The 57,671-nt window shown below is 35.8% G+C and carries 37 protein-coding genes, 44 tRNA genes, 6 rRNA genes and 2 other annotated features (1 of these 89 only partly in view); all 87 genes read left to right on the top strand.

Annotated elements, in window-relative coordinates; translation table 11 throughout:
- Nucleotides 1-200: 200 nt before the first annotated feature.
- A 16S ribosomal RNA gene (locus JNUCC81_RS18810) occupies nucleotides 201-1,703 on the top strand.
- Between the two features lie 223 nt (nucleotides 1,704-1,926).
- Nucleotides 1,927-4,828: ribosomal RNA gene (locus JNUCC81_RS18805) — 23S ribosomal RNA — on the top strand.
- 159 nt (nucleotides 4,829-4,987) lie between these two features.
- Nucleotides 4,988-5,104: ribosomal RNA gene (rrf, locus tag JNUCC81_RS18800) — 5S ribosomal RNA — on the top strand.
- Together the 16S, 23S and 5S rRNA genes with 44 tRNA genes alongside form the textbook arrangement of a ribosomal RNA operon.
- Nucleotides 5,105-5,109: 5 nt before the next feature.
- A tRNA-Leu gene (locus JNUCC81_RS18795) sits at nucleotides 5,110-5,198 on the top strand.
- 16 nt (nucleotides 5,199-5,214) lie between these two features.
- Nucleotides 5,215-5,290: transfer RNA gene (locus tag JNUCC81_RS18790), tRNA-Met, on the top strand.
- Between the two features lie 7 nt (nucleotides 5,291-5,297).
- Nucleotides 5,298-5,372, top strand: a tRNA-Glu gene (locus JNUCC81_RS18785).
- A 9-nt stretch (nucleotides 5,373-5,381) separates the two neighbouring features.
- Nucleotides 5,382-5,455: transfer RNA gene (locus JNUCC81_RS18780), tRNA-Gly, on the top strand.
- Between the two features lie 12 nt (nucleotides 5,456-5,467).
- Nucleotides 5,468-5,543: transfer RNA gene (locus tag JNUCC81_RS18775), tRNA-Val, on the top strand.
- A 5-nt stretch (nucleotides 5,544-5,548) separates the two neighbouring features.
- Nucleotides 5,549-5,625: transfer RNA gene (locus JNUCC81_RS18770), tRNA-Asp, on the top strand.
- Between the two features lie 11 nt (nucleotides 5,626-5,636).
- Nucleotides 5,637-5,712 (top strand) — tRNA-Asn (locus tag JNUCC81_RS18765).
- 4 nt (nucleotides 5,713-5,716) lie between these two features.
- Nucleotides 5,717-5,791: transfer RNA gene (locus JNUCC81_RS18760), tRNA-Thr, on the top strand.
- Between the two features lie 7 nt (nucleotides 5,792-5,798).
- A tRNA-Tyr gene (locus tag JNUCC81_RS18755) sits at nucleotides 5,799-5,883 on the top strand.
- A 12-nt stretch (nucleotides 5,884-5,895) separates the two neighbouring features.
- A tRNA-Leu gene (locus tag JNUCC81_RS18750) sits at nucleotides 5,896-5,979 on the top strand.
- Nucleotides 5,980-6,004: 25 nt separating this feature from the next.
- A tRNA-Arg gene (locus tag JNUCC81_RS18745) sits at nucleotides 6,005-6,081 on the top strand.
- 7 nt (nucleotides 6,082-6,088) lie between these two features.
- Nucleotides 6,089-6,164, top strand: a tRNA-Gln gene (locus tag JNUCC81_RS18740).
- A 12-nt stretch (nucleotides 6,165-6,176) separates the two neighbouring features.
- Nucleotides 6,177-6,252 (top strand) — tRNA-Lys (locus tag JNUCC81_RS18735).
- Between the two features lie 2 nt (nucleotides 6,253-6,254).
- A tRNA-Ser gene (locus JNUCC81_RS18730) sits at nucleotides 6,255-6,343 on the top strand.
- Nucleotides 6,344-6,346: 3 nt separating this feature from the next.
- Nucleotides 6,347-6,422: transfer RNA gene (locus JNUCC81_RS18725), tRNA-Phe, on the top strand.
- A gap of 7 nt (nucleotides 6,423-6,429) precedes the next feature.
- Nucleotides 6,430-6,506, top strand: a tRNA-Met gene (locus tag JNUCC81_RS18720).
- 8 nt (nucleotides 6,507-6,514) lie between these two features.
- Nucleotides 6,515-6,591: transfer RNA gene (locus tag JNUCC81_RS18715), tRNA-Ile, on the top strand.
- Nucleotides 6,592-6,611: 20 nt separating this feature from the next.
- Nucleotides 6,612-6,688: transfer RNA gene (locus JNUCC81_RS18710), tRNA-Pro, on the top strand.
- 9 nt (nucleotides 6,689-6,697) lie between these two features.
- Nucleotides 6,698-6,774 (top strand) — tRNA-His (locus JNUCC81_RS18705).
- Nucleotides 6,775-6,780: 6 nt separating this feature from the next.
- Nucleotides 6,781-6,856, top strand: a tRNA-Lys gene (locus JNUCC81_RS18700).
- A gap of 15 nt (nucleotides 6,857-6,871) precedes the next feature.
- Nucleotides 6,872-6,945 (top strand) — tRNA-Cys (locus JNUCC81_RS18695).
- A 9-nt stretch (nucleotides 6,946-6,954) separates the two neighbouring features.
- Nucleotides 6,955-7,043 (top strand) — tRNA-Leu (locus JNUCC81_RS18690).
- A 16-nt stretch (nucleotides 7,044-7,059) separates the two neighbouring features.
- Nucleotides 7,060-7,135: transfer RNA gene (locus tag JNUCC81_RS18685), tRNA-Met, on the top strand.
- Nucleotides 7,136-7,142: 7 nt separating this feature from the next.
- Nucleotides 7,143-7,217, top strand: a tRNA-Glu gene (locus tag JNUCC81_RS18680).
- Nucleotides 7,218-7,226: 9 nt separating this feature from the next.
- A tRNA-Gly gene (locus JNUCC81_RS18675) sits at nucleotides 7,227-7,300 on the top strand.
- A gap of 12 nt (nucleotides 7,301-7,312) precedes the next feature.
- A tRNA-Val gene (locus tag JNUCC81_RS18670) sits at nucleotides 7,313-7,388 on the top strand.
- A gap of 5 nt (nucleotides 7,389-7,393) precedes the next feature.
- Nucleotides 7,394-7,470 (top strand) — tRNA-Asp (locus tag JNUCC81_RS18665).
- A gap of 11 nt (nucleotides 7,471-7,481) precedes the next feature.
- Nucleotides 7,482-7,557 (top strand) — tRNA-Asn (locus JNUCC81_RS18660).
- Nucleotides 7,558-7,561: 4 nt separating this feature from the next.
- A tRNA-Thr gene (locus JNUCC81_RS18655) sits at nucleotides 7,562-7,636 on the top strand.
- Nucleotides 7,637-7,643: 7 nt separating this feature from the next.
- Nucleotides 7,644-7,728: transfer RNA gene (locus tag JNUCC81_RS18650), tRNA-Tyr, on the top strand.
- Nucleotides 7,729-7,740: 12 nt separating this feature from the next.
- Nucleotides 7,741-7,824 (top strand) — tRNA-Leu (locus tag JNUCC81_RS18645).
- 14 nt (nucleotides 7,825-7,838) lie between these two features.
- A tRNA-Gly gene (locus tag JNUCC81_RS18640) sits at nucleotides 7,839-7,913 on the top strand.
- Nucleotides 7,914-7,927: 14 nt separating this feature from the next.
- Nucleotides 7,928-8,004: transfer RNA gene (locus tag JNUCC81_RS18635), tRNA-Arg, on the top strand.
- Nucleotides 8,005-8,011: 7 nt separating this feature from the next.
- Nucleotides 8,012-8,087, top strand: a tRNA-Gln gene (locus tag JNUCC81_RS18630).
- Between the two features lie 12 nt (nucleotides 8,088-8,099).
- A tRNA-Lys gene (locus JNUCC81_RS18625) sits at nucleotides 8,100-8,175 on the top strand.
- 2 nt (nucleotides 8,176-8,177) lie between these two features.
- Nucleotides 8,178-8,266: transfer RNA gene (locus tag JNUCC81_RS18620), tRNA-Ser, on the top strand.
- Nucleotides 8,267-8,269: 3 nt separating this feature from the next.
- Nucleotides 8,270-8,345, top strand: a tRNA-Phe gene (locus JNUCC81_RS18615).
- 7 nt (nucleotides 8,346-8,352) lie between these two features.
- Nucleotides 8,353-8,429: transfer RNA gene (locus JNUCC81_RS18610), tRNA-Met, on the top strand.
- 8 nt (nucleotides 8,430-8,437) lie between these two features.
- A tRNA-Ile gene (locus JNUCC81_RS18605) sits at nucleotides 8,438-8,514 on the top strand.
- 20 nt (nucleotides 8,515-8,534) lie between these two features.
- Nucleotides 8,535-8,611, top strand: a tRNA-Pro gene (locus tag JNUCC81_RS18600).
- A gap of 11 nt (nucleotides 8,612-8,622) precedes the next feature.
- Nucleotides 8,623-8,699, top strand: a tRNA-His gene (locus JNUCC81_RS18595).
- 9 nt (nucleotides 8,700-8,708) lie between these two features.
- Nucleotides 8,709-8,782 (top strand) — tRNA-Cys (locus tag JNUCC81_RS18590).
- 7 nt (nucleotides 8,783-8,789) lie between these two features.
- A tRNA-Arg gene (locus JNUCC81_RS18585) sits at nucleotides 8,790-8,866 on the top strand.
- Nucleotides 8,867-8,873: 7 nt separating this feature from the next.
- Nucleotides 8,874-8,949, top strand: a tRNA-Val gene (locus JNUCC81_RS18580).
- Nucleotides 8,950-9,069: 120 nt separating this feature from the next.
- On the top strand, nucleotides 9,070-9,321 hold the full coding sequence (locus JNUCC81_RS18575; RefSeq protein WP_454094778.1) for a DUF2508 family protein: 252 nt from the start codon (nucleotides 9,070-9,072) through the stop codon (nucleotides 9,319-9,321).
- Between the two features lie 18 nt (nucleotides 9,322-9,339).
- Nucleotides 9,340-9,753: a hypothetical protein gene (locus JNUCC81_RS18570; RefSeq protein ID WP_454094777.1), complete on the top strand. Its 414-nt coding sequence runs from the start codon at nucleotides 9,340-9,342 to the stop codon at nucleotides 9,751-9,753.
- A gap of 620 nt (nucleotides 9,754-10,373) precedes the next feature.
- A 16S ribosomal RNA gene (locus JNUCC81_RS18565) occupies nucleotides 10,374-11,876 on the top strand.
- Nucleotides 11,877-12,184: 308 nt separating this feature from the next.
- Nucleotides 12,185-15,084: ribosomal RNA gene (locus tag JNUCC81_RS18560) — 23S ribosomal RNA — on the top strand.
- Nucleotides 15,085-15,151: 67 nt separating this feature from the next.
- A 5S ribosomal RNA gene (rrf, locus tag JNUCC81_RS18555) occupies nucleotides 15,152-15,268 on the top strand.
- A 364-nt stretch (nucleotides 15,269-15,632) separates the two neighbouring features.
- Nucleotides 15,633-19,067, top strand: a complete 3,435-nt coding sequence (locus JNUCC81_RS18550) for a pyruvate carboxylase (RefSeq protein WP_454094776.1) — start codon at nucleotides 15,633-15,635, stop codon at nucleotides 19,065-19,067.
- 477 nt (nucleotides 19,068-19,544) lie between these two features.
- Nucleotides 19,545-21,476 (top strand): elongation factor G, encoded by a 1,932-nt coding sequence (locus tag JNUCC81_RS18545; protein ID WP_454094775.1) that lies wholly within the window; start codon nucleotides 19,545-19,547, stop codon nucleotides 21,474-21,476.
- Between the two features lie 232 nt (nucleotides 21,477-21,708).
- On the top strand, nucleotides 21,709-24,165 hold the full coding sequence (locus JNUCC81_RS18540; RefSeq protein WP_454094774.1) for an ATP-dependent Clp protease ATP-binding subunit: 2,457 nt from the start codon (nucleotides 21,709-21,711) through the stop codon (nucleotides 24,163-24,165).
- Between the two features lie 168 nt (nucleotides 24,166-24,333).
- Nucleotides 24,334-25,707 (top strand): DNA repair protein RadA, encoded by a 1,374-nt coding sequence (gene radA / locus JNUCC81_RS18535; protein WP_454094773.1) that lies wholly within the window; start codon nucleotides 24,334-24,336, stop codon nucleotides 25,705-25,707.
- 2 nt (nucleotides 25,708-25,709) lie between these two features.
- Complete coding sequence (disA, locus tag JNUCC81_RS18530) at nucleotides 25,710-26,780, top strand: DNA integrity scanning diadenylate cyclase DisA (protein ID WP_208334020.1); 1,071 nt, start codon at nucleotides 25,710-25,712, stop codon at nucleotides 26,778-26,780.
- An 88-nt stretch (nucleotides 26,781-26,868) separates the two neighbouring features.
- The gene (locus tag JNUCC81_RS18525) at nucleotides 26,869-27,951 is read left to right on the top strand and encodes a PIN domain-containing protein (protein WP_454094772.1); all 1,083 of its coding nucleotides are present in this window, start codon (nucleotides 26,869-26,871) and stop codon (nucleotides 27,949-27,951) included.
- A 106-nt stretch (nucleotides 27,952-28,057) separates the two neighbouring features.
- Nucleotides 28,058-28,744 (top strand): 2-C-methyl-D-erythritol 4-phosphate cytidylyltransferase, encoded by a 687-nt coding sequence (ispD, locus tag JNUCC81_RS18520; RefSeq protein WP_454094771.1) that lies wholly within the window; start codon nucleotides 28,058-28,060, stop codon nucleotides 28,742-28,744.
- A 9-nt stretch (nucleotides 28,745-28,753) separates the two neighbouring features.
- Entirely contained in the window at nucleotides 28,754-29,233 is a 480-nt protein-coding gene (gene ispF / locus JNUCC81_RS18515) for a 2-C-methyl-D-erythritol 2,4-cyclodiphosphate synthase (protein ID WP_454094770.1), read from the top strand.
- Between the two features lie 67 nt (nucleotides 29,234-29,300).
- Nucleotides 29,301-29,505, top strand: a binding site (T-box leader).
- A gap of 71 nt (nucleotides 29,506-29,576) precedes the next feature.
- Nucleotides 29,577-31,292 carry a proline--tRNA ligase gene (locus tag JNUCC81_RS18510; protein WP_454094769.1) on the top strand — a complete coding sequence of 572 codons (1,716 nt, stop codon included), beginning with the start codon at nucleotides 29,577-29,579 and terminating at the stop codon, nucleotides 31,290-31,292.
- A 229-nt stretch (nucleotides 31,293-31,521) separates the two neighbouring features.
- Nucleotides 31,522-33,003, top strand: coding sequence for a glutamate--tRNA ligase (gene gltX, locus JNUCC81_RS18505; protein ID WP_454094768.1), 1,482 nt, complete (start codon nucleotides 31,522-31,524; stop codon nucleotides 33,001-33,003).
- 253 nt (nucleotides 33,004-33,256) lie between these two features.
- A complete protein-coding gene (locus JNUCC81_RS18500) occupies nucleotides 33,257-33,409 on the top strand; it encodes a hypothetical protein (protein ID WP_454094767.1) in 153 nt (50 codons plus the stop codon).
- Nucleotides 33,410-33,534: 125 nt separating this feature from the next.
- Nucleotides 33,535-34,932 carry a cysteine--tRNA ligase gene (cysS, locus tag JNUCC81_RS18495; protein ID WP_454094766.1) on the top strand — a complete coding sequence of 466 codons (1,398 nt, stop codon included), beginning with the start codon at nucleotides 33,535-33,537 and terminating at the stop codon, nucleotides 34,930-34,932.
- Between the two features lie 2 nt (nucleotides 34,933-34,934).
- Nucleotides 34,935-35,330 carry a Mini-ribonuclease 3 gene (locus tag JNUCC81_RS18490; RefSeq protein ID WP_208334012.1) on the top strand — a complete coding sequence of 132 codons (396 nt, stop codon included), beginning with the start codon at nucleotides 34,935-34,937 and terminating at the stop codon, nucleotides 35,328-35,330.
- 109 nt (nucleotides 35,331-35,439) lie between these two features.
- Entirely contained in the window at nucleotides 35,440-36,198 is a 759-nt protein-coding gene (thyX, locus tag JNUCC81_RS18485; RefSeq protein WP_454094765.1) for an FAD-dependent thymidylate synthase, read from the top strand.
- Nucleotides 36,199-36,210: 12 nt separating this feature from the next.
- The gene (gene rlmB, locus JNUCC81_RS18480; RefSeq protein WP_208334010.1) at nucleotides 36,211-36,945 is read left to right on the top strand and encodes a 23S rRNA (guanosine(2251)-2'-O)-methyltransferase RlmB; all 735 of its coding nucleotides are present in this window, start codon (nucleotides 36,211-36,213) and stop codon (nucleotides 36,943-36,945) included.
- A gap of 5 nt (nucleotides 36,946-36,950) precedes the next feature.
- The gene (locus tag JNUCC81_RS18475; RefSeq protein ID WP_454094764.1) at nucleotides 36,951-37,478 is read left to right on the top strand and encodes an NYN domain-containing protein; all 528 of its coding nucleotides are present in this window, start codon (nucleotides 36,951-36,953) and stop codon (nucleotides 37,476-37,478) included.
- A gap of 61 nt (nucleotides 37,479-37,539) precedes the next feature.
- A complete protein-coding gene (sigH, locus tag JNUCC81_RS18470; protein WP_208334008.1) occupies nucleotides 37,540-38,187 on the top strand; it encodes an RNA polymerase sporulation sigma factor SigH in 648 nt (215 codons plus the stop codon).
- A 71-nt stretch (nucleotides 38,188-38,258) separates the two neighbouring features.
- Nucleotides 38,259-39,452 carry an elongation factor Tu gene (gene tuf / locus JNUCC81_RS18465; RefSeq protein WP_454094754.1) on the top strand — a complete coding sequence of 398 codons (1,194 nt, stop codon included), beginning with the start codon at nucleotides 38,259-38,261 and terminating at the stop codon, nucleotides 39,450-39,452.
- A 212-nt stretch (nucleotides 39,453-39,664) separates the two neighbouring features.
- Entirely contained in the window at nucleotides 39,665-39,814 is a 150-nt protein-coding gene (gene rpmG / locus JNUCC81_RS18460; RefSeq protein WP_003421192.1) for a 50S ribosomal protein L33, read from the top strand.
- A gap of 24 nt (nucleotides 39,815-39,838) precedes the next feature.
- Entirely contained in the window at nucleotides 39,839-40,060 is a 222-nt protein-coding gene (secE, locus tag JNUCC81_RS18455; RefSeq protein ID WP_042278199.1) for a preprotein translocase subunit SecE, read from the top strand.
- A gap of 19 nt (nucleotides 40,061-40,079) precedes the next feature.
- Nucleotides 40,080-40,622 (top strand): transcription termination/antitermination protein NusG, encoded by a 543-nt coding sequence (gene nusG, locus JNUCC81_RS18450; RefSeq protein ID WP_454094763.1) that lies wholly within the window; start codon nucleotides 40,080-40,082, stop codon nucleotides 40,620-40,622.
- Nucleotides 40,623-40,668: 46 nt separating this feature from the next.
- The gene (rplK, locus tag JNUCC81_RS18445) at nucleotides 40,669-41,094 is read left to right on the top strand and encodes a 50S ribosomal protein L11 (RefSeq protein ID WP_042278204.1); all 426 of its coding nucleotides are present in this window, start codon (nucleotides 40,669-40,671) and stop codon (nucleotides 41,092-41,094) included.
- A gap of 77 nt (nucleotides 41,095-41,171) precedes the next feature.
- Complete coding sequence (rplA, locus tag JNUCC81_RS18440; RefSeq protein WP_454094762.1) at nucleotides 41,172-41,870, top strand: 50S ribosomal protein L1; 699 nt, start codon at nucleotides 41,172-41,174, stop codon at nucleotides 41,868-41,870.
- 51 nt (nucleotides 41,871-41,921) lie between these two features.
- Nucleotides 41,922-42,051: a sequence feature (ribosomal protein L10 leader region), on the top strand.
- Nucleotides 42,052-42,096: 45 nt separating this feature from the next.
- Nucleotides 42,097-42,600 (top strand): 50S ribosomal protein L10, encoded by a 504-nt coding sequence (rplJ, locus tag JNUCC81_RS18435; protein WP_454094761.1) that lies wholly within the window; start codon nucleotides 42,097-42,099, stop codon nucleotides 42,598-42,600.
- Between the two features lie 85 nt (nucleotides 42,601-42,685).
- Nucleotides 42,686-43,048: a 50S ribosomal protein L7/L12 gene (rplL, locus tag JNUCC81_RS18430; protein ID WP_454094760.1), complete on the top strand. Its 363-nt coding sequence runs from the start codon at nucleotides 42,686-42,688 to the stop codon at nucleotides 43,046-43,048.
- Nucleotides 43,049-43,403: 355 nt separating this feature from the next.
- On the top strand, nucleotides 43,404-47,123 hold the full coding sequence (gene rpoB, locus JNUCC81_RS18425; RefSeq protein ID WP_454094759.1) for a DNA-directed RNA polymerase subunit beta: 3,720 nt from the start codon (nucleotides 43,404-43,406) through the stop codon (nucleotides 47,121-47,123).
- 42 nt (nucleotides 47,124-47,165) lie between these two features.
- A complete protein-coding gene (gene rpoC, locus JNUCC81_RS18420; RefSeq protein WP_454094758.1) occupies nucleotides 47,166-50,654 on the top strand; it encodes a DNA-directed RNA polymerase subunit beta' in 3,489 nt (1,162 codons plus the stop codon).
- Nucleotides 50,655-50,948: 294 nt separating this feature from the next.
- Nucleotides 50,949-51,371, top strand: coding sequence for a 30S ribosomal protein S12 (gene rpsL / locus JNUCC81_RS18415; protein ID WP_454094757.1), 423 nt, complete (start codon nucleotides 50,949-50,951; stop codon nucleotides 51,369-51,371).
- 129 nt (nucleotides 51,372-51,500) lie between these two features.
- Nucleotides 51,501-51,971 carry a 30S ribosomal protein S7 gene (gene rpsG / locus JNUCC81_RS18410; protein ID WP_454094756.1) on the top strand — a complete coding sequence of 157 codons (471 nt, stop codon included), beginning with the start codon at nucleotides 51,501-51,503 and terminating at the stop codon, nucleotides 51,969-51,971.
- Between the two features lie 49 nt (nucleotides 51,972-52,020).
- Nucleotides 52,021-54,087, top strand: a complete 2,067-nt coding sequence (gene fusA, locus JNUCC81_RS18405; protein ID WP_454094755.1) for an elongation factor G — start codon at nucleotides 52,021-52,023, stop codon at nucleotides 54,085-54,087.
- Between the two features lie 95 nt (nucleotides 54,088-54,182).
- Nucleotides 54,183-55,376: an elongation factor Tu gene (gene tuf, locus JNUCC81_RS18400; RefSeq protein WP_454094754.1), complete on the top strand. Its 1,194-nt coding sequence runs from the start codon at nucleotides 54,183-54,185 to the stop codon at nucleotides 55,374-55,376.
- Between the two features lie 396 nt (nucleotides 55,377-55,772).
- Nucleotides 55,773-56,081, top strand: coding sequence for a 30S ribosomal protein S10 (rpsJ, locus tag JNUCC81_RS18395; protein ID WP_042278235.1), 309 nt, complete (start codon nucleotides 55,773-55,775; stop codon nucleotides 56,079-56,081).
- Nucleotides 56,082-56,174: 93 nt separating this feature from the next.
- Nucleotides 56,175-56,804 carry a 50S ribosomal protein L3 gene (gene rplC, locus JNUCC81_RS18390; RefSeq protein WP_208334006.1) on the top strand — a complete coding sequence of 210 codons (630 nt, stop codon included), beginning with the start codon at nucleotides 56,175-56,177 and terminating at the stop codon, nucleotides 56,802-56,804.
- Nucleotides 56,805-56,832: 28 nt separating this feature from the next.
- Entirely contained in the window at nucleotides 56,833-57,456 is a 624-nt protein-coding gene (gene rplD, locus JNUCC81_RS18385; protein WP_454094753.1) for a 50S ribosomal protein L4, read from the top strand.
- Nucleotides 57,456-57,671, top strand: partial view of a 50S ribosomal protein L23 gene (gene rplW, locus JNUCC81_RS18380; protein WP_454094752.1) — the 5' portion only. 75 nt of this gene lie beyond the right edge of the window; 216 of the gene's 291 nt are visible here — the first part of the coding sequence; its start codon is at nucleotides 57,456-57,458; its stop codon lies beyond the right edge, outside the window. Before rplD ends, rplW begins: the two co-directional genes overlap by 1 nt.

Below are 57,671 nucleotides of genomic sequence, written 5' to 3'. Positions count from 1 at the left end.
GGGCAAACAAGTAGAAAAAAACAACAGAAAAAAGTTGACAAAGTTAAATAGCTTTGGTAAACTAAGGAAGTTGAAAAAATAAGCACCAACATGGTTGCTTAAAATGAACTTTGAAAATTAAACAGTAGGTTAATTTATAGAATTTGAAACAACCAAACAAAGCCAGATATATAACAGTATCTGAGCCCAAGTCAAAACTTATATTTAAGAGTTTGATCCTGGCTCAGGATGAACGCTGGCGGCGTGCCTAACACATGCAAGTCGAGCGATTTCCTTCGGGAAAGAGCGGCGGACGGGTGAGTAACGCGTGGGTAACCTGCCCTGTACACACGGATAACATACCGAAAGGTATGCTAATACGGGATAACATGAGAGAGTCGCATGGCTTTCTTATCAAAGATTTATCGGTACAGGATGGACCCGCGTCTGATTAGCTAGTTGGTAAGGTAACGGCTTACCAAGGCGACGATCAGTAGCCGACCTGAGAGGGTGATCGGCCACATTGGAACTGAGACACGGTCCAAACTCCTACGGGAGGCAGCAGTGGGGAATATTGCACAATGGGCGAAAGCCTGATGCAGCAACGCCGCGTGAGCGATGAAGGCCTTCGGGTCGTAAAGCTCTGTCCTCAAGGAAGATAATGACGGTACTTGAGGAGGAAGCCCCGGCTAACTACGTGCCAGCAGCCGCGGTAATACGTAGGGGGCTAGCGTTATCCGGAATTACTGGGCGTAAAGGGTGCGTAGGTGGTTTCTTAAGTCAGAGGTGAAAGGCTACGGCTCAACCGTAGTAAGCCTTTGAAACTGAGAAACTTGAGTGCAGGAGAGGAGAGTAGAATTCCTAGTGTAGCGGTGAAATGCGTAGATATTAGGAGGAATACCAGTTGCGAAGGCGGCTCTCTGGACTGTAACTGACACTGAGGCACGAAAGCGTGGGGAGCAAACAGGATTAGATACCCTGGTAGTCCACGCCGTAAACGATGAGTACTAGCTGTCGGAGGTTACCCCCTTCGGTGGCGCAGCTAACGCATTAAGTACTCCGCCTGGGAAGTACGCTCGCAAGAGTGAAACTCAAAGGAATTGACGGGGACCCGCACAAGTAGCGGAGCATGTGGTTTAATTCGAAGCAACGCGAAGAACCTTACCTAAGCTTGACATCCTTTTGACCTCTCCCTAATCGGAGATTTCCCTTCGGGGACAGAAGTGACAGGTGGTGCATGGTTGTCGTCAGCTCGTGTCGTGAGATGTTGGGTTAAGTCCCGCAACGAGCGCAACCCTTGCCTTTAGTTGCCAGCATTAAGTTGGGCACTCTAGAGGGACTGCCAGGGATAACCTGGAGGAAGGTGGGGATGACGTCAAATCATCATGCCCCTTATGCTTAGGGCTACACACGTGCTACAATGGGTGGTACAGAGGGCAGCCAAGTCGTGAGGCGGAGCTAATCCCTTAAAGCCATTCTCAGTTCGGATTGTAGGCTGAAACTCGCCTACATGAAGCTGGAGTTACTAGTAATCGCAGATCAGAATGCTGCGGTGAATGCGTTCCCGGGTCTTGTACACACCGCCCGTCACACCACGGAAGTTGGGGGCGCCCGAAGCCGGTTTGCTAACCTTTTGGAAGCGGCCGTCGAAGGTGAAATCAATAACTGGGGTGAAGTCGTAACAAGGTAGCCGTATCGGAAGGTGCGGCTGGATCACCTCCTTTCTAAGGAGAATTGCCTACTGTTTAATTTTGAGGGTTCATTCCTTCAAAATTAGTACTTTGAAAACTGCATAACATTTAGTGATATGACATCATTTTATATATATGAAGAAGATAACTTCTAAAAATATCAACGACACGATAAGTCATTAAAATATCAACTTTGAGTAACGTAATAAACTGAGTGAATACGAAGTTTGTTCGTTGACGAAACACTTTAATAACTGGTCAAGTTATTAAGGGTGCAGGGCGGATGCCTTGGCACTAGGAGCCGATGAAGGACGCGATAAGCTGCGATAAGCTTCGGGGAGTTGCACGTAAACTTTGATCCGAAGATTTCCGAATGAGGAAACTCACTTAGAGTAATGTCTAAGTATCGTTAAGTGAATACATAGCTTAGCGAGGGGAACCCGGGGAACTGAAACATCTAAGTACCCGGAGGAAAAGAAAGAAATTCGATTCCGTAAGTAGCGGCGAGCGAACGCGGAACAGGCCAAACCAATGAAGTTTTCTTCGTTGGGGTTGCGGACATATCATAAACGAAGAGGTCATCGTAAGTGAAGAGAGTTGGAAAGCTCCGCCATAGAAGGTAATAGCCCTGTATTTGAAACGATAATTCTTTAGATATGATCCAGAGTACCACGGGACACGTGAAACCCTGTGGGAAGCAGGAGGGACCATCCTCCAAGCCTAAATACTACCTAGTGACCGATAGCGCATAGTACCGTGAGGGAAAGGTGAAAAGAACCCCGGGAGGGGAGTGAAATAGAACCTGAAACCCTGCACTTACAAGCTGTGGGAGCACATTATTTGTGTGACCGCGTACTTTTTGTAGAACGGGCCAACGAGTTACGTTAAGTAGCAAGGTTAAGCACTTAAGGTGCGGAGCCGTAGCGAAAGCGAGTCTTAAATGGGCGCTTAAGTTACTTGACGTAGACCCGAAACCGGGCGACCTATCCATGAGCAGGTTGAAGCGAAAGTAAAATTTCGTGGAGGACCGAACCCACGAGCGTTGAAAAGCTCGGGGATGACTTGTGGATAGCGGTGAAATTCCAATCGAGCCCGGAGATAGCTGGTTCTCCCCGAAATAGCTTTAGGGCTAGCCTCAAGGTTGAGAGAAGCGGAGGTAGAGCACTGAATGTCCTAGGGGGTATTGCACTTACCGAAGACTATCAAACTCCGAATGCCGTATTCTTATACTTGGGAGTCAGACTGTGGGTGATAAGATTCATAGTCGAAAGGGCAACAGCCCAGATCGTCAGCTAAGGTCCCTAAATGTACGTTAAGTGGTAAAGGATGTGGGATTGCACAGACAACCAGGATGTTGGCTTAGAAGCAGCCACTCATTTAAAGAGTGCGTAATAGCTCACTGGTCGAGTGATCCTGCGCCGAAAATTTCCGGGGCTAAAACGTACTACCGAAGCTACGGCATCATTATGATGGGTAGGGGAGCTTCGTATGCAGGCTGAAGCGTGACCGTAAGGACGCGTGGACAGTATACGAGTGAGAATGTTGGCATGAGTAGCGAGACGTGGGTGAGAATCCCACGGGCCGTAAACCCAAGGTTTCCAGGGGAAGGTTCGTCCGCCCTGGGTTAGTCGGGACCTAAGCCGAGGCCGAAAGGCGTAGGTGATGGACAACAGGTTGATATTCCTGTACCGCCAATAAACGCTTGAGAAATGGGATGACACAGTAGGATAAGCTAACCACACTGTTGGTTATGTGTGGCTAAGTACTGAGGCAGTCAAGATAGGCAAATCCGTCTTGATAATGCTGGGGTACGATGGGGAGCGAAATTTAGTAGCGAAGTAGCTGATTTCACACTGTCAAGAAAAGTCTCTATCGAGTTTAAAGGCGCCCGTACCTCAAACCGACACAGGTGGGTGAGGAGAGTATCCTAAGGCCAGCGAGAGAACTATTGTTAAGGAACTCGGCAAAATGACCCCGTAACTTAGGGAGAAGGGGTGCCATCCTTTGGATGGCCGCAGAGAATAGGCCCAAGCGACTGTTTACCAAAAACACAGGTTTCTGCTAAGTCGCAAGACGATGTATAGGAGCTGACGCCTGCCCGGTGCTGGAAGGTTAAGGGGATCTGTTAGAGCAATCGAAGCAGTGAACTTAAGCCCCAGTAAACGGCGGCCGTAACTATAACGGTCCTAAGGTAGCGAAATTCCTTGTCGGGTAAGTTCCGACCCGCACGAAAGGCGTAACGATTTGGGCACTGTCTCAACAATAGACTCGGTGAAATTGTAATCCCGGTGAAGATGCCGGGTACCTGCGACAGGACGGAAAGACCCCATGGAGCTTTACTGTAGCTTGACGTTGGGTCTTGGTACTACATGTACAGGATAGGTGGGAGACTTTGAAGCATGAACGCCAGTTTGTGTGGAGTCATCCTTGGGATACCACCCTTGTAGTACTGGGATCCTAACCAGAGGCCTTGAATCAGGTCTTGGGACACCGTCAGGTGGGCAGTTTGACTGGGGCGGTCGCCTCCCAAAGAGTAACGGAGGCGCTCAAAGGTTCTCTCAGTACGGTCGGAAATCGTACGAAGAGTGTAAAGGCAAAAGAGAGCTTGATTGCAAGACATACAGGTCGAGCAAGGACGAAAGTCGGACTTAGTGATCCGGTGGTTCCGCATGGAAGGGCCATCGCTCAACGGATAAAAGCTACCCTGGGGATAACAGGCTTATCTCCCCCAAGAGTCCACATCGACGGGGAGGTTTGGCACCTCGATGTCGGCTCATCACATCCTGGGGCTGTAGTAGGTCCCAAGGGTTGGGCTGTTCGCCCATTAAAGTGGTACGCGAGCTGGGTTCAGAACGTCGTGAGACAGTTCGGTCCCTATCCGTCGCAGGCGTAGGAAATTTGAGGAGACCTGTCCTTAGTACGAGAGGACCGGGATGGACGTACCTCTGGTGTACCAGTTGTTCTGCCAAGGGCATGGCTGGGTAGCTATGTACGGAATGGATAAGCGCTGAAAGCATCTAAGCGCGAAGCCAACTTCAAGATAAGATTTCCCACCGTAAGGGTAAGACCCCAGGAAGACTACCTGGTTGATAGGTCGAAGGTGTAAGTGCAGTAATGTATTTAGCTTATCGATACTAATAGGTCGAGGACTTGACCTCAATTTAAAATGATAATTTCAATAAATGTTTGCAGTTTTCAGAGTATTAATTTCTATATTTAATAAACTTAAAATGTTTAAAAATATAGAAAAAAGTATTGACCTTTTTAATAAAAAGTGTTAATATAATACTTGTCCAAGAAATGGATATAAAAAATAATGTGGTTACAATAGCAAAGAGGATACACCTGTTCCCATTCCGAACACAGAAGTTAAGCTCTTTAGCGCTGATGGTACTTGGTGGGCAACTGCCTGGGAGAGTAAGACGTAGCCACGTGGTATGCCGAAGTGGCGGAACTGGCAGACGCACAGGACTTAAAATCCTGCGGGACTTACCTCTCGTACCGGTTCGATTCCGGTCTTCGGCACCATATATACATTTAATATCGCGGAGTGGAGCAGTTGGCAGCTCGTCGGGCTCATAACCCGAAGGTCGTAGGTTCGAGTCCTGCCTCCGCAACCAATTAAATGGCCCATTGGTCAAGCGGTCAAGACACCGCCCTTTCACGGCGGTAACAGGGGTTCGATTCCCCTATGGGTCACCAATTAAATATGCGGGTGTAGCTCAATGGTAGAGTTCCGGCCTTCCAAGCCGGCTGTGAGGGTTCGATCCCCTTCACCCGCTCCAGATTAAACGTATGGGACTATAGCTCAGCTGGGAGAGCACCTGCCTTACAAGCAGGGGGTCACAGGTTCGAGCCCTGTTAGTCCCACCATTTGCGGCCTGGTAGTTCAGTTGGTTAGAATGCCAGCCTGTCACGCTGGAGGTCGAGGGTTCGAGTCCCTTCCAGGTCGCCAAAACTTAATGTGGGAATATGGCTCAGTTGGTAGAGCAATTGACTGTTAATCAATGGGTCACAGGTTCGAGTCCTGTTATTCCCGCCAATTTGCTAGTGTGGCTCAACGGTAGAGCAGCTGACTTGTAATCAGCAGGTTGTAGGTTCGATTCCTATCACTAGCTCCATAAACACGGAGGATTTCCCGAGCGGCCAAAGGGGGCAGACTGTAAATCTGTTATCGACGATTTCGGTGGTTCGAATCCACCATCCTCCACCAAAAAGTTAAGCTGCGGATGTGGCGGAATTGGCAGACGCACCAGACTTAGGATCTGGCGCCTATGGCGTGGGGGTTCGACTCCCTTCATCCGCACCAACTTAATTTTAAAACAAAACAATGTGGGTGCATAGCTCAGCTGGATAGAGCAACGCCCTTCTAAGGCGTGTGTCCGGGGTTCGAATCCCTGTGCGCTCACCACATTCATAGGGGATTCGCCAAGTCGGTAAGGCATAGCACTTTGACTGCTACATGCGTAGGTTCGAGTCCTGCATCCCCTGCCAAGTAAATATTGTGATCCATTAGCTCAGTCGGTAGAGCACCTGACTTTTAATCAGGGTGTCCCGCGTTCGAGTCGCGGATGGATCACCAATGGAGAGGTGTCCGAGTGGTTTAAGGAGCTGGTCTTGAAAACCAGTGATGCTTAACGGCACCGTGGGTTCGAATCCCACCCTCTCCGCCAAATGCCCAGATAGCTCAGTCGGTAGAGCAGGGGACTGAAAATCCCCGTGTCGGTGGTTCGATTCCGCCTCTGGGCACCAATAATGTGGCGGTATAGCTTAGTTGGCTAGAGCGTTCGGTTCATACCCGAAAGGTCACAGGTTCGACTCCTGTTACCGCTACCAATATATGTGGACCATTAGCTCAGTTGGTTAGAGCGCCCGGCTCATAACCGGTAGGTCTGGGGTTCGAGTCCCTGATGGTCCACCACTTTTAACTTAAAATAATGTCGAGGTATAGCGCAGTTTGGTAGCGCACTTGGTTTGGGACCATGGGGCCGGGGGTTCGAGTCCCTCTACCTCGACCAATATATATGGTGGGTATAGCTCAGTTGGTTAGAGCGCCAGATTGTGGCTCTGGAGGTCGTGAGTTCGACTCTCATTATCCACCCCATAAAATGATCCATTAGCTCAGTCGGTAGAGCACCTGACTTTTAATCAGGGTGTCCCGCGTTCGAGTCGCGGATGGATCACCAATTTGTATTTTGTATGGCGACATAGCCAAGTGGTAAGGCAGTGGACTGCAACTCCTTGATCCCCAGTTCGAATCTGGGTGTCGCCTCCACAAATCAATGCCGAAGTGGCGGAACTGGCAGACGCACAGGACTTAAAATCCTGCGGGACTTACCTCTCGTACCGGTTCGATTCCGGTCTTCGGCACCATATATACATTTAATATCGCGGAGTGGAGCAGTTGGCAGCTCGTCGGGCTCATAACCCGAAGGTCGTAGGTTCGAGTCCTGCCTCCGCAACCAATTAAATGGCCCATTGGTCAAGCGGTCAAGACACCGCCCTTTCACGGCGGTAACAGGGGTTCGATTCCCCTATGGGTCACCAATTAAATATGCGGGTGTAGCTCAATGGTAGAGTTCCGGCCTTCCAAGCCGGCTGTGAGGGTTCGATCCCCTTCACCCGCTCCAGATTAAACGTATGGGACTATAGCTCAGCTGGGAGAGCACCTGCCTTACAAGCAGGGGGTCACAGGTTCGAGCCCTGTTAGTCCCACCATTTGCGGCCTGGTAGTTCAGTTGGTTAGAATGCCAGCCTGTCACGCTGGAGGTCGAGGGTTCGAGTCCCTTCCAGGTCGCCAAAACTTAATGTGGGAATATGGCTCAGTTGGTAGAGCAATTGACTGTTAATCAATGGGTCACAGGTTCGAGTCCTGTTATTCCCGCCAATTTGCTAGTGTGGCTCAACGGTAGAGCAGCTGACTTGTAATCAGCAGGTTGTAGGTTCGATTCCTATCACTAGCTCCATAAACACGGAGGATTTCCCGAGCGGCCAAAGGGGGCAGACTGTAAATCTGTTATCGACGATTTCGGTGGTTCGAATCCACCATCCTCCACCAAAAAGTTAAGCTGCGGATGTGGCGGAATTGGCAGACGCACCAGACTTAGGATCTGGCGCCTATGGCGTGGGGGTTCGACTCCCTTCATCCGCACCACTTTACTTTACCATGCGGGAATAGTTCAGTGGTAGAGCGCAACCTTGCCAAGGTTGAAGTCGCGAGTTCGAATCTCGTTTCCCGCTCCAAAACAAAACAATGTGGGTGCATAGCTCAGCTGGATAGAGCAACGCCCTTCTAAGGCGTGTGTCCGGGGTTCGAATCCCTGTGCGCTCACCACATTCATAGGGGATTCGCCAAGTCGGTAAGGCATAGCACTTTGACTGCTACATGCGTAGGTTCGAGTCCTGCATCCCCTGCCAAGTAAATATTGTGATCCATTAGCTCAGTCGGTAGAGCACCTGACTTTTAATCAGGGTGTCCCGCGTTCGAGTCGCGGATGGATCACCAATGGAGAGGTGTCCGAGTGGTTTAAGGAGCTGGTCTTGAAAACCAGTGATGCTTAACGGCACCGTGGGTTCGAATCCCACCCTCTCCGCCAAATGCCCAGATAGCTCAGTCGGTAGAGCAGGGGACTGAAAATCCCCGTGTCGGTGGTTCGATTCCGCCTCTGGGCACCAATAATGTGGCGGTATAGCTTAGTTGGCTAGAGCGTTCGGTTCATACCCGAAAGGTCACAGGTTCGACTCCTGTTACCGCTACCAATATATGTGGACCATTAGCTCAGTTGGTTAGAGCGCCCGGCTCATAACCGGTAGGTCCGGGGTTCGAGTCCCTGATGGTCCACCACTTTTAGATTAAAGTAATATCGAGGTATAGCGCAGTTTGGTAGCGCACTTGGTTTGGGACCATGGGGCCGGGGGTTCGAGTCCCTCTACCTCGACCAATATATATATGGTGGGTATAGCTCAGTTGGTTAGAGCGCCAGATTGTGGCTCTGGAGGTCGTGAGTTCGACTCTCATTATCCACCCCATAAAAGTAAGGCGACATAGCCAAGTGGTAAGGCAGTGGACTGCAACTCCTTGATCCCCAGTTCGAATCTGGGTGTCGCCTCCATAAATGTGCGCCTATAGCTCAACTGGATAGAGTGTCTGACTACGAATCAGAAGGTTAGGGGTTCGAGTCCCTTTGGGCGCACCATATACGCGGGATTATAGCTCAGCTGGGAGAGCACCTGCCTTACAAGCAGGGGGTCACAGGTTCGAGCCCTGTTAATCCCACCAGTAACCTCTAGTGAAATTCACTAGAGGTTTTTATTTTACCTTTTTATTTTACGTAGTAATGTATATGAATTATATAAACTGTCAAAATTCATAGTATATGTAAACTATGGAGGATAAAATATGTCTAAAAGAAATAAGATTGATAAAGATAAGGAAAAACAAAAAATAATGAAAGAGATAAAAAGAGCTCAGGTAGAAGTTAAAACTGCAGAGCATTTTTTTCAATTTGTTAGTGATCCAGAATTAGTAGATGTTGCCATATATGATTTAGAGGCTAAAAAATCTAGATACAGATATCTAATAAGGATGGCAAAAGAAAAAGGTATAAAAAAATCTTTGAAAGAATCTTTAATCGAAGCAATGGCTAAGTAAACTTAAGGAGATGATGATTTGTATATAGTTTTTGGGAATGAAATAATTGACAGTAGTGAAATAAAAGTGGCTATAGAAGAAAATAGTGAATTTATAGTTGAAAAAGATATGACTAAAGGTAGTAAAAGAGAAGACACTTTAGCTTATCAAATTAGTATAAGTATAGATGAACTAAATGAAATAATAAAAGAAAACTATGAACTAGATGATATAGAACAAGAAGATTTATTTGATGAATATATGACATTAGCTGATGAATTAGCTATGGAATTAGAAGAACTAATGCCAGAAGATGTTATAATGAATGCTAGAGCGTATAAATGGGATAATTCAGATAATACTATAAAGGTAGTAATAGCCATGGCACATGAAGAATTAGGTGAATTAAAACTTTCTGATATAACAAAGAGGTTATTATCTCAAGTTGATTAATAATGCATAAAAATATAAAACTAAAAATCATAAATTAGCACCAATTGATTATAATTTAAATACATAAATAGATATGTACGAATAGATTATTTTATAAAAATTATAAATTATTTTATAAAATAATCTATTTTACATAATATAAAAAGGCACATATTGCTTGAGTTATTATACTATCTATGGAAAATAGATTGATTATATTAAATAGCTTATTTGGATTTAATTTATAGATAAAAATATTTAAATCATATCTTTATAAACAAATTTAAATATAACTTTTAAATTATTTTTATAATGAATAGATTTCTCAAATTAAGTGATATTCATGGTTTTAGCTTGTAAGTTAAAAATAACAGTAAAAAATATCACAAAAAGTATTGACGATATAAAGTTAAGATGGTATAGTATTACTTGTCCTTAAGAAAAGGGCAAATAAATAAAAAACAACAGAAAAAAGTTGACAAAGTTAAATGGCTTTGGTAAACTAAGGAAGTTGAAAAAATAAGCACCAAAATGGTTGCTTAAAATGAACTTTGAAAATTAAACAGTAGGTTAATTTATAGAATTTGAAACAACCAAACAAAGCCAGATATATAACAGTATCTGAGCCCAAGTCAAAACTTATATTTAAGAGTTTGATCCTGGCTCAGGATGAACGCTGGCGGCGTGCCTAACACATGCAAGTCGAGCGATTTCCTTCGGGAAAGAGCGGCGGACGGGTGAGTAACGCGTGGGTAACCTGCCCTGTACACACGGATAACATACCGAAAGGTATGCTAATACGGGATAACATGAGAGAGTCGCATGGCTTTCTTATCAAAGCTCCGGCGGTACAGGATGGACCCGCGTCTGATTAGCTAGTTGGTAAGGTAACGGCTTACCAAGGCGACGATCAGTAGCCGACCTGAGAGGGTGATCGGCCACATTGGAACTGAGACACGGTCCAAACTCCTACGGGAGGCAGCAGTGGGGAATATTGCACAATGGGCGAAAGCCTGATGCAGCAACGCCGCGTGAGCGATGAAGGCCTTCGGGTCGTAAAGCTCTGTCCTCAAGGAAGATAATGACGGTACTTGAGGAGGAAGCCCCGGCTAACTACGTGCCAGCAGCCGCGGTAATACGTAGGGGGCTAGCGTTATCCGGAATTACTGGGCGTAAAGGGTGCGTAGGTGGTTTCTTAAGTCAGAGGTGAAAGGCTACGGCTCAACCGTAGTAAGCCTTTGAAACTGAGAAACTTGAGTGCAGGAGAGGAGAGTAGAATTCCTAGTGTAGCGGTGAAATGCGTAGATATTAGGAGGAATACCAGTTGCGAAGGCGGCTCTCTGGACTGTAACTGACACTGAGGCACGAAAGCGTGGGGAGCAAACAGGATTAGATACCCTGGTAGTCCACGCCGTAAACGATGAGTACTAGCTGTCGGAGGTTACCCCCTTCGGTGGCGCAGCTAACGCATTAAGTACTCCGCCTGGGAAGTACGCTCGCAAGAGTGAAACTCAAAGGAATTGACGGGGACCCGCACAAGTAGCGGAGCATGTGGTTTAATTCGAAGCAACGCGAAGAACCTTACCTAAGCTTGACATCCTTTTGACCTCTCCCTAATCGGAGATTTCCCTTCGGGGACAAAAGTGACAGGTGGTGCATGGTTGTCGTCAGCTCGTGTCGTGAGATGTTGGGTTAAGTCCCGCAACGAGCGCAACCCTTGCCTTTAGTTGCCAGCATTAAGTTGGGCACTCTAGAGGGACTGCCAGGGATAACCTGGAGGAAGGTGGGGATGACGTCAAATCATCATGCCCCTTATGCTTAGGGCTACACACGTGCTACAATGGGTGGTACAGAGGGCAGCCAAGTCGTGAGGCGGAGCTAATCCCTTAAAGCCATTCTCAGTTCGGATTGTAGGCTGAAACTCGCCTACATGAAGCTGGAGTTACTAGTAATCGCAGATCAGAATGCTGCGGTGAATGCGTTCCCGGGTCTTGTACACACCGCCCGTCACACCACGGAAGTTGGGGGCGCCCGAAGCCGGTTTGCTAACCTTTTGGAAGCGGCCGTCGAAGGTGAAATCAATAACTGGGGTGAAGTCGTAACAAGGTAGCCGTATCGGAAGGTGCGGCTGGATCACCTCCTTTCTAAGGAGAATTGCCTACTGTTTAATTTTGAGGGTTCATTAGAACATCTCAAAAATAGGGCGTAGCCCGAAATATTACTTTGAGTAACGGATGTTATTGAACGTATGTGAAATAATATCGTTGACGAAGTACGTTAGTACCTTGAAAACTGCATAACATTTAGTGATATGACATCATTTTATATATATGAAGAAGATAACTTCTAAAAATATCAATGACAAGATAAGTCGTTAAAATATCAAACTTTGAGTAACGGAATAAACTGAACGTATGTGAAGTTTGTTCGTTTACGAAACACTTTAATAACTGGTCAAGTTATTAAGGGTGCAGGGCGGATGCCTTGGCACTAGGAGCCGATGAAGGACGCGATAAGCTGCGATAAGCTTCGGGGAGTTGCACGTAAACTTTGATCCGAAGATTTCCGAATGAGGAAACTCACTTAGAGTAATGTCTAAGTATCGTTAAGTGAATACATAGCTTAGCGAGGGGAACCCGGGGAACTGAAACATCTAAGTACCCGGAGGAAAAGAAAGAAATTCGATTCCGTAAGTAGCGGCGAGCGAACGCGGAACAGGCCAAACCAATGAAGTTTTCTTTGTTGGGGTTGCGGACATGCAATATGGATGCAATATCGTAAGTGAAGAGAGTTGGAAAGCTCCGCCATAGAAGGTAATAGCCCTGTAATTGAAACGAGAAAGCTACTAGCATGATCCAGAGTACCACGGGACACGTGAAACCCTGTGGGAAGTAGGAGGGACCATCCTCCAAGCCTAAATACTACCTAGTGACCGATAGCGCATAGTACCGTGAGGGAAAGGTGAAAAGAACCCCGGGAGGGGAGTGAAATAGAACCTGAAACCCTGCACTTACAAGCTGTGGGAGCACATTATTTGTGTGACCGCGTACTTTTTGTAGAACGGGCCAACGAGTTACGTTAAGTAGCAAGGTTAAGCACTTAAGGTGCGGAGCCGTAGCGAAAGCGAGTCTTAAATGGGCGCTTAAGTTACTTGACGTAGACCCGAAACCGGGCGACCTATCCATGAGCAGGTTGAAGCGAAAGTAAAATTTCGTGGAGGACCGAACCCACGAGCGTTGAAAAGCTCGGGGATGACTTGTGGATAGCGGTGAAATTCCAATCGAGCCCGGAGATAGCTGGTTCTCCCCGAAATAGCTTTAGGGCTAGCCTCAAGGTTGAGAGAAGCGGAGGTAGAGCACTGAATGTCTTAGGGGGTATTGCACTTACCGAAGACTATCAAACTCCGAATGCCGTATTCTTATACTTGGGAGTCAGACTGTGGGTGATAAGATTCATAGTCGAAAGGGCAACAGCCCAGATCGTCAGCTAAGGTCCCTAAATGTACGTTAAGTGGTAAAGGATGTGGGATTGCACAGACAACCAGGATGTTGGCTTAGAAGCAGCCACTCATTTAAAGAGTGCGTAATAGCTCACTGGTCGAGTGATCCTGCGCCGAAAATTTCCGGGGCTAAAACGTACTACCGAAGCTACGGCATCATTATGATGGGTAGGGGAGCTTCGTATGCAGGCTGAAGCGTGACCGTAAGGACGCGTGGACAGTATACGAGTGAGAATGTTGGCATGAGTAGCGAGACGTGGGTGAGAATCCCACGGGCCGTAAACCCAAGGTTTCCAGGGGAAGGTTCGTCCGCCCTGGGTTAGTCGGGACCTAAGCCGAGGCCGAAAGGCGTAGGTGATGGACAACAGGTTGATATTCCTGTACCGCCAATAAACGCTTGAGAAATGGGATGACACAGTAGGATAAGCTAACCACACTGTTGGTTATGTGTGGCTAAGTACTGAGGCAGTCAAGATAGGCAAATCCGTCTTGATAATGCTGGGGTACGATGGGGAGCGAAATTTAGTAGCGAAGTAGCTGATTTCACACTGTCAAGAAAAGTCTCTATCGAGTTTAAAGGCGCCCGTACCTCAAACCGACACAGGTGGGTGAGGAGAGTATCCTAAGGCCAGCGAGAGAACTATTGTTAAGGAACTCGGCAAAATGACCCCGTAACTTAGGGAGAAGGGGTGCCATCCTTTGGATGGCCGCAGAGAATAGGCCCAAGCGACTGTTTACCAAAAACACAGGTTTCTGCTAAGTCGCAAGACGATGTATAGGAGCTGACGCCTGCCCGGTGCTGGAAGGTTAAGGGGATCTGTTAGAGCAATCGAAGCAGTGAACTTAAGCCCCAGTAAACGGCGGCCGTAACTATAACGGTCCTAAGGTAGCGAAATTCCTTGTCGGGTAAGTTCCGACCCGCACGAAAGGCGTAACGATTTGGGCACTGTCTCAACAATAGACTCGGTGAAATTGTAATCCCGGTGAAGATGCCGGGTACCTGCGACAGGACGGAAAGACCCCATGGAGCTTTACTGTAGCTTGACGTTGGGTCTTGGTACTACATGTACAGGATAGGTGGGAGACTTTGAAGCATGAACGCCAGTTTGTGTGGAGTCATCCTTGGGATACCACCCTTGTAGTACTGGGATCCTAACCAGAGGCCTTGAATCAGGTCTTGGGACACCGTCAGGTGGGCAGTTTGACTGGGGCGGTCGCCTCCCAAAGAGTAACGGAGGCGCTCAAAGGTTCTCTCAGTACGGTCGGAAATCGTACGAAGAGTGTAAAGGCAAAAGAGAGCTTGATTGCAAGACATACAGGTCGAGCAAGGACGAAAGTCGGACTTAGTGATCCGGTGGTTCCGCATGGAAGGGCCATCGCTCAACGGATAAAAGCTACCCTGGGGATAACAGGCTTATCTCCCCCAAGAGTCCACATCGACGGGGAGGTTTGGCACCTCGATGTCGGCTCATCACATCCTGGGGCTGTAGTAGGTCCCAAGGGTTGGGCTGTTCGCCCATTAAAGTGGTACGCGAGCTGGGTTCAGAACGTCGTGAGACAGTTCGGTCCCTATCCGTCGCAGGCGTAGGAAATTTGAGGAGACCTGTCCTTAGTACGAGAGGACCGGGATGGACGTACCTCTGGTGTACCAGTTGTTCTGCCAAGGGCATGGCTGGGTAGCTATGTACGGAATGGATAAGCGCTGAAAGCATCTAAGCGCGAAGCCAACTTCAAGATAAGATTTCCCACCGTAAGGGTAAGACCCCAGGAAGACTACCTGGTTGATAGGTCGAAGGTGTAAGTGCAGTAATGTATTTAGCTTATCGATACTAATAGGTCGAGGACTTGACCTCAATTTAAAATGATAATTTCAATAAATGTTTGTAGTTTTCAGAGTATTAACTCTAAAATAAAAGATTATGTGGTTACAATAGCAAAGAGGATACACCTGTTCCCATTCCGAACACAGAAGTTAAGCTCTTTAGCGCTGATGGTACTTGGTGGGCAACTGCCTGGGAGAGTAAGACGTAGCCACGTAATCTTTTTTTATTGCGTGAATTTGAGAAATTGTGCTTACAATATTAAATAAGTAAATTTTATAATTTTCAAAAACAAAAACTCCTTTAGGGAGTTTTTTGTTTTTGAAAATTAATTCTTACAGAGATAGATATTTACACAGAACATATTTTGTTATTATTCCATAAAATAAATAAGTTAGCAATTATTATGACAAAAATCAGCTTTACTTTAGTGAGGTGATTTTTAAAACTAAATGATATAAATTACTTACTTTGATATATTTGTATTATTTATTAAGGAACTTATCTAGAGGTATTTCAAATTAAAGTTAATTAGTCTATAATCTTTAATATTATAAGAATGAGGGGGATTTTTAGATACTATGCTTAAAAAATTTAACAAAATACTAGTAGCTAATAGAGGCGAAATAGCCATAAGAATATTCAGAGCTTGCTCTGAACTAGGTATAAAAAGTGTTGGTATATATAGTAAAGAAGATAAATATGGCTTATTTAGAACAAAAGCAGATGAATCTTATTTAATAGGTGAGGATAAAGGTCCTGTAGATGCATACTTAGATATGGATGCAATAATAGATTTAGCTAAAAGAAAGAATGTAGATGCAATTCATCCTGGATATGGTTTTTTATCTGAAAACCCAGAATTTGTACGTAAGTGTGAGGAAAATGGAATAATTTTTATAGGTCCATCAGCAGATATAATGAACATGATGGGAGATAAAATAAATGCTAAAAAAATCGCAAAAGAGGTTAATGTTGATACTATACCGGGAATAGATAAACCAATAAAGACTTCTGAAGAAGCTAAAAGAATTGCAAAAGAAATCGGTTACCCTATCATGCTTAAAGCCTCTAATGGTGGTGGTGGAAGAGGTATGAGGGTTGTATATAATGAAAATGACCTAGAGATAGAATATAAGACTGCATGTAGTGAATCAAGAAAGGCATTTGGTGAAGACATTATATTTATAGAAAAATATATAGCAGATCCAAAACATATAGAAGTACAAATACTAGGGGATAAGCACGGTAATATAGTACATTTATATGAAAGAGATTGCTCTGTTCAAAGAAGACATCAAAAAATAATTGAATATGCACCAGCGTTTTCTCTAGAGGATGAATTAAGAGAAAGCATATGTAGAGATGCAATAAAAATAGCTAAACATGTAGGCTATGTTAATGCAGGAACATTAGAATTTTTAGTAGATGATAGCAAGCACCACTATTTTATAGAAATGAATCCTAGAGTGCAAGTTGAACATACTGTTACAGAAATGATAACAGGAATAGATATAGTTCAAAGTCAAATATTAATAGCTCAGGGACATAGATTAGATAGTGATGAAATAAATATAAAATCTCAAGAAGATGTTGAAGTAAGAGGCTACTCTATACAGTGTAGAATAACAACTGAAGACCCTAAAAATAAATTTATGCCAGATACAGGTAAAATACAAGTCTATAGAACTGGATCAGGAAATGGAATTAGATTAGATGGTGGAAATGGATTTACAGGATCTAATATAAGTCCATATTATGATAGCTTGTTAGTTAAAACTATATCTTGGGATAGGACTTTCAAAGGAGCTATAAATAAAACTGTAAGATCTATAAAAGAGCTTAGAATAAGAGGTGTAAAAACTAATATAGGCTTTCTAGTAAATGTACTAAACAACCCTATTTTTGCAAAAGGTGAATGTAGTACTAAATTTATAGACGAAAATCCAGAGCTATTTGAGATAAGAGAAAGTAAAGATAGAGGAACAAAGTTACTTCAATTTATAGGAGATGTAGTAGTAAATGAAAATAAATGCAACGATAAACCTATATTTGAATCACTACACAAGCCTAGTATAAAAAGTGAACTTATAAAGTCTGAAGGTAGCAAGGACTTATTTGATAGATTAGGTAAGAAAGATTATATAGAAAGTATAAAGAATGAAAAAAAACTATTACTAACAGATACTACAATGAGAGATGCACATCAATCATTGCTAGCAACCAGACTTAGAACTTATGATTTATTACAAGTAGCAGAACCTACAAATGATTATATGAAAGATTTATTCTCGTTAGAAATGTGGGGAGGAGCTACTTTTGATGTAGCATATAGATTCTTGAATGAATCTCCTTGGATTAGACTTCAAAAGCTAAGAAAAGTTATACCTAATATAATGTTCCAGATGTTATTTAGAGCATCTAATGGTGTAGGGTATAAAAATTATCCTGATAATGTAATTAAAGAGTTCATAAGTGAATCTTCAAAACAAGGTATAGATGTATTTAGGATATTTGATTCTTTAAACTGGGTAGAAAATATGAAACCTTCTATATCAGCTGCATTAGAAACAGGAAAAATAGTAGAAGCAAGTATATGTTACTCAGGTGATATATTAGATAAAACTAAAACGAAATATGATTTAGATTATTATATAAGAATGGCTAAAGAATTAGAAAGTTTAGGTTCAGATATTATATGTATAAAAGATATGGCTGGGTTACTTAAGCCTTATGCAGCGTATACACTTATAAAAGAATTAAAAAGAAATGTAGATACACCAATACATTTACACACTCATGATACTAGTGGAAATGGTATAGCTACATGCTTAATGGCATCAGAAGCTGGAGTAGATATTGTTGATGGTGCACTAGAAACTATGGCAGGATTAACTAGCCAGCCATCTATAAATGCTATAGTAGAGGCGCTTAAAAATACTGAAAGAGACACTAAAATTGATTTATACGGATATGAGGAGATAGGAAGCTACTATAGAGATTTAAGAAAGATATATAGCAAGTTTGAAAGTGATTTAATAAACCCTTCTGCAGAGATATATAAATATGAAATACCAGGAGGACAATATACAAATCTAAAGCCACAAGCCGATAGCTTAGGGTTAACTAATAAGTTTGATACAGTAAAATTAATGTATAAAGAAGCAAATGAAGTGCTAGGAGATATTATAAAAGTTACTCCATCCTCAAAGGTAGTTGGAGATTTAGCAATATTTATGGCTAAAAATAAATTAAATAAAGCAAATATTATACAAGAAGGAAAAAAACTATCTTTCCCGGATTCAGTAGTAGATTACTGTAAAGGAATGATTGGTCAACCAGAAGGTGGAATACCTGAAGATATTCAAGAAATTGTATTGAAAGGTGAAAAACCTATAACTATAAGACCAGGACTATTAATTCCTGACGAAGACTTTGATATGGCAAAAGCTTATTTAGATAGTAATTGTAATATAAATGCAAATATAAGAAACGTTTTAAGTTACACATTATATCCAAAGGTATATGAAGAATATATAAAACATTTACAAGAATACAATGATATATCTAAACTTGAAAGTCATGTATACTTCTATGGATTAAATAAAGGTGAAGAATGTGAAGTTGAAATAGAAGAGGGTAAGGTGCTAACAATTAAGTTAGTTGAAATAGGTGATGTCAAAGAAAGTGGAACAAGAACGATTGTATTCGAATTAAATGGCATGATAAGAGAAATTGAAGTAAAAGATAAAAATTTCTCGGGTAATATTAAAGATATAGTAAAAGCTGATATGAATGACCCTTTACAAATTGGTGCTAGTATTCCTGGTAAAGTAGTAAAAATATTGGTTAATAAAAATGATGAGGTAAAACAAAATCAACCATTACTAATAATAGAAGCTATGAAGATGGAAACTATAATTGTTTCAAAAACAGATTGTATAGTAAAATCTATAAAAGTATCTGAAAATGAAATGGTAAGAGATAAGCAGTTACTAATGGAAATGAAAAAATAAAGTAAAATAAAAAATACTCTAGATAATTATCTAGAGTATCTTTTATTTTAAGAAAATACAATTTATATCTAAAGACACTTACCAAGACGTTTAATTCTAAGGGTTAATTAAATAATAAATAGATACCTATATTTATATAAAGTTAATGTATTTTTATTTAATATAAATTCAAAATTAAAATTTATTTATAAAAAGAAGGAGAGAAAGATTTTAATATAGAAATATACTTAAATCTGTTTTTTATTATCTATACTAATAAAAATAGGTAAAGATAAATTAGTCTAGAAAGTTAATTAAATACATATTGTATAAAGAGGATAGTTTTATACTCAAATCAAGTTAGTTACCTCACCATTTGTCATACAAAAGACAAGTAAGTTACATATCGCAAAGAAACGTTATCTTGAAGAGAATAACAAATATTTAATAAAGTGTAATATCTAGATTTTGTATAAATATTAAAAGGTAGGTGCTTTTATGAAAGTTTATGATAGCAATATGTTAAGAAACATATCAGTACTAGGACATAGTGGTTGCGGAAAAACAAATCTAATTGAAGCTATATCATATACAGCAAATCTTACTAATAAAATACCTAAGATAACAGATAAAGTAACAATGACCTACAGTATGGGGCTAGTACCAATTGAATATAATGATTTTAAGTATAACTTACTAGATACTCCGGGATATTTTGATTTCAGTGGAGAAGTTATATCGTCACTTAGTGCAAGTGATGCAGCTATAATAGTAATAGATGCAACTACTGATGTTCAAGTAGGTACAGAGAAGTCATTAGAATTAACTGGAAATATTCCAAAGATAATGTTTATAAACAAAATAGATAATGAAAAAGCTAGATATAAAGATACTTTAGTTATGTTAAGAGAAAAGTATGGAAATAAAGTAGTGCCTATGATTATACCTATTTATAAAGATAAAAAATTTATTAAATTACACAATGTTTTTGAAAATATGGATGATTTAGAGGGCGAATTTAAAGATGAAGCTATGAGTGTAAAAGAAGCCTTGATGGAACTTATAGCAGAAACTGATGACGAGATACTAGATAAGTATTTTAGTGGAGAAGATTTAAGCTTTGATGATATACAAAAAGGATTAACTATAGGTATGCAAAGAGGAGATATTATTCCAGTAATTTGTGGTTCCACGATAAACAATATAGGTACATCTGAGATATTAGAAACAGTATCTAAATATTTAGAACCTAAATATAAAGGTAAAGACAGTGTATTTAAAGGATTTATTTTTAAGACAGTAGTAGATCCATTTATAGGGAAAATGTCTTATTTAAAGGTTACTCAAGGAGAAATTACTAAAGATAATGATGTGTTTAATATAAATAAAGATATAAAAGAGAAAATATATAACTTATATACAATGAAAAATAATGATTTGGTAGAAATAGAAAAAGCTAAATGCGGAGATGTAGTTATGCTTACTAAGGTAAACTCATTACAAACAGGATATACATTATCATCAGATAGAGAGGAAGAGCCTTTATCTGAAATAAATCTTCCTAGACCACAAATATATTATGCTATAACACCTAAAAATAAGGGGGATGAAGAAAAAGTAAGTATAACATTAAATAAAATAGTAGAAGAAGATCCAACTATACGTTGGTATAGAAATTCAGAAACAAAACAAGCTCTTATAGGAGGTCAAGGAGAATTACACATAAATACAGTAAAAAATAGAATGAAAGAAAAATTTGGAGTAGATGTAGAATTAATGGATCTTAAGGTTGCCTATAGAGAGACTATAAGAGGTTATGCTGATGTTCAAGGAAAGCATAAAAAACAATCTGGTGGTCATGGACAATATGGAGATGTAAAAATAAAATTTGAGAGAAGTAATGATGACTTTGAATTTGCAGAAGCAATATTTGGTGGGTCTGTTCCTAAGCAATATATACCAGCAGTAGAAAAAGGGTTAAAGGATTCTATGCTAAAAGGAACACTTGCAGGTTTCCCTGTTACTAATATAAAAGCTACTCTTTATGATGGCTCATATCATGATGTAGATTCTTCTGAAATGGCATTTAAGCTAGCAGCAAGCGCTGCTTTTAAAAAAGGTATGGAGCAAGCACAACCAGTACTATTGGAGCCTATAATGAAACTTAAAATAACAATACCAGATGAATATATGGGAGATGTAATGGGAGATATTAATAAGAGAAGAGGAAAAATACTTGGAATGGAGCCTGATGATAAAGGAAAGCAAGTAATATATGCTCAAGCTCCTCAAGCAGAAACATTTAAATATGCTATAGATTTAAGATCTATGACACAAGGAAGAGGATATTTCGAGATGGAAATAGAAAAGTATGAAGAGGTTCCTAATCAAATAGCTCAAAAAATTATATCACTAGCAAATAATAATTAAAAATTTTATAAAAAAGGCTGCAGATAGATTGTCTGGAGCCTTTTAAATTCTAATTCATATAGTGGATTAAGATAAATAAATTTTTATAAAAATAGATTTGTATGTGTAAACATTAAGTATAAAAAATCATATAAATTATATAATTAACCATTACACATATCATAAGGAATCGTAAATATAATACTATCGATAAATTTTAAGATATATAAGATGTAAGGCAGGAGGGGATGTAATGTACTTTAATAGATTTACTCAAAGGGCTAAAAAAGCTATAGATTTAAGTTTAGAATCGGCCCAAAAGCTAGGACATGAGGTTGTTGGCAGTGAACATATTCTTTTAGGATTATTAAGAGAAAAAGAAGGCATAGCAGCTAAAGTACTATTAAAATTAGGGATAACAGATACTATATTAGAAGCAAGAATAATTGAAATAGAAGGTAAAGTAGAAAGTACACCTTCAGATATAACATTAAGTCCTAGAAGTAAACAGATACTAGAACTATCTGGTATGTTTGCAAATAAATTAAAAACTAATTATATAGGAACAGAGCATATACTACTTGCGATTGTTCAAGAAGGTGAAGGTATAGGAATTAAAATACTAAATGCCGAAGGAATAGATGAAAGAACAATAGTACAATTAATAATAGATATGATGGGATTAGACGAATATGCAGTGCAGCAAGAAGAAGAGAACAAGTATCCAGCTAAAGTTCAATCAACATCATCTAAATTACTAGATAAATATGGAATTAATCTTACTAATTATGCTTCACAAGGAAAAATAGATCCTGTAATAGGAAGGGAAAAGGAAATACAAAGAATTGTTCAAATATTAAGTAGAAGAACAAAGAACAATCCTGTGATAATAGGTGATCCAGGTGTAGGAAAAACTTCTATTGTAGAAGGTTTGGCTATAAATATATCAATAGGGGATGTTCCTGAAACATTAAAAAATAAAACATTATATACTTTAGACATGGGATCAATGTTAGCAGGAGCTAAATATAGAGGAGAATTTGAAGAAAGAATAAAAAGTGTAGTAGATGAAGTAATGAAAAATGAAAATATAATTTTATTTATAGATGAATTACACACAATAATAGGAGCAGGATCAACTGGAGAAAGTACAATAGATGCATCAAATATATTAAAGCCAGCCTTATCAAGAGGAGACATTCAAGTTATAGGTGCTACAACTATAGATGAATTTAGAAAGCATATAGAAAAAGATTCAGCGCTTGAAAGAAGATTCCAACCAGTTATGGTAAATGAGCCTACAGTTGAAGATACTATAAAAATGATACAAGGATTAAGAGACAAATATGAAGCTCATCACAGAGTTAAAATAAGTGATGAAGCTATAAAAGCATCTGTTGAACTATCTATTAGATATATACCAGATAGATTTTTACCAGATAAAGCTATAGATTTAATAGATGAAGCAGCTTCTAGGGTTAGATTAAGAGAAGTTACACCAACATCTGAAATAAAAAACTTAGAAGATGAAATGCAAAATATAATAAATGAAAAAGAAGAGGCTGTTAGGTATCAAGATTTTGAAAAAGCAGCTAAAATAAGAGATGAGCAAGAAAATCTTAAAAAACAATTAGAAGAAGTAAGACAACAGTGGAATAAATCAACTAAGTATGCAGATTTGGTTGATGCAGAAGCAATAGCAGAAGTTGTTGAGCTATGGACTGGAATACCAATAAATAAAATAGTAGAAGAAGAATCTTATAAATTATTGAAGTTAGAAGATACATTACATGATAGAGTGGTAGGTCAAGAACAAGCAGTTAAATCTATTGCTAGCGCAATAAGAAGATCAAGAGCAGGGCTTAAAGATCCTAATAAACCAATTGGTTCATTTTTGTTTTTAGGTCCAACAGGTGTAGGAAAAACTGAATTGTCTAAAGCATTATCTGAAGTTCAATTTGGAGATGAAAATCAAATTATAAGAATAGATATGTCTGAATATATGGAAAAGCATGCCGTGTCTAGAATGATAGGTTCCCCTCCAGGATATGTAGGATATGATGAAGGAGGCCAATTGACCGAAAAGGTTAGAAGACATCCATACTCAGTTGTATTATTTGATGAAATAGAAAAGGCTCATCCAGATGTATTCAATATACTATTACAAATATTAGATGAAGGTAGACTAACAGATTCAAAAGGAAGAGCTGTTGATTTTAAAAATACTATAATAATAATGACTTCAAATGTAGGTGCTACTACAATTGATAAGCAAAAAACTTTAGGGTTTAGCGCCAATAAAGATGAAGAGATGATTGTAAAAACTCAATATGAAAAAATGAAAGAAAATATAATGGGAGAAGTAAAGAAAAACTTTAGACCAGAATTTATAAATAGAATTGATGATATAATAGTATTCCATTCATTAACAGAAGAGCATATATCTAAGATAGTAATAATAATGACTCAAGATTTAGTTAAGAGACTAGAAAAAATGGATATAAAATTAGAGATGAGAGAGGATGCTATAAAACTAATAGCAAAATCAGGTTTTGATTTGGAATATGGAGCAAGACCATTAAAAAGAGCTATACAAAAAGAATTAGAAGATAAATTATCAGAAGAGATTCTAAAGGGAAATATAAAAAAAGGAAGTACTGTTATAGCAAAAGCTAAAGATAATGATATAATATTTGAAAGTAAAGAGTAATGATATATTATAAGGGGGAGATTATATTTCCCCTTTATTTTTGTATTAATAAATTTATTAATACGCTAAGAATATTTAAAATTTAATTTAAAAACTCAATAACTTTACATAATACACCATACGTATGTTAAAATTATATAGATAATAGGAAGTTAAGGGTGATTTAAAATGGCGAAAATAAAGACAAAATATGTATGCCAAGAATGTGGATACGAAACATCAAAATGGTTAGGAAAATGTCCAGAATGTACTAAATGGAATACTTTTGTGGAAGAAATAGAGCAAAAGGGTTCTAAAAAGGATATATTTATTATAGATAAGTCTTCTTCTAAACCAGTAAGTATAAATTCTATACAAACTAAAGAAGAAGAGCGATTTTCAACATGTATAAACGAGCTAGATAGAGTGCTTGGAGGAGGAGTTGTAAAAGGATCTTTAGTTCTTGTAGGTGGAGACCCTGGTATAGGAAAATCAACTCTTTTAATACAAGTCTCAAGTAACGTTGCAAACTCTGGGAAAAGAGTACTGTATATATCAGGAGAAGAATCTGAATCTCAAATAAAAATGAGGGCTCAAAGATTGGGAATAAATTCCGATAATTTATATATATATGCAGAAAATAATTTAAGCATGATAGAATCTCAACTTGAAAGTATTAATCCAAAACTTATAATATTAGACTCTATACAGACAGTATTTAGCCCAGAAATATCATCAGCTCCTGGTACAGTTAGCCAAATAAAAGAAGGAACTTCAAAATTTATGAAAATTTCTAAAAAAATGGGTATATCAACCTTTGTAGTTGGACATGTAACAAAAGAAGGATCTTTAGCTGGACCCAAGTTACTTGAGCACATGGTTGATACAGTCTTATATTTTGAAGGAGAGAGATATAATACTTATAGAATGGTAAGAGCTGTAAAAAACAGGTTTGGTTCGACTAATGAACTTGGAGTGTTTGAGATGAGAGATTTAGGGTTAGTCGAACTTGAAAATCCATCAAAAATACTTATATCAGAAAAGCCAAAAGATGTGGCTGGATCAGTAATAATTTCTACTGTAGAAGGAACTAGACCAATGCTTCTAGAATTACAAGCATTAGTGTCTCCTACAAGTTTTGGTATACCAAAGAGAACAGCAACTGGAGTAGACTATAATAGAGTGAGTATGCTTTTAGCAGTTCTTGAAAAACGTGTTGGCCTTCAAATACAAAATCAAGACGTTTATATTAACGTTGTAGGTGGAATCAAAATAAATGAACCATCTATAGACCTAGGTATAGTAATATCTATAGCTTCAAGTTTTAGAAATTTACCTGTAGATGAAACCATAGCGGTAACAGGAGAGGTAGGACTAACAGGAGAAGTTAGAGCTGTCAGCTTTATAGAAAAGAGAATAGCGGAGTGCAAGAAGCTTGGATTTACTAAAATGGTTATTCCAAGAAATAACTATGAAGTAGTGAAAGATGTGAAAGGAATAGAAATATGGCCTGTAGACAACTTAAGACAAGCAATAAATATAGTACTAGGGGGTAGTAAATAATAATGGAGGATTTCCTAAGCAATAAACATGTACTACATGCTTTGAAAATGATATCTCCTGGAAGTCCATTAAGACAGGGATTAGAAAATGTTTTAAAAGCAAAAACAGGGGGACTAATAGTTCTTGCGACAGATGAAGAAATAGTGAGAGTAGTAGATGGTGGATTTACTATAAATGCAGAGTATTCACCGGCATACTTATATGAATTAGCTAAAATGGATGGAGCTATCGTTCTTAGTTCAGATGCAAAGAGGATAATTTTTGCAAATGCACAGTTAATACCAGATTACTCTATACCAACATCAGAAACAGGTACGAGGCATAGAACAGCAGAAAGAGTTGCTAAGCAAACAGGGGCTATTGTAATAGCTATTTCTCAAAGAAGAAATGTAATAACTGTTTATAGAGGTGACCAAAAGTATGCATTAGAGGAAATATCAAAGATATTTACAAAAGCAAATCAAGCATTACAGACTTTAGAAAAATACAAATCAGTGCTAGACCAAGCAGTAATAAATCTAAATGCTCTAGAATTTAATGATTTAGTAACAATATATGATGTTGCACTTGTAGTTCAAAAAATGGAAATGGTAATGAGAATTACCAATATAATTGAAAAGTACATAATAGAGTTAGGTGAAGAAGGTACCTTAGTTAGTATGCAGTTAGATGAGCTAATGGGTACTACTAAAATTGATCAAAAATTAATATTTAAAGATTATAGTAGACATGATGTAGATATTAAAGATTTTAAACGTAAAATAAAAAATCTAACATCAGAGGAACTTGTAGACTTAGTTAATATGGCTAAATTATTAGGATATAGTGGATTCTCAGAAAATATGGACATGGCTATAAGATCTAGAGGATATAGAATTCTTAATAAGATACATAGACTTCCATCAACAATAATTGAAAACTTAGTTAATTATTTTGAAAATTTCCAGGAAATATTAGATGCTTCTATTGAAGATTTAGATGATGTAGAAGGAATAGGTGAAATTAGAGCAACATATATTAAAAATGGACTTATAAAAATGAAACAATTGGTATTATTAGATAGACATATATAATGAATGTTACTACTTTGTCATTGAATATATTGGGTGTTATGGATTATAATAAAAAAATACTAAAGGATAAAAACCAGGGGGTGAAAATTTGATACGTAAGATAACAAGAATAATAATTGGATTACTTGGGTTAACTCTAGGTATGACTACGTATACAGCAGTAACAAAAGCAATACCAAATTTTGCATTTGGTAAAGGTACATATGGTTTAGTAGGATCGGTAGCAGTAGGTATAGTTATAGGACTTTTATTCTATATACTAGAACCTTGGGTTTTAAATAAATTTAAATATATAGCTAAAGTTGTAGATAAAGAGATATCAAGATATCCTCAAACAGATATATTATTAGGCTCTATTGGGCTTATAGTAGGATTTGTAATAGCTTACTTAGTAAGTGGATTAATGAGTTCGATACCTATATTTGGTGGAATATTATCATTCCTTACATATGGATTTATGGGATACTTAGGAATTAAAGTAGCTCTTAAGAGTAAGGATGACTTATTTAATATAGTTAAGATAGGAAAGCTAGCACCATCAATTAAAGAAAAGACTTCGAAAAAAGAGGTTAAAGCTATACCTCCGAAGATTTTAGATACTAGTGTTATAATAGACGGTAGGATAGCAGATATATGTAAGACAGGCTTTATAGAAGGAAAACTTATAATACCTAAGTTTGTATTAGACGAGTTACAACACATTGCAGATTCTTCAGATGATTTAAAAAGAGTTAGAGGTAGAAGAGGTCTTGATATATTAAGTATAATTCAGAAAGAATTAGATATAGAAGTTGAAATAAGTGAAGCTAGATTTGACGATATAGCAGAAGTTGATAGTAAGCTTCTAAAGTTAGGCCAAGTTTTAAATGGTAAGGTAGTTACTAATGATTATAACCTTAATAAAGTAGCACAAGTTCAAGGTGTTGAAGTATTAAATATTAATGAACTTGCAAATGCTATAAAGCCAGTTGCAATACCTGGAGAAGAAATGGTAGTTCAAGTGGTTAAAGAAGGTAAAGAAAATAGTCAGGGTATAGCATACTTAGATGATGGTACAATGATAGTCGTAGATGGTGGAAAAAGACATATAGGTGAAACTATAAGAGTGTTAGTTACATCTGTTCTCCAAACACCAGCAGGAAGAATGATATTTGGAAAACCTAAAAATTAATTAATATATATATAAAGGTCTTCGTATTTTCGAAGGCTTTTTCTATATACAAAAATATGTTAATATGATTTAATTTGAGTATAGAAGTCTACAAAGAGGTGAATATATGAATGGCGTTGTTATCGTTGCTGCAGGTAAAGGAAGCAGAATGAAGATGGATATAAATAAGCAATTTATAAAACTAGACGAAAAAGAAATAGTTGCTTATACAATTGAAAAATTCTATAATCATAGCAATATACAAGATATAGTAGTAGTAGTAAGAGAGGAAGAAGCTAATATTTTAAAAAAAGAAATATTAGAAAAATATAATTTTAAAAATATAAAAATAGCGTTTGGAGGAAAAGAAAGACAAGATTCTGTTTATAATGGACTAAAAATGCTAGATAAAGATTGCAAAAACGTATTAGTACATGATGGAGCTAGACCTTTTGTAAGTAAAGAAATAATAGATAATTCGATAGATGCAGCTAAAAAATATAATGCTGTAGTAGTAGGTGTTCCTGTAAAAGATACTATAAAAATAGTAAATAAAGATAATGATATAGTAGATACTCCTAATAGAAGCGTTCTATGGGCAGTTCAAACACCTCAAACTTTTAATTATGAAATATTAATGAAAGCTTATGAAAATGCATTTGAAAGTGAATTTTATGGAACAGATGATGCTATGTTAGTAGAGTATATAGGGTATAAAGTGAAAATGATAGAAGGATCTTATAATAATATAAAAGTGACTACACCAGAAGATATAAATATGGGAATTCAAATATTAAAGAGTCAAAACTTATAGGAGGAAAAAATGAGAGTAGGATTAGGATATGATGTTCATAAATTAGTAGAAGGAAGAAAGTTAATAATAGGTGGAGTGAATGTTCCACATGAAAAGGGGTTATTAGGACATTCAGATGCAGATGTATTAGTTCATGCAGTAATGGATTCAATATTAGGAGCACTTGCACTTGGAGATATTGGTAAACATTTCCCTGATACAGATGAAAGATATAAAGGTGCTGATAGTATAAAACTATTAGAGTTTGTAAATAATTTAATAAAAGAAAAAGGATATACTATAGGAAATATAGATTGTACAATAATAGCTCAAAGTCCTAAGATGGCACCTTATATTATGGATATGAGAGAGAATATTGCAAGAACTTTAAATACGGATATAGAAAATATAAATGTGAAAGCGACTACTGAAGAAGGTCTTGGATTCACAGGTTCAAAGCAAGGTATAGCATCTCAAAGTATCTGTATGTTAGTTAAAGTTGACAACTAATATTAAATAATATATTATTATTTTAATCACAAAAATAAATTTAAAGTATATCTTAATATAAAATGAATTAAAAGTTATGATAAAGAAATAGTAGAAGGTGGAGTCTTTACAGAGAAGAAACATTAGCTGAGAGTTTCTAAGAATAAATCTTTGAACCAGTCTTTTAGCTTAAGAACGTTAAAAAGTTTTTACGGTAAGGACCGTTATATCCTATAAAGAGAGCCTTAGGGCTAACTAGAGTGGTACCGCGGAACGAACCTTTCGTCTCTATACGTTTGTATAGTGATGAGAGGTTTTTTTATTTATAGAACTTAAAAATTATTAATTTAGGAGGAAAGAAATTATGAAAATGTCTAAAATGTTAATATCAACATTAAAAGAAGTTCCATCTGATGCAGAAATAACAAGTCATCAGTTAATGATGAGAGCTGGTATGATAAAGAAAATGGCGTCTGGAGTTTATAACCAATTACCAATGGGGTTAAGAGTTTTCAATAAAATACAAAATATAATAAGAGAAGAAATGAATGCTAAAGATGCTCAGGAAATATTATGTTCAGGATTAATACCATCAGAACTTTGGAAAGAGTCAGGAAGATGGGATGTAATGGGCCCTGAGATGTTTAGACTTAATGATAGAAATGAAAGAAGTTACTGCATGGGACCAACTCATGAAGAAGTATTTACAGATATAATAAGACAAGAGGTTACTTCATATAAACATTTACCACTTAACTTATATCAAATACAAGTAAAATATAGAGATGAAAGAAGACCAAGATTTGGTGTTATGAGAACTAAGACTTTTACAATGAAAGATGCTTATAGCTTTGACGTAGACCAAGAAGGATTAGATAAGTCATACCAAGATATGTTTGAAGCATATACAAATATATTCAAAAGATGCGAATTAGAAAATAGTCCAGTTCAAGCAGATTCAGGAGCTATGGGTGGTTCTGCATCAGCAGAGTTTATGGTTAAATCAGAAGTTGGAGAAGATGAGATAGTATTCTGTAGTGGGTGTGACTACGCGGCTAATATAGAAAAAGCTCAGTCAGTAAACCATGAAGCTTGTAGTGAAGAAATGAAAGAATTAAAAGAAGTTCATACTCCAGGAGTAACTACAATAGATGAATTAGCTAAATTCTTTAATATAGAATCAGGTAAGTTTGGAAAAACTTTAATATACTATGCAGATGGAAAAAGCGTAGCAGTAGTAGTTAGAGGAGATAGAGAAGTTAATGAAACTAAAGTTGCGAATGCTATAGGTGGAGCTGTAGAGTTTGAACTTGCTAGTGAAACAACTATAAAAGAAGTAACTGGCGCAGAAGTTGGATTTGCTGGACCAATAGGAATAAAAACAGATTATTTATTAATAGATCAAGAAATAGCAGATCAAAATAATTTAATAATAGGTGCTAATAAGACTGAATACCATTTAGAAAATGCTAACTATGGAAGAGACTTTGAAGGTACGGTTGGAGATTTCAGAAATGTAGAAGAAGGAGATAAGTGTACTAAGTGTGGTAGTGCACTAGAAGTGGCTAGAGGAGTAGAAGTTGGTCATATATTTAAACTTGGAACTAAATACTCAGAATCTATGGGAGCTACTTACCTAGATAAAAATGGGAAGTCACAGCCAATAGTTATGGGATGTTACGGAATAGGTGTTGAAAGAACGGCAGCAGCTGTAATAGAACAGCATCATGATGAAAATGGTATAATATGGCCTTTAGCTATAGCGCCATATCATGCGGTAGTAGTACCAGTAAATATGAAAAAAGCTGAACAAGTAGAAGCTGCTGAAAAATTATACAATGAGTTAAAAGCTATGGGTGTAGAAGTATTATTAGATGATAGAGATGAAAGAGTTGGATTTAAATTCAAAGATAGTGAGCTTATAGGTATACCAATGAGAATAACTGTTGGTAAAGATATAACAGATGGAAAAGTAGAATTCAAGTTAAGAGAAGCAGCAGACAAAGAAGTAATATCTTTAGATGAAGTTAAATCAAAGGTTGAAACTGAATTTGCAAAACATAATGTAAAGTTAGGATAATTATGAAGTAATTAGATAGTATATATAATCCACTAACTTATTAACAATTCTAATTAAAATGTGGATATATATACTATTTTAATTGTGACAAAAAACAACTTTATCCACAATTGTAGATAAATATAATAATAAAATATGTTGTTTTTGCATCAATTGGATAAAATAACATTACAATAGAGATAGTATTTTGATATTATAGATACGTATTAAAATTACAGGAGGTAAAATTATGAGCGTAAGAGTAAGATTTGCTCCAAGTCCAACTGGATTTGTTCATATAGGTAGTTTAAGAACAGCTTTATACAATTACTTATTTGCAAAGAAAATGGGTGGAGAATACATATTAAGAGTAGAAGATACTGACCAAACTAGATTAGTAGATGGTGCTATAGAAAATATGCTAAATTCTATGAAGTGGGCAGGAGTTAACCACAGTGAAGGGGTTATGTTAGATGATAATGGAAATATAACTCAAGTTGGTGAAAATGGGCCATACATACAATCTCAAAGATTAGATATATATAAAGAATATATAAAAGAGTTACTAGAAGCTGGAAAGGCTTACTACTGCTTCTGTACTAAAGATAGATTAGATAGTGTCCGTGAAAAGCAAAAAGAAGCAGGAGAGACTCCAAGATACGATGGTCATTGTAGAGATCTTACTCAAGAAGAAATAGATGCAAAGATAGCTGCTGGTGAACCATATGTAATAAGACTAAGATTACCAGAAAATCATGTTATAAAGTTCACTGACTTAGTAAGAGGAGAAACAGAATTTAATACTAATGACTTAGATGATCAAGTATTAATAAAAACAGATGGATTCCCAACTTACCACTTTGCAGTCGTAGTTGATGATCATTTAATGAAAATAACTCATGTCATAAGAGGTGAAGAATGGGTTTCTTCAACTCCAAAGCATGTTTACTTATATGAAGCGTTTGGATGGGAAGCTCCAACATTTGTACACTTACCAAATATACTTAATAAAGAAAAGAAAAAATTAAGTAAGAGACATGGTGATGTTGCAGTTGAAGATTTTAAGAAAAAAGGATACTTACCAGAAGGTCTTGTTAACTATGTAGCACTAGTTGGATGGTCTCCAGAAGACAATCAAGAAATATTCTCTATGGCAGAATTAGAAAATGCATTTTCAGTAGAAAGAGTATCTAAGAGTGGTGGAGTATTTGACACTGAAAAATTAAACTGGGTTAACCAACACTACGTAAAAGATGCAGATAATGCATTCTTAACAGATTTAGCAATACCTTTCTTAGTAGAAGCAGGATTTGTAACAGAAGAAGAAGCTACTACTAAATATGACTTTATAGTTGGTATGGTTTCAGTTCTTAAAGAAAAATTACAATATGTAAAAGAAATAACTGACCATGCTTCTATATTCTTTGGAGATAAAGTGGAGTTAGAAACTGAAGAATGTAGAGAATTTTTAAACTTAGAGCATATACCAACGTTAGTTAATGCATTAGCTGAAAAAATGGAAAAAGCTGAAGTTGTAGATGAAGCTTTCGTAAAGGCAATGTTTAAAGAAATACAAAAAGAACATGGAATAAAGGGTAAAAACTTATTCATGGGATCAAGAATAACATTAACTGGTCAAATGCATGGACCAGATTTACCAAAGACTATGGAAGTTTTAGGTAAAGAAACTTGTTTAAATAGAATAGCTTATGTAAAAAACAATCTTATATAATTATAAAAGTCCGCCAATTTTAAAGGCGGGCTTTTTGTATAAGTAAATATTTTAAATTTAAATGTCATATCATTGTGTTATTAAAGGAATGTAAATGTTTATGTAGTTATTTGATGAAAGAATTTAGTTGTAAAGGTAGAGGAATTTTATCCGATAAATGTAATATATTAAAACAACATTAAAATTAATATGAGATTAAAACGTAATTATAAAATAAATTAATAGAGTTTTGTTTTAATATAGGGGGGTAATTATGTATAGTAGTATAGAGGATGTAAAAAAGGAATTAAAAGAACTTTGTAGTGAGTATGTGAATATACTAGAAAAGTTAAGAGAAGAAAAAATAATAAATAAAGAAACTTTTGAAATATGTAGCTCAAGTAAGGTATTATTTTTAGAAGAATAGTCTAATAATATTTTAAAAGGTAGATTTTTTTGAAATACTGAGGATATAATAGTAATACTATTAATTCTGAGATTTTTAAACTATAATATTATGGTAAGATATAACAAAGTAGCGAGGTGACAAGTATGAAATTATATAATACATTGACGAGGACAAAAGAAGAGTTTGTACCATTAGAAGAAGGTAAGGTGAAGATGTATGTATGTGGACCGACTGTATACAACTATATTCACATAGGAAATGCAAGACCGTTTATAATATTTGATACTTTAAGAAGATATTTAGAGTACAGAGGATACGATGTAACTTATGTTCAAAACTTTACGGATGTTGATGATAAAATAATAAAAAGAGGGCATGAGGAACATATATCTCCAGAGGCAGTCGCAGATAAATATATAGAAGAATACTTTGTGGATGCTGATGGATTAGGTATAAAAAGAGCTAATGTTCATCCTAGAGTTACAGATAATATACAAGAGATAATAGCTTTTGTTAAAGCATTAGAAGATAAAGGTTATGCTTATGAAGTAAATGGAGATGTTTATTTTGACACTAAGAAATTTGAAGGATACGGAAAACTTTCAAAGCAAAATCAAGATGACTTAGAAGCTGGAGCGAGAATAGAAGTAAATAGTCAAAAAAGACATCCAATGGATTTCGTTCTTTGGAAATCTAAAAAAGAAGGAGAGCCAGGATGGCAAAGTCCATGGGGAGAAGGTAGACCAGGATGGCATATAGAATGTTCTGTTATGTCAAATAGATACTTAGGGGAAACTATAGACATACATGCAGGAGGTCAAGATTTAGCATTCCCTCATCATGAAAATGAAATAGCTCAAAGTGAAGCTAAAAGTGGAAAAACATTTTCAAATTACTGGGTACACAATGGATATATAAATATAAATAATGAAAAAATGAGTAAATCTAAAGGAAACTTCTTTACTGTAAGAGATATATCAGATTCTTATGATTTAGAAATAGTGAGATTCTTTATGTTATCAGCTCATTATAGAAACCCAGTTAACTTTAGTGATGAAATGTTAACACAAGCAAAAACTGCTTTAGAAAGACTTTATAATGCTAAAGAAAAATTAGAATTTACAGTAAGCAACCTACAAGAATCTAGTATAACTGAAGATGAAAAATCATTAGCTACAGAATTAGATGCATTTAGAGTTAAATTCATAAATGCTATGGAAGATGATATAAATACAGCAGATGCTATAAGTGTTATATTTGAATTATCTAGATTTATAAATACAAATGTAGATGAAAAATCTTCTTTAGAATTTGCTAAAAAGTGTTTATATGAATTCAATGAATTAACTAGTGTATTAAATATAGTTAATAAAAAAACTGATGATATGTTAGATGAAGAAATAGAAAATCTAATACAAAAAAGAGTAGATGCTAAAAAGAATAAAGACTTTAAATTAGCAGATGACATAAGACAAGAGCTATTAGATAAGGGAATAATATTAGAAGATACTAGACAAGGTACGAAGTGGAAAAGAGCATAATTATGAATAGAACAGAACTAATAACAATGTCACCATTAGTATTAGCTTATATAGGGGATACAATTTACGAATCATATATAAGAGAATATCTTATTAGACAAAATATAAATAAAAAAGTTAATGATCTTCACAAATCGGCAGTAAAGTATGTTAAGGCAAAAGCTCAAGCTACTATAATGCATGAAATAGAAGAAGAGTTAACTGAAGAGGAATTAAGAATATACAAAAGAGGTAGAAATCAAAAATCTCATACATCTCCTAAAAATGCAGATATAATAGACTATAAGCATGCAACTGGGTTTGAAGCTTTAGTAGGGTATCTACATTTAGGTGATGAAAAAGAAAGACTTGATTATATAATATCTAAAGGTATAAAAATAATAGAAGATAATATGTAAAATAAAAAGTATTGCTTTTAAGAGCAGTACTTTTTTAATATATGTTTTTATAACATAATTAATGAGGTATAATAGTATCTATAAATTATTACTAAGGGGGATATTAAAAATGAAAGTAAAATTATTATCTTACACACCAGAACCAGAAAAAGTTATATCTATGGCAGCTAAGCTATGTTATTCAGCTGTTGGAGTTGACGATATAGAAAAGAATTTGACTGATGAGAGTATAGATAAATTTTTAAATATGTTAATTAATATAGGACATGAGTCTCCTTTAGAACATGTTTCATTTACTTTTGCAGTAGAAGGAATATCAAGAGCATGTTCACATCAAATAGTTAGACATCGTATAGCTAGTTATTCACAACAAAGCCAACGATATGTTAAATTAAATCAATTTGAGTATATAATTCCTCAGGAAATAAATGAAATAGAAGAAGCTAGAGAAGTATTTATAGATGCTATGAAAAAAGACCAAGAGACTTATGATAAGTTAGTAGATATATTATTTGAAAAACATTATAATAATTTAATAAAATCTGGAAAAAATGAAAAAGAGGCGAAAAGAGACGCTGAAAAGAAAGCTATAGAAGATGCTAGATATGTATTCCCAAATGCATGTGAAACAAAAATGGTATTTACGATGAACACTAGAAGTTTATATAATTTCCTAGATCATAGATGCTGTGAAAGAGCACAATGGGAAATAAGAGAATTAGCTACAGAGATGCTAAGACAATTAAAACAAGTTGCTCCAATACTATTTAAAAATAGTGGACCTAACTGTGTAAAAGGACCTTGCCCAGAAGGTAAAATGACATGCGGTGAGATAGTTTCAATAAGAGAAAAATTTAAGAATTTGTAGGCGGTGGAAGATTTGGCAATAATAGAAGGAAGAAATCCTGTAATAGAAGCGATAAAAAATGATAGAGAAATAGATAAGATAATGGTAGCAAACTCAGCTAAAGAAGGTTCTATCAAAAAAATAATAGGAATGGCTAAAGAAAAAAATCTAATAATTCAATATGTTGATAAAAATAAACTAGATGAAATAAGCACAAGTCATGCTCATCAAGGAGTAATTGCTCAAGTAAGTGAACATAAATATGTTGAGTTAGATGATTTAATAGAAAGTGTAAAAGCAAAAGGAGAAGATCCATTCTTTATAATATTAGATGAAATAACAGACCCTCATAACCTTGGAACTATAATAAGAACAGCAGATGCAGTAGGAGCTCATGGTGTAATAATACCAAAGAGAAGATCAGTACATATAACTCCAGTAGTAGTAAAAGCTTCAGCTGGTGCAATAGAATATGTACCAGTTTGTAAAGTAACCAATATAGTAAATACAATCAAGAAGTTAAAAGAAGAAGGCCTATGGATAGCAGCTGCAGATATGGATGGACAAGTTTTCTATGAGCAAAACCTTACAGGAGCACTAGGATTAGTAATAGGAAGTGAAGGTTTTGGTATATCTAGATTAGTTAAACAAAATTGTGATTTTACAGTTAAAATGCCTATGATAGGAAATGTAACGTCATTAAATGCATCTGTAGCAGGTGGAATTCTTCTTTATGAAATATTCAAACAAAGATCAGGCGTAAAATAAAATAAATGAGAAGAAATATAAAAAGATATTTAATAGTAGATGGTTACAATATTATAAATGCATGGGAAGAGTTACAAAGTTTATCTAAAACAGATTTAGAACATTCAAGAGATAAGCTTATTGATTATATAATTGAGTACTCAGAATTTACAGGTAGAAAAGCCATCATCGTATTTGATGCATATAATGTGAAAAGTTCAAAGGAAAAATTAGAATTTAGAAAACATGTAACTGTTGTTTATACAAAAGAACATCAAACAGCAGATAGTTATATAGAAAAATACATAAGTTCTTTATCTAAATATGATGATGTTAAAGTAGCAACTAATGACTATGCAGAACAGCAGATAGTATTAGGTAAAGGTGCATCAAGGATATCTGCAAGAGAATTAAAATTAGACTTAGATAATGCAAAGGCGAAAATAAGAGAAAAAACCAGTAGTATGGGGAAAAAAATCCAGCGAAACTGGTTAGAGGATAGGATAGATAAGGAAACATTGTCGAAACTTGAGAACATTCGTAGAAACCATTGAAAATACTAAATTTATTAGATTATAATATAGCTATGAAAATGGTTAATGGGGGAGATTTTACATGTTAGTAGCGAATGATAAATATTATGAGGTAGTAGATAATTCTCAACAAGATGAGTATGATTTAGTATTAAAAGCTAGCAAAGGGGATAAAATAGCTTTAGAATATATTATTAAAAAATACAAAAATTTTGTAAAAGCAAAAGCAAAATCATATTTTTTAATAGGTGCAGATAAGGAAGACATAATACAAGAAGGTATGATAGGCCTTTATAAAGCGGTTAGAGATTTTGATGGAAACAAAACAAATTCGTTTAAATGTTTTGCTGAAATATGTATAACGAGACAAATAATAACAGCAATAAAGACAGCAACAAGACAAAAACATATACCACTTAATTCTTATGTATCTTTAAATAAACCGATATATGATGAAGAATCAGAAAGAACACTTTTGGATATTATAGCAACTAGTATGGTTACTGATCCAGAAGAACTTATAATTAGCAAAGAAGAGTTAAAACGTATTGAATCTAAAATAAATGAACTATTAAGCGAATTAGAGCAAGAAGTCCTAGAACTATATCTAAATGGAAAGAGTTATCAGTATATAGCGGACAGGCTTGAAAGAGATGTAAAATCAATAGATAATGCTCTTCAAAGAGTCAAGAGAAAATTAGAAAAACATCTTGAAAACAAGAATGATTAATAGTAAAATACTTACCATAAGCTTATTATAAGCATATTAATTTATTCATAAAAACTGAGGAGGAATTCAAAATGGCTAAAGCTAAATTTGAAAGAAATAAACCACATGTTAATATAGGAACAATAGGTCACGTTGACCACGGTAAAACTACATTAACAGCAGCAATAACAAAAACATTATTCGACAGATATCAATTAGGAGAAGCAGTAGACTTCGCTAATATAGATAAAGCTCCAGAAGAAAGAGAAAGAGGGATCACAATCTCTACAGCTCACGTTGAATATGAAACTCCAAACAGACATTACGCTCACGTTGACTGCCCAGGACATGCTGACTACGTTAAGAACATGATAACAGGAGCAGCTCAAATGGATGGTGCAATATTAGTTTGTTCAGCAACTGATGGACCAATGCCTCAAACAAGAGAGCATATACTATTATCAAGACAAGTTGGTGTACCTTACATAGTGGTATTCTTAAACAAGTGTGATGTAGTAGATGATGAAGAATTATTAGAGTTAGTTGAAATGGAAGTAAGAGACTTATTAAATGAGTACGAATTCCCAGGAGATGACACTCCAATAGTACAAGGATCTGCTTTAATGGCATTACAAGATACTTCTTCAGTATGGGGAGACAAAATAGTTGAGTTATTCGAGCAAATAGATGCTTATATACCAGAACCAGAAAGAGATGTTGATAAGAACTTCTTAATGCCAGTAGAAGACGTATTCTCAATAACAGGAAGAGGAACAGTTGCTACAGGTAGAGTAGAAAGAGGAATATTAAAAGTTCAAGACGAAGTTGAATTAGTAGGACTTTCTGAAGAACCAAGAAAAATGGTTGTTACAGGAGTAGAAATGTTCAGAAAATTATTAGATCAAGCACAAGCTGGAGATAATATAGGAGCATTAATAAGAGGGGTACAAAGAAACGAAATAGAAAGAGGACAAGTATTAGCTAAGCCAGGAACAGTTAAAGCACATACAAAATTCATGGCAGAAGTATACGTTCTTAAAAAAGAAGAAGGTGGAAGACATACTCCATTCTTCGATGGATACAGACCGCAATTCTATTTCAGAACAACAGACGTTACAGGAGCTTGTAAGTTACCAGAAGGTGTAGAAATGGTTATGCCAGGAGATAACGTAACTATGGAAGTTGAATTAATCAACTCTATATGTGTAGAAGAAGGATTAAGATTCGCAATAAGAGAAGGTGGAAGAACAGTAGCATCAGGTGTTGTTGCTTCTATAGTTGAGTAATCTCTTATTTAACGATTGATATATATATAAAAGAGGGGTTTTTACTCCTCTTTTTTTTAAGATTTGAAATCACAAAAACATTGACACTACTATCATTTTATGATAAATTATACAAAGTGATGATTCAGGAAGGTAATAATACTTTAATTTATAATATTAAGGTATTATATTAACAATATATATATTGTATTACAAAGTTGGAGGTGTAGCAGATGAGAGTTAAAGTAACTTTAGCATGTACAGAATGTAAGCAAAGAAACTACAACACTACTAAAAACAAAAAGAATAACCCAGACAGAATAGAATTACAAAAATACTGTAGATTCTGTAAGAAACATACTACTCATAAAGAAACAAAATAGTTTTTATTAAGGATGTGGTATAATATGGCTGCCCAAGCAAATCAAGGCGTAAAAACTAAAAAAAGATTTAGTTTAGCTACTTATATAAAAGAAACTAAACAAGAACTTAAAAGAGTTTCATGGCCAACGAAACAAGAATTACTTAAAAACACTGGTGTGGTTTTAACTGTAGTTATTTCATCTACTATATTAGTATGGGCTTTAGACAGTGTATTATCTGGTGCACTAGCATTTATACTAAAATAGACACAAAGGAGAAAATAATATGTCAGAATTAGAACAAGCAAGATGGTATGTTGTGCATACCTATTCAGGACATGAAAATAAAGTTAAAGCTACTATAGAAAAAGCTGTAAAAACAAGAGGTATGGAAAACTGCATAACACAAGTAGTTGTTCCAACTGAAGATGTAGTGGAAACTACTAAAACAGGAAAAGAAAAAACTAGACAACGTAAGGTATTCCCTGGTTATGTCTTAGTTAAAATGGTAATCACCGATGAATCTTGGTATGTCGTAAGAAATACTAAAGGTGTTACTGGATTTGTTGGACCAGGTTCTAAGCCAGTTGCATTAAGTGATGAAGAAGCTAAGACTATGGGCATAGAATCAACTGAACCGAAAATAGGAAATAGCAATATCGATCTAGAAATAGGAGATGCTGTTGAAGTTTCTAATGGACCATTTAGTGGACAAGTAGGTAATGTTGAAGAAATAAACCTGGAAACAAAAGAAGTCAAAGTGTGTATAGATGCATTTGGCAAGAAGACTCTATTTGTAATTGAGTCTGATAGTCTAGAAAGATTATAAAAAATACTATATTTATATATAGAAAAATTCTGAGGAGGTGCGCTCAATGGCTAAAAAAGTTATAGGTCAAATAAAATTACAAATACCTGCAGGAAAGGCAACTCCAGCTCCACCAGTTGGACCAGCATTAGGACAACACGGAGTTAACATAATGGGATTCACTAAAGAATTCAATGCTAAAACTGCAGATCAAGCTGGAATGATAATACCAGTTGTTATAACTGTATACCAAGATAGATCATTCAGTTTCATAACTAAAACTCCACCAGCTGCTGTTTTATTAAAGAAAGCTGCTGGATTAGATTCAGCTTCAGGAGAACCTAACAAGAAGAAAGTTGCTACTTTATCTTCTGCTAAGGTAAGAGAAATAGCTGAATTAAAGATGCCTGATTTAAATGCTGCTTCAGTAGAAACTGCTATGAGTATGATAGCTGGTACTGCAAGAAGTATGGGTATCGTTATAGAAGACTAATTTTATAAAATTAGACACTTCGTTATAAGAAGTGGGAGGTTTTAAAACCGAAAATAACCACAAGGAGGACATTTAAAATGGCTAAAAAAGGTAAAAAATACGTAGAAGCTTTAAGTAAAGTTGATAGAACTAGATTATATGATGCAACAGAAGCTGTATCATTAGTTGTAGATGTTGCTACTGCTAAGTTTGATGAAACTGTAGAAGCACACATAAAGTTAGGTGTTGACTCAAGACATGCTGACCAACAAGTAAGAGGTGCGGTTGTATTACCACACGGAACTGGTAAAACTAAGAGAGTTTTAGTTTTCGCTAAAGGAGCTAAAGCTGCAGAAGCAGAAGCTGCAGGAGCAGACTTCGTAGGAGCTGAAGACTTAGTTCAAAAAATACAAGGTCAAAACTGGTTTGAATTTGATGTTGTAGTTGCTACTCCAGATATGATGGGTGTAGTTGGTAGATTAGGTAGAGTATTAGGACCTAAAGGTTTAATGCCAAACCCTAAATCAGGAACTGTTACTTTTGATGTAGCTAAAGCTATAGACGAAATAAAAGCTGGTAAGGTTGAATATAGATTAGATAAAACTAACATAATTCACGTTCCAGTTGGTAAAGTATCTTTCGGTGGAGAAAAGTTAGCTGAAAACTTTGCTGCATTAATGGATGCAGTAGTAAAAGCTAAGCCATCTGCTGCTAAAGGACAATATTTAAAGAGTATAACAGTAACTTCTACTATGGGACCTGGTGTTAAAATAAACCCAGCTAGAATAGCAGAATAATAAAACTGTTGACATACAAAAACAAAAATGTTAATATAACATTTGTTGATATAAAAAAGAATAGATTTGCCGTAGACAGTAGGTGCCAAAAGGCTTAAATTCCTACCGAGGTTTTAGATAAATTGAAATTACTAAAGCTTTTGTTGTCTACTTTTGACTCAAAAGCTTTTTTAAATGAGATTGCGGCGAATACTAAACCTATTAGGTGAAGGAGGTGCACAATTAGATGAGACAAGCTATAGAACTAAAATCAGGCGTTGTTGCTGAGATAGTTGAGAAGTTACAAAAATCTTGTGCTGCTGTTGTAGTTGACTACAAGGGATTAACAGTTGAAGAAGTAACTGAGTTAAGAAAGAAAATGAGAGAAGCTGGTGTTGAATACAAAGTATACAAAAACACTTTAGTAAGAAGAGCTGCTAAAGAAGTTGGTATAGAACAGTTTAATGACGAGCTACTAGTTGGAACTAATGCGATAGCATTCGGATACGAAGATCCTGTTGCACCAGCTAGAATATTAAAAGAATTTATGGATGCTCATCCAAAAATGCAATTAAAGATGGGAATGGTAGAAGGAGAATTCTACAACGAATCTCAAATAGTTGAGTTCGCTAACATACCATCAAGAGAGGTTCTTATTGCTAAATTACTTGGAAGCTTAAAAGCTCCAGTATCAAACTTCGCATACTTAATAGATGCAATGATAAAGAAAGCAGAAGGACAAGAAGCTTAATTGTCAATTTAGAAAAAGTTATATAAATTATATATAATAATTATTAAATTAAAAAGTTAAAGAAAAAAATTCGGAGGTGCTAAAAATGACAATAGAACAAATATTAGAAGCTATAGAAAACATGAAAGTTTTAGAATTAAATGAATTAGTTAAAGCTGCTGAAGAAAAATTCGGTGTATCTGCTTCAGCTCCAGTTATGATGGCTGGTGCGGCTGCTGGTGGAGCTGCTGAAGAAAAGACTGAGTTCGACGTAGTATTAACAAGTGCTGGAGCTTCAAAAGTTGGAGTTATAAAAGCTGTTAGAGAAATAACTGGATTAGGATTAAAAGAAGCTAAAGAAGTAGTTGACAATGCTCCTAAGACAATAAAAGAAGGAGTTTCTAAAGAAGAAGCTGAACAAATGAAAGAAAAGTTAGAAGCTGCTGGTGCTTCAATAGAAGTTAAGTAGTTTTCTTTAAAAGATGTCCTTTGGACATCTTTTTTTATGTAACCTGCCATAGGCTTATGAAGTGCATTAGTTAATAGTTTGAATAGCATTAATTGTCCTGTAAATTTGAAGAAGTATAAACGAAAAAGTGTATTTTATACTTCTTTTTTTATGTAAAATAAAAATATGTATAAAAATACGAATTTTAGATTGGAATTTTGTGCATAATAAATATTGCATATTTTTAAACGTAAAACAAATATAAGACATTAGATAGAAGTTACATATTGAAAAATACTTGACAGTATGATAAAATTATTAGATGCGTTAGAATAAACTATGGTTTTATTTTTAATTATTGAGAGGTGAAAAGTGAATGCCACATCCTGTCACGATAGGTAAAAGAACTAGAATGAGCTTTTCTAAGATAAAGGAAATAGCTGATGTACCAAATCTTATAGAATTACAAGTGGATTCTTATAAGTGGTTTATTGAAGAAGGTTTAAAGGAAGTATTTGAAGATATTTCTCCAATAGAAGATTATACAGGTAATCTTATATTAGAGTTTGTTGATTACTCTTTAGACGATAAACCTAAATACGATATAGAAGAATGTAAAGATAGAGATGCTACATATTGTGCACCTCTAAAGGTTAAAGTAAGACTTATAAATAAAGAAACTGGTGAAATAAAAGAGCAAGAAGTATTTATGGGCGATTTCCCATTAATGACTGAAAGAGGAACTTTCGTAATTAATGGAGCAGAAAGAGTCATAGTAAGTCAATTAGTTAGATCTCCAGGCGTTTATTATGCACAAGAAAGAGATAAAACAGGTAAGAGATTAATATCATCTACTGTTATTCCTAACAGAGGTGCATGGTTAGAATATGAAACAGATTCTAATGATATTATATCTGTAAGAGTTGACAGAACTAGAAAGCAACCAGTTACAGTTTTATTAAGAGCTTTAGGAATAGGAACGGATGCAGAAATCATTGAACTTTTAGGAGAAGATGAGAGATTAGCTGCAACTCTAGAAAAAGATAATACTACAACAGTTGAAGAAGGTCTAATAGAAATATACAAAAAATTAAGACCAGGTGAGCCTCCAACAGTTGAGAGTGCATCATCATTATTAAATGCATTATTCTTTGATCCAAAGAGATATGATTTAGCTAAAGTAGGTAGATATAAGTTTAATAAAAAACTTGCTTTATGCAATAGAATAATGAATAAAATATCAGCACAAGATATAGTAAACACTGAAACTGGTGAAGTATATGTAAAAGCTGGAGACAAAATAAGTTATGAAGTAGCTAGAGAAATACAAAATTCAGGTATAAATGTAGTTACTTTATTAGTAGACGATGAAAAAGAAGTTAAAGTTATAGGAAACAACTTTGTAGATATAAAATCTCATATTAGTTTTGACATAGATGAGTTAAATATAAAAGAAAAAGTTCACTATCCAACTTTAAAAGAAATTATAGATGAGTATAGTGAAGAAGAAGAAGTAAAAGAAGCTATAAAATCTAGAACGAAAGAGCTTATACCGAAGCATATATTATTAGATGATATAATTGCTTCTATAAACTATGAATTCAATATATTCCATGAAATAGGTTTCATAGATGATATAGATCATTTAGGAAACAGAAGAATAAGATCTGTTGGTGAGTTATTACAAAACCAAGTTAGAATAGGTCTTTCAAGAATGGAAAGAGTTATAAAAGAAAGAATGACTGTTCAAGATATGGAAGCTATAACGCCTCAAGCGTTAGTTAACATAAGACCGGTTTCTGCTGCGATAAAGGAATTTTTCGGAAGTTCTCAGTTATCTCAGTTCATGGATCAAACAAACCCATTATCTGAATTAACACATAAGAGGAGACTATCAGCATTAGGACCAGGTGGACTTTCAAGAGAAAGAGCAGGATTCGAGGTTCGTGACGTTCATCATTCTCACTACGGAAGAATGTGTCCTATAGAAACTCCAGAAGGACCAAACATCGGTCTTATAAACTCATTAAGTACTTATGCTAAAATAAATGAGTTTGGTTTCATAGAGTCTCCTTATAGAAAGGTAGACAAAGAAGCTGGTAAAGTAACTGATGAAATACATTACGTAACAGCAGATGAAGAAGATTTATTCATAAGAGCTCAGGCAAATGAACCATTAGAAGAAGATGGTAAGTTCGTAAACAGTAGAGTAGTTTGTAGAACTGTAAATGGTGCAGTTGAACTAGTTCCTGTAAATAGAGTAGACTACATGGATATATCTCCAAAGCAAGTTGTTTCTATAGCTACGGCAATGATACCATTCTTAGAAAATGATGATGCCAACCGTGCGCTTATGGGATCAAACATGCAACGTCAGGCTGTTCCTTTAGTTAGAAGAGAGGCTCCAATCATAGGTACTGGAGTTGAATATAGAGCTGCTAAAGATTCAGGTGCAGTTGTAGTTGCAAAACACAGTGGTATAGCTGAAAGAGTAACTGCTGACGAAATAATTATAAAAAGAGAAGACGGAAATAGAGATAAATATAAATTACTTAAGTTTAAACGTTCAAACTCAGGTACTTGTATAAATCAAACTCCAATAATAAATAAAGGTGAGCAAATATCTCACGGTGATGTTATAGCAGATGGACCAGCTACAGATCTTGGAGAAGTAGCATTAGGAAGAAACTGTTTCATAGCTTTCATGACTTGGGAAGGTTACAACTACGAGGATGCTATCTTAATAAACGAAAGATTAGTTAAGGAAGATAGATTATCTACTATTCATATAGAAGAATATGAATGTGAAGCTAGAGATACTAAGCTAGGACCAGAAGAGATAACTAGAGATATACCTAACGTTTCTGAAGGTGCTGTAAAGAACTTAGACGATAGAGGTATAATCAGAGTAGGTGCTGAAGTAGATTCAGGGGATATATTAGTTGGTAAAGTAACTCCAAAAGGAGAAACTGAACTTACAGCTGAAGAAAGATTACTTCGTGCTATCTTTGGGGAAAAAGCTAGAGAAGTTAGAGATACTTCACTAAAAGTTCCTCATGGAGAGTCTGGTATAATAGTTGACGTAAAAGTCTTCACAAGAGAAAATGGAGATGATTTATCTCCAGGAGTTAATGAATTAGTTAGATGTTATATAGCTAAGAAGAGAAAGATAAAAGTCGGAGATAAGATGGCTGGACGTCATGGTAATAAAGGGGTTATCTCAAGAGTATTACCTGAAGAAGATATGCCGTTTATGGAAGACGGAACTCCTCTTGATATAGTTCTTAACCCACAAGGGGTACCATCTCGTATGAATATCGGACAGGTATTAGAAGTTCATTTAGGACTTGCTGCTAAAACTTTAGGATGGCATGTAGCTACATCAGTATTTGATGGTGCTAAAGAAGGTGACATCAGAAAAGCGTTAGTTAAAGCTGGATATCCAGAAGATGGTAAATTAACTTTACACGATGGTAGAACAGGTGAAACTTTCGACAACAGAATAACAGTAGGATACATGTATATGCTTAAACTACATCACTTAGTTGATGATAAGTTACATGCTAGAAGTACAGGACCATACTCTTTAGTAACTCAACAACCATTAGGTGGTAAAGCACAATTTGGTGGACAGAGATTCGGGGAGATGGAGGTTTGGGCTCTAGAAGCATATGGAGCTGCTCACATACTTCAAGAAATACTTACTGTTAAGTCAGATGATGTTGTAGGACGTGTTAGAGCATATGAAGCAATAGTTAAGGGAGAAAACATCCCAGAACCAGGAATCCCAGAATCATTCAAGGTTCTTATAAAAGAACTTCAAAGTTTATGCTTAGATGTAAAAGTATTAACTGAAGAAGATCAAGAAATAGAGGTTAGAGAATCTCTAGAATTAGATGATATATCTAGTGAATTTGAATTAGATGTTATAGATAATGTGAAAGAAATAGAAGAAAATCACATAATAGAAGAAATAGAAGATGACTTCATTGAAACAATTGATGAAGAAGAAGATGCGGGAAACTTAGATTTTGAAGATGACGTAGTTTTTGATGAAATAGAATACGAAGAAGATGAAGAAAACTTTGATGAATAGTAATTAATGAATGTAAATATCAAATAGAAGGGAGAGAACTCCTTGTTTGAATTAAACAATTTCGAGTCGATAAAGATAGCATTGGCTTCTCCAGAAAAAATAAGACAATGGTCTAGAGGAGAAGTAAAAAAGCCTGAAACTATAAATTACCGTACTTTAAAACCAGAAAAAGATGGTCTATTCTGTGAAAGAATATTTGGACCTCAAAAGGACTGGGAGTGCCACTGCGGTAAGTACAGAAGAGTTAGATACAAAGGTGTAGTTTGTGATAGATGTGGTGTAGAAGTAACAAAAGCTAAAGTAAGAAGAGAAAGAATGGGACATATAGAGCTTGCAGCTCCTATGTCTCATATCTGGTACTTCAAAGGTATACCAAGTAGAATGGGTCTTTTACTTGATATGTCTCCAAGATCTTTAGAAAAAATATTATATTTTGCTTCATACGTTGTAACAGATGCAGGTGAAACTGGATTAAACGAAAAGCAATTATTAACAGAAAAAGAATACAGAACTGCTGTTGAAAAGTATGGATATGGTACTTTCACTGTAGGTATGGGTGCTGAAGCTGTAAAACAATTATTACAAAATATTGATTTAGAGCAAGAAAGTAAAGAGTTAAGATCTGACTTAAAAGATAGCACTGGGCAAAAGAGAATAAGAACAATAAGAAGACTAGAAGTTGTAGAAGCATTCAAAAAGTCTGGAAATAAGCCGGAATGGATGATATTAGATGCAATCCCTGTAATACCACCAGATTTAAGACCAATGGTACAATTAGATGGTGGAAGGTTTGCAACTTCTGACTTGAATGACTTATATAGAAGAGTTATAAATAGAAATAACAGATTAAAGAGGTTATTAGAGCTTGGAGCACCTGACATTATCGTAAGAAATGAAAAGAGAATGCTTCAAGAAGCAGTAGATGCTTTAATCGACAATGGTAGAAGAGGTAGACCTGTAACAGGACCTGGTAATAGACCGCTTAAGTCTTTATCAGACATGCTAAAAGGTAAGCAAGGACGTTTCCGTCAAAACTTACTTGGTAAGCGTGTTGACTACTCAGGACGTTCAGTTATAGTTGTTGGACCGGATCTTAAATTCTACCAATGTGGTCTTCCTAAGAAAATGGCTCTTGAATTATTCAAACCATTTGTTATGGATAAATTAGTTAAAGAAGGTCATGCACACAATATAAAGAGTGCTAAATCTATAGTAGAAAAAGTTAAACCAGAAGTTTGGGATGTATTAGAAGAAGTTATAAAAAATCACCCAGTACTTCTTAACCGTGCTCCTACTCTTCATAGATTAGGTATACAAGCATTTGAACCAGTTTTAGTTGAAGGAAAAGCTATAAAGCTACATCCACTTGTATGTACAGCATACAATGCCGACTTCGATGGTGACCAAATGGCGGTACACGTACCTTTATCAGTAGAAGCACAAGCAGAAGCGAGATTCTTAATGTTATCAGTAAATAACATACTTGCTCCTAAAGATGGTACTCCAATAACTACTCCTTCTCAGGATATGGTTTTAGGATGTTACTACTTAACAATAGAAGAACAAGATTATGCTCCAGGTCATGGTACAATATTTAAAGACTTTAACGAGTTATTACTTGCTTACCAAAACCAAGCAGTTCACTTACATTCTAAAGTTAAAATGAGAATAGTACTTCCTGATGGAAGAAAATCTCTAGTTGAAAGTACAGTTGGTAGATTTATATTCAACGAAAATGTACCTCAAGATTTAGGATTTGTAGATAGAGATGTAGATCCATTTGGATTAGAAATTGATTTCTTAGTTGACAAAAAGTCTCTTGGAAAAATAATAGATAAGTGTTTTAGAAAACATGGAAACACAGAAACTGCTATATTATTAGACCACATAAAAGCGTTAGGGTTTAAATACTCTACAGTAGGTGGTATGACAGTTGCTGTTGCAGATATGACAATACCAGAGGCTAAGAAAGCTTATATAAAAGAAGCTGAAACTAAGGTAGATAAATATGAAAAAGCATATAGAAGAGGTCTAATATCTAATGAAGAAAGATATGAAAGAGTTATCGAAGTTTGGGCAGAAACAACTGAAAAAGTTACAGATGCTCTTATGGCTGGATTAGATAGATTAAACAATATATATATAATGGCACATTCAGGAGCCAGAGGTTCTAAAAATCAGATAAGACAGTTAGCTGGTATGCGTGGTCTGATGGCCAATGCATCTGGTAAAACAGTTGAAGTTCCGGTTAAATCTAACTTCCGTGAAGGTTTATCAGTAATGGAATACTTCACATCTTCACATGGTGCTAGAAAAGGTCTTGCCGATACAGCACTACGTACTGCCGATTCAGGTTACTTAACAAGAAGACTTGTTGATGTCAGTCAAGATGTTATAGTAAGAGAAGTTGATTGTGGAACAAATGATATAACAGAAGTATTTGCAATAAAAGATGGAAATGAAGTTATAGAAGAATTATACGACAGAATGGTTGGAAGATATACTATAGATGCTATAGTAGATCCTAAGACTGGTGAAGTTATAGTTGAAGCAGATTCTATGATTCAAGAAGATGCAGCTGAAAAAATAGTTGCAACTGGAATTGAAAAAGTAGAAATAAGAACTGTTCTTAACTGTAAAACAAACCACGGAGTTTGTTCTAAGTGTTACGGAAGAAACCTTGCAACAGGTAAAGAAGTTAATATCGGAGAAGCTGTTGGTATAATAGCTGCTCAATCAATCGGAGAACCAGGTACACAGCTTACAATGCGTACATTCCATACAGGTGGGGTTGCTGGTGGAGATATAACTCAAGGTCTTCCAAGGGTTGAAGAACTATTCGAAGCTAGAAAACCAAAAGGTTTAGCTTTAATAACTGAAATATCTGGTAGAGTTGAAATAGACGAAACTGGTAAGAGAAAAGAAATAGCTATAATACCTGAAGCTGGAGAAACTGAAGTATATGCAATACCTTATGGATCTAGATTAAGAGTTAAACAAGGTCAAATTGTTGAAGCCGGAGAACCATTAACTCAAGGTTCTATAAATCCTCATGATATAGTAAGAATTCAAGGTATAGGCGGAGTCCAAGAGTATATAGTTAAAGAAGTTCAAAGAGTTTATAGAATGCAAGGGGTTGACGTTAACGATAAGCATATAGAAGTTATTGTAAGACAAATGCTTTCTAAAGTTAAGGTTGAAGATCCAGGAGATACAGATTTATTACCAGGTGGATATGAAGATGTATTAACATTCAATAAATGCAATGAAGAAGCTATAGCTCAAGATTTAGCACCAGCTGTTGCTAAGAGGGTATTACTTGGTATAACTAAGGCATCTCTTGCTACAGAGTCATTCTTATCAGCTGCTTCATTCCAAGAAACTACAAGAGTATTAACAGAAGCTGCTATAAAAGGAAAAGAAGATCACTTAATAGGTCTTAAAGAGAATGTTATAATAGGTAAGTTAATACCTGCAGGAACTGGTATGAAGAGATATAAGAATATAGCTGTTGAAAAAATTCAAGACTAAAGCTTAATGTAAAATAAAGAAATCTTGACATGAATTATGTCTGGTGATAAAATGTAAAAGTGTGCAATTGAAAGTGTACTAATGTCTATAACAAGTCACTAGTAGCTTTCAGTTGGACTTTTAATAAATAAGAATTAGCAGGCACCAAACTGCAAAGCGCTAAAACCACATGATTGTGTGTTAATAGACATTTAATTGTAAAGTAACGAAAGTTACATTCAATCAATATGTACATCATATTGATGTAGTTGGCGATCGTTAAGATCGAAAATTTTCAAAGAGGAGGTGCGCGTGATGCCAACAATTAACCAATTAGTTCGTAAAAGAAGACAAGCAATAGAAAAGAAATCTACTGCTCCAGCATTACAAAAAGGATACAATTCTTTAAACAAGAAAACTACTGATACAAGTGCTCCACAAAAAAGAGGAGTTTGTACTTCAGTAAAGACAGTTACTCCTAAAAAACCTAACTCAGCTTTAAGAAAAGTTGCGAGAGTTAGATTAACAAACGGTATAGAAGTTTCTGCTTATATACCAGGTGAAGGACATAACTTACAAGAGCATAGTGTTGTTCTTATAAGAGGAGGAAGAGTAAAAGACCTTCCAGGGGTTAGATACCATATACTAAGAGGTACATTAGATACTGCAGGTGTTGATAAGAGAATGCAAGCAAGATCTAAGTATGGTGCTAAGAGACCTAAACCAGCAAAGAAATAATAAAAAAATAACTAGCAATTGATTATAAGTGCGGTGCTTTAAATATATAGACATATTTATGGCATCACGGCATTTAATTGATGTCGAGTACCTATGATTTAAGATTTAATAATTAAGGAGGGAAGCAAAATGCCAAGAAGAGGTAATGTTCCAAAAAGAGAAGTTTTAGCTGATCCAATATACGGAAGCAAAGTAGTTACTAAGTTAATAAACAACTTAATGATAGATGGTAAAAGAGGGAAAGCTCAAACAATAGTTTATGATGCTTTCGCTATGATAGCTGAAAAAACAGGTGAAGAAGCTGTAGAGGTATTCAATACTGCTATGGAAAACATAATGCCAGTTTTAGAAGTTAAAGCAAGAAGAGTTGGTGGAGCTAACTACCAAGTACCTATTGAAGTAAGACCTGAAAGAAGACAAACTCTAGGATTAAGATGGTTAGTAAACTACACTAGAGCTCGTGGAGAAAAGGGAATGGTTGAAAAGCTAGCTAAAGAAATAATGGATGCTGCTAACAACACGGGAGCTTCAGTTAAGAAGAAAGAAGATACTCATAAAATGGCAGAAGCTAATAAAGCATTTGCTCATTACAGATTCTAATATCAGGATATATTGATACCTTTAAAGGGATATCGTAAGGAGGAGAACCATGGCTAGAAAGTTTCCTTTAGAAAGAACTAGAAACATAGGAATAATGGCTCATATAGATGCAGGAAAAACTACTACTACAGAAAGAATCCTTTTCTATACAGGGCAAACTCATAAAATAGGAGAAACTCACGAAGGAGCTTCTCAAATGGACTGGATGGAGCAAGAGAAGGAGAGAGGTATAACAATAACTTCTGCTGCTACTACTGCTGCTTGGAAAGACCATAGAATAAACATAATAGATACTCCAGGACACGTAGACTTCACTGTTGAAGTTGAAAGATCTCTAAGAGTTCTTGACGGTTCTGTTGCTGTTTTCTGTGCTAAGGGTGGGGTTGAGCCTCAATCTGAGAACGTATGGAGACAAGCGGATAACTACGGAGTACCTAGAATGGCGTTCGTAAATAAAATGGACATCATGGGTGCAGATTTCTACAATGTTGTAGCTATGATGAAAGATAGATTAGCAGCAAATGCTGTGCCAGTTCAATTACCAATAGGTAAAGAAGATTGGTTAGAAGGTGAAGTTGACTTAGTAGAAATGTGTGCTCACATATACAAAGATGACTTAGGAGTAGAAATAATAAAAACTGAAATACCAGAAGATATGAAAGAATTAGCTCAAGAGTGGAGAGAAAAGCTTGTAGAAGCTGTTGCTGAAACTGATGAAGACTTAATGATGAAATATCTTGAAGGTGAAGAGTTCTCTGTAGAAGAAATAAAAACTGCTATAAGAAAAGCTACTATAGCATGTGAAATGAACCCAGTATTCTGTGGTTCTGCATACAAGAACAAAGGTGTTCAGTTATTATTAGATGGTGTTGTTGATTACTTACCAGCTCCAACTGATATAGCTTCTATAAAAGGTATATTAGAAGATGGTGAAGAAGCAGAGAGACATTCATCTGATGAAGAACCATTCTCAGCTTTAGCATTCAAAATAATGACTGACCCATTCGTAGGTAAGTTAGCATTCTTCAGAGTTTACTCTGGAGTAATATCAAGTGGATCATACGTACTAAACTCTACTAAAAACAAGAGAGAAAGATTAGGACGTATACTACAAATGCATGCTAATACTAGAGAAGAAATAACAGAAGTGTATGCTGGAGACATAGCTGCAGCTGTTGGATTAAAAGATACTACTACTGGAGATACTTTATGTGATCCAGCTCATCCAATAGTACTTGAAACTATGGAATTCCCAGAACCAGTTATATCTGTTGCTATAGAGCCTAAATCAAAAGCTGCTCAAGAAAAAATGGGTGTAGCTCTTCAAAAATTAGTTGAAGAAGATCCAACTTTCAGAGTTAGAACGGATGAAGAAACAGGACAAACTATAATATCAGGTATGGGTGAACTACACTTAGAAATAATCGTAGATAGATTATTAAGAGAATTCAAAGTTGAAGCTAACGTTGGTGCTCCACAAGTTGCTTATAGAGAAACTATAACTGAGCCAGTTGATATAGAGTACAAGTACTCTAAGCAATCAGGTGGTAGAGGACAATACGGTCACGTTAAGATAAGAGTTAACCCTCAAGATCCAGGTGCTGGATATAAATTCGAAAACAAAACTGTTGGTGGATCTGTACCAAAAGAATACGTTGGACCAACTGATGCAGGTATACAAGGTGCTATGGCATCTGGTGTAGTTGCTGGATTCCCAGTTGTTGACGTTGCTGTTGAATTATATGATGGTTCTTACCATGATGTCGATTCATCAGAAATGGCATTCAAAATGGCTGGATCAATGGCTATGAAAGAAGCTTTAAGAAAAGGTAACTCTATATTATTAGAGCCTTACTTCAAAGTTGAAGTTGTTACTCCTGAAGATTACATGGGAGACGTTATGGGTGGATTAAACTCTAAGAGAGGTTTAATACAAGGTATGGAAGCTAGATCTGGTGCACAAGTTATAAATGCATTCGTTCCACTTTCAGAAATGTTTGGATACTCTACTGAGTTAAGATCTTCTACTCAAGGTCGTGCAACTTACACAATGATATTTGATCATTATGCACAAGTTCCAGCTTCAGTTGCTAAGAAAATAGCTGAATCAAAATAATAATTTCGTTAATATAAATTATTAAAATAAACTTAAAATAAGTAAGACGAGGAATACCTCGTCTTACATAAAAATATATAGGGAGGTATTTCAAGATGGCTAAAGCTAAATTTGAAAGAAATAAACCACACGTTAATATAGGAACAATAGGTCACGTTGACCACGGTAAAACTACATTAACAGCAGCAATAACAAAAACATTATTCGACAGATATCAATTAGGAGAAGCAGTAGACTTCGCTAATATAGATAAAGCTCCAGAAGAAAGAGAAAGAGGGATCACAATCTCTACAGCTCACGTTGAATATGAAACTCCAAACAGACATTACGCTCACGTTGACTGCCCAGGACATGCTGACTACGTTAAGAACATGATAACAGGAGCAGCTCAAATGGATGGTGCAATATTAGTTTGTTCAGCAACTGATGGACCAATGCCTCAAACAAGAGAACATATACTATTATCAAGACAAGTTGGTGTACCTTACATAGTGGTATTCTTAAACAAGTGTGATGTAGTAGATGATGAAGAATTATTAGAGTTAGTTGAAATGGAAGTAAGAGACTTATTAAATGAGTACGAATTCCCAGGAGATGACACTCCAATAGTACAAGGATCTGCTTTAATGGCATTACAAGATACTTCTTCAGTATGGGGAGACAAAATAGTTGAGTTATTCGAGCAAATAGATGCTTATATACCAGAACCAGAAAGAGATGTTGATAAGAACTTCTTAATGCCAGTAGAAGACGTATTCTCAATAACAGGAAGAGGAACAGTTGCTACAGGTAGAGTAGAAAGAGGAATATTAAAAGTTCAAGACGAAGTTGAATTAGTAGGACTTTCTGAAGAGCCAAGAAAAATGGTTGTTACAGGAGTAGAAATGTTCAGAAAATTATTAGATCAAGCACAAGCTGGAGATAATATAGGAGCATTAATAAGAGGGGTACAAAGAAACGAAATAGAAAGAGGACAAGTATTAGCTAAGCCAGGAACAGTTAAAGCACATACAAAATTCATGGCAGAAGTATACGTTCTTAAAAAAGAAGAAGGTGGAAGACATACTCCATTCTTCGATGGATACAGACCACAATTCTATTTCAGAACAACAGACGTTACAGGAGCTTGTAAGTTACCAGAAGGTGTAGAAATGGTTATGCCAGGAGATAACGTAACTATGGAAGTTGAATTAATCAACTCTATATGTGTAGAAGAAGGATTAAGATTCGCAATAAGAGAAGGTGGAAGAACAGTAGCATCAGGTGTTGTTGCTTCTATAGTTGAGTAATCTCTTATTTAACGATTGATATATATATAAAAGAGGGGCTATGCCTCTCTTTTTTATTAAATTGAAAAAGGTAATAATATACTGCTTATATTTTCTTGACAATTTGGATGAAATTTTATATACTAAGTTAGTGCTTTGAAAGAGAAACAAGTCGAGTTTGTAATTAAGTTTTACATAAAAAAATAAATTTTGTAAAATTACAAAAAAAACTTGAAAAAATACAAGAAATAATATAAAATATAATAGTGTGCTTGAGAGATATGAAGTAAATTGAATGAATCTTAGTTAACAGCGACCGAATGCCGGTTGAAAAAATACAACACACCCGGAGCAGTGTATCGGCATAAGTCGTGCGTAATATTAAGATTAAACGTGCGATAAAGGAGGGAAATTACAATGGCTAAAGAAACAATAAGAATAAGATTAAAGTCATATGATCACAAATTATTAGATTTTTCAGCTGCTAAAATAGTTGAAACTGCTAAGAAAGCTGGATCACAAGTTTCAGGACCTGTGCCACTACCAACTGAAAAGCAAGTTGTAACTATACTAAGAGCTGTACACAAGTACAAAGACTCTAGAGAGCAGTTCGAAATAAGAACTCATAAAAGATTAATAGACATAGCAAACCCAACACCTAAGACAGTTGACTCATTAATGAGATTAGACTTACCAGCTGGTGTTGATATAGAAATAAAATTATAATAGCAACCTAAGATGAAATCCTATAAGGTGATTATCTTAGAATGATTATAATGAAAGTTATAATCCGCTGTAAGAATTATAGGAGGTGCTAATATGAAAGGTATATTAGGAAAAAAACTAGGTATGACTCAAATATTCACTGAAACAGGTATAGTAATACCAGTTACAGTTGTTGAAGCAGGACCTATCGTTGTAACTCAAATAAAAACAGTTGAGAAAGACGGATACAATGCAATCCAAATAGGATTTGGAGATGCTAAAGAAAAATCTTTAAACAAGCCTCAAAAAGGTCATTTAGCTGCTGCTAACGTTTTAAAGAAACATTTAAAAGAATTCAGAGTAGATTCTGTAGAAGGATACACAGTTGGACAAGAAATAAATGCTGATTTATTCGCTGCAGGTGAAGTAATAGATGTAACTGGAATATCAAAAGGTAAAGGATTCCAAGGTCCAATAAAAAGACATGGACAATCAAGAGGTCCTGAATCTCACGGTTCTAGATACCACAGAAGACCAGGTTCAATGGGAGCATGTTCTTTCCCTGGTAGAGTTTTCAAAAACAAAAAATTAGCTGGACACATGGGTAGCGTTAAAGTTACAGTTCAAAACTTAGAAGTTGTTAAGGTAGATGCTGATAAGAACCTTATATTAGTTAAGGGTGCTATACCAGGACCTAAAGGTTCAGTAGTAACTATAAAAGAAGCTGTAAAGTCTTCTAAATAATGACTAACCTAAGAAAGGAGGAAGCACAATGCCAAAATTAAACGTATTAAACACTAATGGACAAAATGTTGGAGAAATAGAATTATTAGATGCTATATTCAACATAGAAGTTAATGAGCACGTATTATACGAAGCTGTTAAAAATCAATTAGCAAACAAGAGACAAGGTACTCAATCTGCTAAAACTAGAGCAGAAGTTAGAGGTGGCGGAAGAAAACCTTGGAAACAAAAAGGAACTGGTAGAGCTAGACAAGGTTCTATAAGATCTGTACAATGGGTAGGTGGAGGAGTTGCCTTCGCACCTAAGCCAAGAGATTACAGTTATACTTTACCTAAGAAGGTAAGAAGATTAGCGATGAAGAGTGCTTTATCTGCTAAAGTTCAAAATGGTGAAATAATAGTATTAGACGCTTTAAATATGGAAGCTCCTAAGACTAAAGAATTCGCTCAAATATTAAAGAATGTAAATTCTGCAAAGAAAGCTTTAATAGTAACTGCTGAAAATAACGAAAACGTAATAAAATCAGCTAGAAACATAGAAGGTGTTCAAGCTGCTACAGTTAACACAATAAATGTTTACGATATATTAAAGTATGATTCATTCATAATAACTACAGACGCTGTTAAAAAAGTGGAGGAGGTGTACGCATAATGACTAATCCACATGATATAATATTAAAGCCAGTTGTAACTGAGCAAAGTATGGCCGAAATGGTTGAAAAGAAATACACTTTTGTTGTTGCTAAAGGTGCAAACAAAACTGAAATAAAGAAAGCTGTAGAAGCTATATTCGGAGTTAATGTAGAAAAAGTAAATACATTAAACTACGATGGAAAAGTTAAAAGAATGGGTAGACATGAAGGAAGA

This window comes from Faecalimicrobium sp. JNUCC 81, from assembly GCF_053667625.1.
The sequence above is the reverse complement of the archived record's forward strand: the minus strand, read 5'-3'. Positions and strand labels throughout refer to the sequence as shown.

Excerpts from the sequence above, each read along its gene's own strand:
- JNUCC81_RS18575 (WP_454094778.1), top strand. The coding sequence starts at position 9,070 with ATGTCTAAAAGAAATAAGATTGATAAAGATAAGGAAAAACAAAAAATA.
- JNUCC81_RS18550 (WP_454094776.1), top strand. The coding sequence starts at position 15,633 with ATGCTTAAAAAATTTAACAAAATACTAGTAGCTAATAGAGGCGAAATA.
- JNUCC81_RS18545 (WP_454094775.1), top strand. The coding sequence starts at position 19,545 with ATGAAAGTTTATGATAGCAATATGTTAAGAAACATATCAGTACTAGGA.
- JNUCC81_RS18540 (WP_454094774.1), top strand. The coding sequence starts at position 21,709 with ATGTACTTTAATAGATTTACTCAAAGGGCTAAAAAAGCTATAGATTTA.
- radA (WP_454094773.1), top strand. The coding sequence starts at position 24,334 with ATGGCGAAAATAAAGACAAAATATGTATGCCAAGAATGTGGATACGAA.
- disA (WP_208334020.1), top strand. The coding sequence starts at position 25,710 with ATGGAGGATTTCCTAAGCAATAAACATGTACTACATGCTTTGAAAATG.
- ispD (WP_454094771.1), top strand. The coding sequence starts at position 28,058 with ATGAATGGCGTTGTTATCGTTGCTGCAGGTAAAGGAAGCAGAATGAAG.
- ispF (WP_454094770.1), top strand. The coding sequence starts at position 28,754 with ATGAGAGTAGGATTAGGATATGATGTTCATAAATTAGTAGAAGGAAGA.
- JNUCC81_RS18510 (WP_454094769.1), top strand. The coding sequence starts at position 29,577 with ATGAAAATGTCTAAAATGTTAATATCAACATTAAAAGAAGTTCCATCT.
- gltX (WP_454094768.1), top strand. The coding sequence starts at position 31,522 with ATGAGCGTAAGAGTAAGATTTGCTCCAAGTCCAACTGGATTTGTTCAT.
- JNUCC81_RS18500 (WP_454094767.1), top strand. The coding sequence starts at position 33,257 with ATGTATAGTAGTATAGAGGATGTAAAAAAGGAATTAAAAGAACTTTGT.
- cysS (WP_454094766.1), top strand. The coding sequence starts at position 33,535 with ATGAAATTATATAATACATTGACGAGGACAAAAGAAGAGTTTGTACCA.
- JNUCC81_RS18490 (WP_208334012.1), top strand. The coding sequence starts at position 34,935 with ATGAATAGAACAGAACTAATAACAATGTCACCATTAGTATTAGCTTAT.
- thyX (WP_454094765.1), top strand. The coding sequence starts at position 35,440 with ATGAAAGTAAAATTATTATCTTACACACCAGAACCAGAAAAAGTTATA.
- JNUCC81_RS18475 (WP_454094764.1), top strand. The coding sequence starts at position 36,951 with ATGAGAAGAAATATAAAAAGATATTTAATAGTAGATGGTTACAATATT.
- sigH (WP_208334008.1), top strand. The coding sequence starts at position 37,540 with ATGTTAGTAGCGAATGATAAATATTATGAGGTAGTAGATAATTCTCAA.
- tuf (WP_454094754.1), top strand. The coding sequence starts at position 38,259 with ATGGCTAAAGCTAAATTTGAAAGAAATAAACCACATGTTAATATAGGA.
- rpmG (WP_003421192.1), top strand. The coding sequence starts at position 39,665 with ATGAGAGTTAAAGTAACTTTAGCATGTACAGAATGTAAGCAAAGAAAC.
- secE (WP_042278199.1), top strand. The coding sequence starts at position 39,839 with ATGGCTGCCCAAGCAAATCAAGGCGTAAAAACTAAAAAAAGATTTAGT.
- nusG (WP_454094763.1), top strand. The coding sequence starts at position 40,080 with ATGTCAGAATTAGAACAAGCAAGATGGTATGTTGTGCATACCTATTCA.
- rplK (WP_042278204.1), top strand. The coding sequence starts at position 40,669 with ATGGCTAAAAAAGTTATAGGTCAAATAAAATTACAAATACCTGCAGGA.
- rplA (WP_454094762.1), top strand. The coding sequence starts at position 41,172 with ATGGCTAAAAAAGGTAAAAAATACGTAGAAGCTTTAAGTAAAGTTGAT.
- rplJ (WP_454094761.1), top strand. The coding sequence starts at position 42,097 with ATGAGACAAGCTATAGAACTAAAATCAGGCGTTGTTGCTGAGATAGTT.
- rplL (WP_454094760.1), top strand. The coding sequence starts at position 42,686 with ATGACAATAGAACAAATATTAGAAGCTATAGAAAACATGAAAGTTTTA.
- rpoB (WP_454094759.1), top strand. The coding sequence starts at position 43,404 with ATGCCACATCCTGTCACGATAGGTAAAAGAACTAGAATGAGCTTTTCT.
- rpsL (WP_454094757.1), top strand. The coding sequence starts at position 50,949 with ATGCCAACAATTAACCAATTAGTTCGTAAAAGAAGACAAGCAATAGAA.
- rpsG (WP_454094756.1), top strand. The coding sequence starts at position 51,501 with ATGCCAAGAAGAGGTAATGTTCCAAAAAGAGAAGTTTTAGCTGATCCA.
- fusA (WP_454094755.1), top strand. The coding sequence starts at position 52,021 with ATGGCTAGAAAGTTTCCTTTAGAAAGAACTAGAAACATAGGAATAATG.
- tuf (WP_454094754.1), top strand. The coding sequence starts at position 54,183 with ATGGCTAAAGCTAAATTTGAAAGAAATAAACCACACGTTAATATAGGA.
- rpsJ (WP_042278235.1), top strand. The coding sequence starts at position 55,773 with ATGGCTAAAGAAACAATAAGAATAAGATTAAAGTCATATGATCACAAA.
- rplC (WP_208334006.1), top strand. The coding sequence starts at position 56,175 with ATGAAAGGTATATTAGGAAAAAAACTAGGTATGACTCAAATATTCACT.
- rplD (WP_454094753.1), top strand. The coding sequence starts at position 56,833 with ATGCCAAAATTAAACGTATTAAACACTAATGGACAAAATGTTGGAGAA.